Source organism: Fibrobacter sp. UBA4297, assembly GCF_002394865.1.
GTDB lineage: Bacteria > Fibrobacterota > Fibrobacteria > Fibrobacterales > Fibrobacteraceae > Fibrobacter.
The window spans coordinates 55,843-113,513 of sequence record NZ_DGUZ01000012.1 but is presented as its reverse complement, the minus strand read 5'-3'; the positions used below and the strand labels follow the sequence as shown (position 1 = coordinate 113,513).

Sequence of the window (57,671 nt, the reverse complement as noted above, 5' to 3'; positions counted from 1 at the left end):
CAAATATGCAAACGATGAAGGCCGCTTTTGACCGTGCTAAGGCTGCCGAAGTAGATTGCGTTGTGTTTCCACGATATGCACTTACTGGGCCAAGCAACAGGGCGCTCCCCGTAGACTGGGCCGAGATCCGCAAGTATGCGGGCAACATGCCGTTCTTCTTGTGCGGGGACGTGCTTGACGATACGCCGCTTTTGAATGTGGCGCATGTGACTCATGGCAGTGACTTTTATGTGGTCGGTCGTCGCGAAGTCGAAAACAAGGAACTTTCGCACTTGGCTCAGGATTGTGCCATGCCTGTCGTTTGCCTCAATGGCGTCGGGACTGACAATACCGGAAAGAATATTTATGCGCTTTCGGGCGGTAGCCGCGTGTTTGACTGCGATGGCAAAATCGTTTTTGAAATGCCGCTCTTTAGCGAAGCGGAGGCAGTTATTGAATTTGTCGATGGCCAGGTGCAGGTCTATGCGGAATCCTCAAAGCCTTACACAAGTGAAATTGCCGAGATTCACGATGCGCTCGTGTTCATGATTCGCGAGAACTTGAAGATGTTCCATATCTCGCGCATGGTCATTGGGGCAAGTGGCGGTATCGATAGCGCCGTTTCTGCCGCTCTTTATGCCGAAGCGATTGGACCGCAGAATGTTTACCTCGTGAACATGCCCACGCGCTTCAATTCCGATACGACGAAGAATGCGGCACGTGACTTGGCCGAGAACCTTGGAACGCCGTACATGGTCGCCCCGATTTCGGACATCATTGAATCTGTTTGCCATACGCTGGAACGTTGCTCTTTTGTGCGTAACGATACGGTGATGAAGGTTGCAGGTATCAATCACGAGAACTTGCAGGCGAGGACGCGCTCTGCTTCGATTCTTTCGACGGTTGCATCTGTGGTGGGGGCCGGCGTGACTTGCAATGGCAACAAGAGCGAGGCCATGGTCGGTTACTGCACGCTGTACGGCGATACTTGCGGTGTGATGTGCGCTCTTGGCGACTTGTGGAAAACTCAGGTCTATGCGCTAGCCCGTTACATCAATCGCGATTCTGAAATCATCCCGAAGGCGTCTATTGACATCCCGGCGAGCGCAGAACTCAGTGATGCAATGAATGTCGATGAAGGCAAGGGTGACCCGATTCTTTACCCGTACCATGACAAACTCTTTGCGATGTGGGTCGAGAAGGGCGTGAGTCTTGAATTTACCGAAAAGCTTGCAGCGCAAGGCTTGATTTGCGAAACGCTCGGTGTGGATGCCGCCTATTTTAAGGCTCATTTGCCAACGACCGAAGCTGTGCTCGAAGACATGCGCTTCTGGTACCGTAGGTTCAAGGGACTTGCCTTGGCAAAGCGCATCCAGTTCCCGCCGATTCTTTCCGTGAGTGGGCATGCCTTTGGCGGTGAATACCGCGAGAGCCAGGTTTCTTGTTAGACGAAAGAACGGACCAAAGGTCCTACAGACGAAAGACGAGAGGTTGTGAAAAAAGCATTTTTTTATCAACATATGGTAGCGAAGCCACGATTATTACTCTTTCGTCTCTCGTCTACCAGCTATACGAAACTTGGCAACTTGTTGCCTTAGTTGAGTTATCCTCTTTGAGGAGAAGCGATCTCTCGTCTAACCACTTCCTACAGTCTACTTCCTACTGTCTACTATTTTTTCTACATTTGGGCTTCAAGATTCAACCGCGGGTTCGCTCGCGATTCTAAAGGATATTTATGAAAATTGCAGAAAAAACAGTTGTCCAGATGCACTACACCCTGAAGTCCGATGAAGGTGCTGTAATCGATTCCTCCGAAGGTCGCGAACCGCTCCAGTACATCCAGGGCATGCGCATGATCGTTCCGGGTCTCGAAAAGGCTATGGTCGGTCACGATGTGGGCGACAAGTTTGACGTTGTCGTCATTCCGGCAGAAGGCTACGGCGAATACGACGAACGCATGACTCAGGAAGTTCCGCTGAACGTGTTCCAGGGAGTCGACAAGGTCGAAGCAGGCATGGCTTTCTATGCCCAGACTCCGGGTGGTCCGATGCCGATCCGCATCAAGTCTGTTGGTGAAAAGACGGCTATTATCGACGCTAACCACGAACTTGCTGGCAAGAACCTCAACTTTGCTATTGAAGTTGTCTCTGTTCGCGAAGCTACTGAAGATGACCTCAAGCCGTTTGAACACCATTGCTGCTGCGGTGGTCACGATGGTGAAGACCACGAATGCGAATGTGGCGGTCACGGCCATAAGGAAAATTGCGATGGCAAGGGCGGCTGCGGTTGCGAACACCACGCCGAACACCATAAGGAATAAGGTAACTTAGGCTTAGAATCAAGGTGTCCTTCAAAGGTCGGCCTTGCTATGTCGAAAATTTTCAAAAAAGACTGGAACGGTAGTACGTTCTGGTCTTTTTTTATTTAATTTAAATGTGGAGTGTGGTACTTTACCCAAGAGGTTGGATATGCGTATTGCTAAAATTTTACCTGTGGCCGCTTTGCCCATGTTTCTGTTTGCTTGTAGTGACGACAATCCGTCATTTAATGCGCCTCAATCTGAGAGCGAAAAACCGCAGGAACAACCTGGTGATACTGTTACCCCAAATATTCCTAATGAAGAATTTAAGCCCATAACAAGGGACTATTCCTTGGTCTGGAAAGGCGAGGGAACAGCTGAAAATCCGTTCCAAATTACAAGCGAACAGGATCTTTCTATGCTGGCGTTTTACGTGAACGACTCGTCGATGACTTTTAAGGACAAATTTTTTAAGCAAACTGCTGATATAGCGTTCACCAAGACCTGGAGCCCAATTGGCGTTTTTGGCAAGAACGTTTACGGCTACGGAAATAGGCCTTTTAGCGGTACTTTTGATGGCGGTCTCAAGACAATTTCGGGGCTGAACATTACCGATACCACAAGCTATAGTGGCTTGTTCGGGCTGACTCGTGGTGCCCACATCTCTAACATTGTTATTAAAGGCGCTAAACTGGATGTTGGTTCCTATGCAGGTGTCCTTGCGGGTAAGATGGATTCGACTACAGTCGAAAATTGCACGTTGGAGGATGTTGAAATCAAGGGTACCGACCGAGTTGGTGGCCTGGTGGGTGAAGCTTCGACGGTCGAAGTTCTGAGCGTGGTTGTGTCAGGAACGGTTCAGGGAACAAATTCTGTAGGCGGTATTGTTGGCCGTATGCAAGATGGTTCCATAGCAACCGTGATGAACAAGGCAAAAGTTTCTGGCTCTGTGACTGTTGCTGGCGTTGTCGGTTCATTTGCTAGTGTAAATACGGATGGTGTGATTATCGATGCCATGAACTATGGAACCGTAAAGGGGACAAAGGATGTGGCTGGCGTTGTCGCTACTCTCTCGTCGACCCGTTTGGAACGCTCCGGAAATTTCGGGGCCGTAGATGCGGATTCTAGCCAGATTGGCAATGTCGGAGGCGTTGTTGCCGTGGCCTCGAGCAAGTCCGTCGTGAAGGAGGTCTTTAATACGGCTCCTATTACGGTCGTAAGGTCTATGTCTGCTGGCGGTGTTATTGGAAGCATGAAGTCTGTTAACGGTTCGGGCATGTTCAATCTTGGTGAGCTTTCTGGCAAGGCGTCCAACATGGGTGGACTTGTTGGTGTTGTTGATGGCGAGACCACGATGGAATCTAGCTATAATGCAGGTAAAATTCCTGATAACAACGTATCTGGAACGGTTGCCGGCAAGGCTGCTTCGTCCGTGACGCTCAAGAATGTCTATTACGACAAGACTGTTGGCGGATCTTGCCTTGTGATTGCAAACCAGATGGGGATGGAACTCCCGAGCGGTTTTGCAACTGAAGAAATGAAGGCTGCGACGTTCATTGCTACTTTGAGCGGGACTGACGGTGTCTGGAAAGCGGGTTCGGCTACATTTGGCGGCTATCCTGCATTTAGTTGGACTGAGTAATTTCTACATTTAGAACATGGCTAAAAAGAAAAAGTTTTGGAAGTCGCCTTCTGCTGAGGCGGCTTTTCGTGGTAAAGAAGACCGTCTTCGCAAGACTCTTTGCGAAATTGTGAACGGACAAAGCCGTTTATTGCACCGCCCGGACGAACTGTACGAGGCTATTGCGAACGGTCTTGACGATATTGAAAAAATCAAGGATGTGAAGCTCCAGCTTGAACTTTTGGCCTGGACGCTTCGCTGCGATTTCTTGGCGTTCAAGGCTGATGATGAGGATATGGATACGTGGAACGACTTGTTCTACGATGCCGGAACGTTCTTTATTGAAGTCGCGAAGACTTATGACGACAAGGATTACATTGCGGACTTGATTCACGATTTGGCTGTACGCCACGTGGGTGGGGAAGGTCGCGAAGTCGTGTTCCTCTCGATTGAAGACGTCATGCCGGTGCAGCGCGCGAAGGCATTGATTGAAGAGCTCTTAGGCGTAATCGATGCGACGGAACTTGAAAATCGCGAAGACGTTCTCGATGCCATTTGCGACATGGCGGATGCCATCAAGGATACGGAAAACTTTGCGAAGGCCTCGCTTTACAAGGACCCGGACAAGAGCAATGCAACGCTCATCGATATTGCAAACTCTTACTTTGTTGCTGGCAACATTTCCATGGCAAAGCAGTGGCTCGGCGATGTGAATGATCCGGGTGCCGAAGACGAAGAAGCGTTCCTCGATTTGCAGGCCGCCATTGCTGACAGCGAAGGCCGCAAGACGGATTGCCTCAAGTACGCCACTCGTTTGTACGAATGCTATCCGAAGGTCATGAACCTTTCGCGGCTTTGTATGCTCAAAGACGATGCTGGTGTCGACAAGCTTTTGTTCGATCACATCAAGTACCGCGATAGTGGCAAGTGCGATACGAGCTTGATGATGCTCCTTGCAAACTTGAAGAAATTCGAATTGCTCGAAAGCTACGTCAATCATTACGAAAAGGATTTGCCTGGCCTCGATGCGTCGGAACTGAATGCGATTTCGGATGAGGTGGAACGCGCCGGTGCAACAGAACTTGCAAAGCACATTCGCGAATGGACGGTTGAAGAACCCGAAGACGCCGAAGCTTTTGACGATAGGGAATAGCGATTACTGCGATAAGCCGGGCGTTGCGGGCTGGCGTCTGAAGCCCGCTAGAGAGGGTGATGGATGGTTCGGCAGGCTCACCAACCTTTTCTATGTCATTAGCCTGACGAAACAGAAATCAGGGGGAGACTTCCCCCACCTAACAACTTCCTACCGTCTACTTCCTACTGTCTACTCTTTTTTTCTATCTTTACAACCATGAATTCTTCTAAAAAAGTCCTTTTATACGATACAACGCTCCGTGACGGTAACCAAGACCGTAAAATAAGTCTCTCCTTAGCTGATAAAGTCCAGATCGCTCGAATTTTGGACCACTTTGGATTTGACTATATTGAAGGCGGTTGGCCGAACCCCAGCAATCCGACCGATGAGGAATTTTTCAAGCTCATCAAGGACGTAAAGCTCAAGCATGCAAAGATTGCTGCGTTTGGCAGCACGCGCCGTCCGGGTATTTTGCCCGAGAACGACCCGCTTTTGCAGGCGCTCATCAAGTCCGAAGCTCCGGTCAAGACGATTTTCGGCAAGAGCTGGGATTTGCATGTGACGGACGTTATCCGCACGACTCTCGAAGAAAACCTCGACATGATCGAGTCTTCTGTCGCATACCTCAAGGAACATTCCGAAGAGGTGATTTACGATGCGGAACATTTTTTCGATGGCTACAAGGCGAATCCGGAATATGCGCTCGAAACGCTCAAGGCAGCCGAACTTGGCCATGCCGATTGCATCGTGCTTTGCGATACGAATGGCGGAACGATGCCGTGGGAGATTGAACAGATTATTGCGGAAGTGCAAAAGCGTATTTCGACGCCGCTGGGCATCCATGTGCATAACGACAGTGGACTTGCCGTGGCAAACTCGATTTACGCTGTGAAGGCGGGCTGTATCATGGTGCAGGGCGTGGTGAATGGTTACGGTGAACGCTGTGGTAACGCCAACCTCACGACGATTGCTGCTGATTTGAAGTTCAAGATGGACTGCGATTTTACCGCTGCAAAGAAGCTCTCGCACTTGCGCCAGTTGAGCAGCAATATCGACCAGATTGTAAATTTGCCCAGTGACGTGCATGCTCCGTACGTGGGCGATGCCGCATTTGCCCATAAGGGGGGTGCCCACATCGATGGCGTCATGAAGGTCAGCCGCAGTTTTGAACATATCGACCCGCATTCCGTGGGCAACGACCGCGTGTTCGTGACAAGCGACCAGGCCGGTGGTTCTCTCGTTGTCGAAAAGCTCAAGGCCATCAAGCCGGGTATCGACAAGAAGGATCCGGTGGTGGCAAGCCTCCTCAAGGAAATCAAGGAACGCGAAAATGCGGGCTGGCATTTCGATAGTGCCGAAGCGAGTTTTAAGTTGCTCGTGTACCGCCACTTGGGAATGGTCAAGGAACCGTTCAAGGTCTTGAACTATCGCGTCATTGAAGACAAGACTCCGCAGGGTGTATCCGTGTCGCAGGCAACGGTCAAGCTCCAGGTGGGCGACAAGATTAGCCATCAGGTGAGCGAGGGCGATGGCCCGGTGAACGCACTCGATGCCGCTCTCCGCAAGGCGCTTTTGCCGTTCTTCCCGTGCATGGAAAGTGTGCGCCTGGACGATTTCAAGGTACGCGTGCTGGGTTCCAATGTGGCATCCGATGCAACGGTTCGCGTGTGGACGACGTTTGGCGATGAACACGGCTACTGGAATATGGTCGGCGTTTCGAGCAACATCATTGAGGCCTGTTGGACTGCTTTTGTCGATGGCCTTACATACAAGATTTTGCTTGAAGACAACGTTATCCCGAATGCATACAAGCATTTGGATGTGGCCGCCTCAAGCGAAGGGCTCGCCGAAAACGCTTAGTTTGCGTGAAATCTTGTAAGAGTGCACAAAAGTCGAGTTTAAGAGTTTAAAAACAGAAGGTCTGTTAAAATGAAAATCGTAAAAGTCACTCCGAAGTCTCAAGAGATTGACAGAATTTGTGGTCGTGAAGTAGCTCCGAGCAAGGAAATTCACGACAAGGTCATGGACATCCTCGCCGACATCAAGAACGGCGGTTATGCCAAGGCTGTGGAATACGCTCAGAAGTTCGATGGCCTCAAGGGTAAGAACCTCCGCGTGTCCGAAGCCGAAATCAAGAAGTCTGCTGCCAAGTGCCCGCCTGAAATGCAGCGTGCGCTCAAGCAGGCTATCAAGAACGTCCGCGATTTCCACGTGAACCAGATGGAAGATTCCTGGCTCATGGAAGGCAAGGACGGCGTGGTTCTCGGTCAGCGTATCCGCCCGATGAAACGCGTGGGCCTTTATGTTCCTGGTGGTGCTGGCATTTACCCGAGCACGGTCATCATGAATGCGGTCCCGGCCATTGTCGCAGGTGTCAAGGACATCGTTGTCGTGACTCCGATCAAGGGCGAAATCAACCGCGCGGTCGCTTTTGTGCTTTGCGAACTCGGCATTACCGAAGTTTACCATATCGGTGGCGCTCAGGCTATCGGTATGCTCGCTTACGGTGCCAAGGATGGCAAGGGCAAGGTTGTCGTGGAACGCGTCGACAAGATTGTGGGCCCGGGTAACGTTTTTGCCGCTGTCGCGAAGAAGGAAGTTTTTGGCATTGTGGATATCGACATGGTGGCAGGCCCGTCCGAAGTGCTCGTGCTTGCAGACAATACCTGCGATCCGGACTTTGTCGCTGCTGACCTCTTGAGCCAGGCAGAACACGGTTCTGGCTTTGAAGCCGCCATCTGCATTACGGACAACATGGAAACCGCACAGATGATTAGTGAATGTGTGGACATCCAGGTCGAAAATTCCCCGAAGAAGGAACTTTTGACGAAGGTGCTCGATAACTTCGGTCGCATCCTCGTGGTGAAGGATTGGTTCGACGGTGTGGCCATTGCTAACGCCATTGCTCCGGAACACATGGAAATTATGACGGACGAAGCCGAATCCATGGCGGCCCAGATTGAAAATGCGGGTGCCGTGTTTATCGGCCCGTGGTCTTCTGAACCGGTGGGCGACTACTTTGCAGGCCCGAACCACGTTCTCCCCACGAACGGCACGGGTCGCTTCTTTAGCCCGCTCGGCGTCTATGACTTCCTCAAGCGCATGAGCATCATCAAGTACTCCGAAAAGGCTATCAAGAAGAACGCAAAGGCAATTGCTGTCGTGGCTAATGAAGAAGGCTTCATCCACCACGCCGCCGCAGTCCTCAAGAGACTGTAATTGTGAATTGTCATTCCGGCCGGAGCTTGTGCTGAGCGCAGTCGAAGTATGCCGGAATCGCCTTACACAGTTCTATTTTCATTTTATGAAACGGCTCCGCATTTTGCGGAGCTTTTTCCGTTTGAAAATATCCTCAAATTGCTATATTTGCGGCGTAAAATATTTAGGCTAAAAGAGGTCAAAATGCTCATTCTTCGTGGTACTCCGGCTCTGTCGGATTTCCGTCTGCAAAAGCTTTCATCTGATTTTAAGGCCGCTGGGATTCCGGTTGCATCTGTGTATGCCGAATTCCTCCATGTGGTGGATTTGTCCGCCGACCTGACCGATTCCGAAAAGGAAACGCTCGAAAAGGTCCTTCATTACGGCCCGATGCGCGAAGTCAAGGCGCTCGAAGGTGAACTCTTTGTGGTCTGCCCGCGTCCGGGTACGATTAGCCCGTGGAGCTCCAAAGCGACCGATATCGCTCACATCTGCGGCCTCCCGGCTATCAAGCGCATTGAACGTGCTATTGCTTACTACGTGAAGTTTGAAGGTGCTGCTCCAGCTGGCGCCCGTGAAAAGATTTCTGCCAAGATTCACGACCGCATGACGCAGGCTGTGTTTGCCGACACTGCCGCTCTCGAAGTTCTCTTCAGCAAGGAAGAACCGCGTCCGCTCAATGTGATTCCGGTGCTTACCGAAGGCCGCAACGCTCTCGTGAAGGCTGACAAGGAAATGGGTCTTGCCCTCTCCGCCGACGAAATCGATTATCTCGTCAAGAACTTCACTGAACTCAAGCGCAACCCGACCGACGTTGAACTTTACATGTTCGCTCAGGCCAACTCGGAACACTGCCGTCACAAGGTGTTCGGTGCCGAATGGACCATCGATGGCGTGAAGCAGGACAAGTCCTTGTTCCAGATGATCAAGAACACTTACCAGCTTCACAATTCCAACATCTTCAGCGCTTATAAGGATAACGCGGCTGTGATGAAAGGTGCAACGGCTGGACGTTTCTACGCGGATCCGCGTACGAACAAGTACGACTTCCACAACGAAGAAGTCGATATTTTGATGAAGGTCGAAACCCACAACCACCCGACGGCCATTTCTCCGTTCCCGGGTGCCGCTACGGGTAGTGGTGGCGAAATCCGCGACGAAGGTGCCACGGGTAAGGGTTCCAAGCCGAAGGCCGGCCTTACGGGCTTCAGCGTTTCAAACCTCAAGCTTCCGGGTGCAGTTCAGCCGTGGGAAAAGGACTTCGGAAGCCCGTCCCGCATTGCGTCTGCTTTGGACATTATGATCGAAGGTCCGCTCGGCGGCGCAGCATTCAACAACGAATATGGCCGTCCGAACATCCTCGGTTACTTCCGTACTTTTGAACAGGAAGTTTCTTCTGAAAAGGGTACCGAAGTTCGCGGTTACCACAAGCCGATTATGTTGGCTGGCGGTCTTGGCAACATCAAGCACCAGCACATTGAAAAGGGTCACATCGACCCGGGTGACCACCTGATCGTTCTCGGCGGTCCGGCGATGCTCATCGGTCTCGGTGGCGGTGCTGCAAGCTCTGTCGCAAACGGTGCCGGTAATGAATCCCTCGACTTTGCTTCTGTGCAACGTGAAAACCCGGAAATGGAACGCCGCTGCCAGGAAGTCATCGACCGCTGCTGGGCGATGAACGAAGAAAACCCGATTACGTTTATTCATGACGTGGGTGCAGGTGGACTTTCGAACGCTTTCCCGGAACTGGTGAACGATGGCGGCCTCGGCGGTAAGTTTGAACTCCGCAACGTGCCGAACGACGAACCGGGCATGAGTCCGTTTGAAATCTGGAGTAACGAATCCCAGGAACGTTATGTGATCGCAATCGCCGGCGACAAGCTCGACGTGTTCGATGCAATCTGTAAGCGCGAACGTTGCCCGTACGCTGTGGTGGGCGAAGCGATTCCAGAAAAGCACTTGACCCTTACCGACAAGTACTTCGGTACGACTCCGATTGATATGCCGCTCGGTGTGCTTCTCGGCAAACCGCCGCGCATGATCCGCAATGAAAAGTCCCAGAAGCGTCCGCTTTCTTCCACGGTGGTTCCGGCTGGCGTGACGGTGAAGGATGTGGCTCACCGCGTGCTTGCAAACCCGACCGTTGCCGATAAGACGTTCCTCATTTCTATCGGTGACCGTTCCGTGACGGGTATGATTTGCCGCGATCAGATGGTTGGTCCGTGGCAGGTGCCGGTTGCAGACTGCGCCGTGACGAGTGCTACGCTCGACACTTACGAAGGTGAAGTCATGAGCATGGGCGAACGCGCTCCGATTGCTTTGATTTCTCCGGCTGCCGCTGCCCGCATGACGGTGGCGGAATCCCTCACGAACATGGCTGCCGCTTGCGTGCCGGATATGGGCCGCGTGAATTTGTCTGCAAACTGGATGGCCACGCCGAACTACGAAGGCGATGGTGCTGACCTTTATGAAGCCGTGAAGTCCATCGGTATGGAACTCTGCCCGGAACTTGGCATTACGATTCCGGTGGGTAAGGACTCCATGAGCATGAGCACCGTGTGGCAGGACGAAAAGGGTAGCCACCGCGTGACCGCTCCGATTTCGCTCGTGATTAGTGCCTTTGCTCCGTGCGCTGACGTTCGCAAGACGCTCACGCCGCAACTCTTGCAGAAGAAGGACACGACGCTTGTGCTCGTGGACCTCGCTCGCGGCAAGAACCGTATGGGTGCATCCATTGCCGCTCAGGTTTACAACAACCTCGGTGACAAGGCTCCGGATGTCGATTCCGCCAAGGAACTTCGTGCCTTCTTCGAAACCATCCAGAAGCTCAATGCCGATGGCAAGATTATGGCTTACCACGACAAGAGCGATGGCGGTCTCTACACGACGGTTGTCGAAATGGCTTTCGCAGGTCATGTGGGTGTAACGCTCGATGCAGCAGCACTCCAGGGCAACGTCATCGACGCTCTCTTCAACGAAGAACTCGGTGCCGTTCTCCAGGTCGCAAATGCAGATCTCGCTGCTGTGAAGGCTGCTTTCGAAGCCGCTGGTCTTGGCGATACCGTTTCTGAAATCGGTAAGCTCAACGATACGTACAACATTGTGATTGGCGACTACGCCGAAGGCCTCTCTGACCTGCGCGCCATTTGGAGCGATACGACTCGCCGCATCGCCGCTCTCCGTGACAATCCGGAATGTGCCGAAAGCGAATACAAGCTCAAGCTCGAACAGGACGATCCGGGTATCACGCCGAAGGTCACCTTCGACGTGGCGGCGTCCGCCAAGATTATCAAGGACTACGCAAGCCGCCCGAAGATGGCGATTCTCCGCGAACAGGGCGTCAACGGCGAACTCGAAATGGCTGCCGCCTTCCAGAAGGCTGGCTTTGAATCCATTGACGTTCACATGACCGACATTCTCGAAGGCCGCGTAAGCCTCAAGGACTTCAACGGTCTCGTGGCTTGCGGTGGCTTCAGCTATGGTGACGTTCTCGGTGCAGGTGAAGGCTGGGCCAAGAGCATCTTGTTCAACCCGAAGGCTCGCGCTGAATTTGAAGCTTACTTCAACCGCAAGGATACCTTTACGCTCGGCGTCTGCAACGGCTGCCAGATGGTCTCGAACCTCAAGGATTTGATTCCGGGCGCTAAGCACTGGCCGCGCTTTGTGCAGAACATCTCCGAACGCTTCGAAGCTCGTTACTGCTCTTTGAAGGTCGAAGATACGCCGGCTGTGCTCCTCAAGGGCATGGCAGGTTCTGTCCTCCCGATCGCTGTTGCTCACGGTGAAGGCCGTGCTGAATTCGCAAGCCGCGAAGCTGCTGAAGCCTGCCTCAAGACAGGTCTCGTGGCTCTCCGCTATGTCGACGGCAAGCACGAATACACCGAACGCTATCCGCTCAACCCGAACGGTTCTCCGTTTGGCATCAACGGCCTCTGCTCTGAAGATGGCCGTGCGCTTGTGATGATGCCGCACCCGGAACGCGTATTCCGCACCTGCCAATACTCTTGGCACCCGGCAGAATGGGGTGAAGATGGCCCGTGGATGCAGCTGTTCCGCAACGGCCGAATCTTCGTCGGGTAATCCCCTTTACTTGTCACCCCGGCTGTCATCCCGGACTCCGTTCCGGGACGGGGTCGGCATATACGCTTGAAAAATCCGCTTCTTGCTTTACCGCAGGGGCGGATTTTTGCTGAATCCCTATCTCTAGCCGATTGGTGTAGATTTTTGTATTTTCTAGGCGAAAAAAGCGAAAAAGAAATGAAAAAGCTTGTTATTTACGTTCATGGGAAAAGCGGCAATGCCGACGAGGCCAATCATTACAAGACCCTTTTTCCAGATTTTGATGTCGTCGGTTTTGATTACAAGGCAGAAACCCCGTGGGATGCCAAGCAGGAATTCTCTGCCTATTTTGATTCGGTTACTGCAGACTACGACGATGTCGTGCTTATCGCAAATAGCATTGGCGCGTTCTTCTCGATGAACGCTTTGGGCGAAAAACGCATCAAGCAGGCGCTCTTCATTTCGCCGATGGTGAACTTGGAAAAGCTCATTTGCAATATGATGCTTTGGGCGAACGTCTCCGAAGATGAACTCCGCGAAAAAGGTGAAATTGCGACGAACTTTGGCGAGACGCTTTCCTGGAAATACCTTTGCTACGTGCGAGAAAATCCCATCAAATGGAATATCTCGACGCATATTTTGTACGGCTCCAATGACAATTTGACCGATCTCGAAACGATGCGAGATTTTGCTGAAAAAGTGGGTGCAACGCTTACGATTATGCAAGGTGGCGAACATTGGTTCCATACTGACGAACAGATGGATTTTTTAGACAGGTGGATTGAAAAATGTCAGAACAAACATTAACTCGCGAAAACTTAATTGAATTTTTCGGTGAACAGGAATATGAAAAACTCTGCCGCCACGAGGCGGGCCACGCTTTAATAGCTTTCTTGTTCAAACGCCAGATTGATTACGTCAGAATCAACAATTCCAAGGAAAAGCCGAGCGTTACGCGCATGCCCGGAAGCTCGCTCGACGGGGCCGCTCACATCGCTATTGCAGGCCACATGTCGGACTTTTTAATCCGTAAAAATTTTGCTTGCGACCTCGACACTGTCATGAAAGAACTCCCGATGGAACTTTACAAGAGCGATCCTGATTACCAGAGTTTCCAAGCGGCTTGCTATTACTACCAGCTTGCCGAAACAAACGTCGTCGAACAAGTTTACAACCTTATGATGGCTTGCCAAAAGTCGCTCACCGCAATCGTCGCCGCCTTAAGCGAAAAGACGAATTTGAGTGGAGCCGACCTCGCCGCCATAATGAGCGGAAAGGCTTAATATTTGAGGTTAATTGTTGCACTCCATTTTGAGTTGTATAAAAAAGAGGCCTTAGAGCCTCTTTTTTTGATTCGGTTATTTAGAATTAGTTTTTACTTTACTTGTATCTTTGGGGGCGTTTGACTTGTCGTTTTCAAAAGCCTTGATGGCGGCGTCTTTGGCAGCGTCTTTAGCGGCGATGGCTGCATCTTTTGCTTTTTCGGCAGTTTCACTAACTTTGTTTGCAACGCTATCTGCGGCATTCTTGACTGCTGCCTTAGCGCTATCCGCAGCTTCTTCTGCCGTGTCTTTGGCTTTGTCGATTGTCTTGTCTGTGATTGTCTTGGTAAGCTCGCTTGCTTTTTCCTTGGCCATCTTGCGAAGGTTCACTTCGTCAGAGGAGTACCCCATGGCTTCGATTGAAGACTTGTATATGCTGTATGAAACGGCGTCGTTGCGCATTGCTTTAAGGGACCCTTCAACGGGGAGCAAGTGCAGGACTGTGAGCAGCACGAAACAGATAAGTGAAGCTTTGAGAACTCCGAACAACAGCCCTAGAATGCGGTTTGTCTTGCCGACAATAGTGTTCTTGATGGAATCACCGACGATGTGTCCGATGAACGAGAATAGAAGAAACGGTACCAAAAAACCGATGCAGGTACAAATGAGGTGTGCCGCAAAATCACCGAAAGCGAAATTTCTGATAAAAAAATCACCTAAAAGGTCTTGGGCGAAGTACGCTCCCAAAATGGCGGCAACCCATCCGCAGAGCTTGAACACGCTGCTCAAAAGTCCGCGCCACAGACCAAGGACGCTGAACACCAGTAAGCACGCGGCGCATGCTATATCAATCCAATTCATTGGACAAATCCTTTTAAACCGCTAACTGAATAGCGAGAAACGCCATTGCAGTTACTATCACTCCAAGTATAAATCCTATTCCATACTTAAATGTAGTTTTTTGTGGCTTGGGCGATATGACTGAATCGACGGGTTGGTCTTCGTTTACTGTGTCTGCCCAGTCGGCAATGTATGGTGTCATGTCGCGCGGGTATTCCTTCATGATGTTGGCGAGGTCATTAGCGGCGTCGCATGCCGAAGAGGGGCGTTTGCTGGCTCGTTTGTTGAGAAGTTTCAGCACGAACTTGCGGAGCGGCTTTGGAACATCGTTCGGGAATACTTCGAGCTTGAACTTCATCTTGAGGATGTTTTCGCGAGTCTCTTCGAAGTCCTTGCCGCGGAAAAGGTTTTCGCCAATAAGCATTTCGCTTGCGATGATGCCTACGCTAAAGAGGTCGCTTGCGTAATTGACTTTTTGACCCATGATTTGTTCTGGGCTCATGTAGGCGGCAGTCCCGATGATGCAACCAGTTTGCGTCAGTTCCTTGCCGATTTCGAGCGGGGTATCTGTATGCGCAATGCCAAAGTCGAGGAGGCGTACTCGTCCGTCCTTGTCAATCATCATATTTGCTGGTTTCAAGTCGCGGTGGGTCACGCCGTTTCTGTGGGCGTGGCTAAGTGCGCTCAAGAGCTCGTACAAAATGGTCTCGACAACCCAGACGGGCGGTCGCTTGTTTTTCAGCAGTAAATCCTTGAGGCTTGAACCTTGTACGTATTCCATCGACATCGTGTAGTTGCCGTCGCTATCCTTCCAGAGGGCGTACGGCTGGATGATGCTTGGATGGTTCAGGTGGGCGAGGATGCTCCCTTCTTGCAGGAATCTCTTGATGTAGATGTCCTGCTGGTTCAAGTTTGTATTGAGTCTTTTGGCAACGACGAGCCTGTCGAGAGACGGGTCCCTGCAAAGCCACAGGCTACCCATGGCTCCGCTGTTGAGAGCTTGTATTGGCTTGTATCCGCCGATTTTAGACGGAAGCTGATCTTTAACTTTCTTCCTGGACTGTGTTGCCTTGACCTCTTCCATGCTGCCCTATATAGAAAAAGATTTATTTCTTGTCGCTCAAGTAAATGCTCTGGTGCTTTGTCTTCGGGTCCTGATTCGGGTAATCGAGGATGTAGTGGAGCCCGCGAGATTCCTTGCGACGGAGGGCGGCAATGAGAATCATCTTGGAAACCTGAAGGGCGTTCAGGAATTCAAGGTAGTGCAAGTTTTCTGTTTCTTTGTTCTTGATGGCGGTATCGACATCCTTCTGGAGTTCTTCGATGACCTTGAGACCTTGGTTGAGGCCAGCGACGGTACGGACAATGCCGCAGTGCGTCCACATCATGTCTTGGAGCATCTTCTTGCGCTTCTTCCAGTAGGCAGCCTTTGTGAAGCTGACTGTTTCTTTCTTGGACTTAGGTGCAGTGAATTTATCCTTAGTAATGCCGCTCTTTTCGATATCATCGACAGCGCGGATGGCAAAAACAACGCTTTCCAAAAGCGAGTTAGAGGCGAGACGGTTTGCGCCATGGACGCCCGTTGCAGCAACTTCGCCGCAAGCGTAGAGTCCCTTGATTTCGGTACGGGACCAGGTGTCGACGAGAACGCCACCGCACATGTAGTGAGCTGCCGGAACGACCGGAATCCATTCCTTCGTGATGTCGATGCCTGCATCCATGCACTTAGAATAAATGTGCGGGAAGTGGCTCTTGATGTCCTTTGGCGTGCGGCCAGAAAGGTCGATGAACATGTGGTCCTTGCCGAGACGCTGCATTTCGCTGTGGATAGCGCGAGCGACGATGTCACGCGGGGCGAGGGAGTGCAGCGGGTGCACCTGGTTCATGAATTCTTCGCCCTTGTCGTTCTTGAGGATGCCGCCGAAACCACGTACGGCTTCGGAAATGAGGAACGGCTTCTTGAACTTCGGTGCGTACAAGCTAGTCGGGTGGAACTGCATGAACTCGATATCCTGGAGGGCGGCGCCAGCGCGGGCGGCAATCGCCATGCCGTCGCCACAGCTGTCGGGCGGGCAGACGGTGTACTGCCAAATGCGGCCTGCACCACCTGTCGAAAGGATGGTGGCCTTGGCGTAGATGCTTTCGACTTCGCCGGTCTTCTGGTGGATGATTTTTGCGCCGACGCAACGCTTGTTCTTGCCATCGCCTTCGCAAATCAAGTCCTTGATATAGCAGTTTTCAAGGTAGTCGATGTTCTTTTGTTTGTGAAGCTCGCAGAGGAGGGCACGCATAATCTCTTTACCGGTGAGGTCTGCGGCGTGCAAAATGCGGTGGTGGCTGTGCCCGCCTTCAAGGTGGAGGTCAAATTGCGATTTATCCTCGGGCGACGGTGTGAACTGGACGCCCCACTTTACGAGCTGCTTGATGGTCGAAGGACCGCTCTTGGTAAGGATGTTGACCGGTTCCTTTTTGCAGAGGCCTGCGCCTGCTTCGAGCGTGTCTGCAATGTGGAATTCAAACTTGTCGGACTTTTCGGTAACAGTAGCGATTCCGCCCTGGGCGTAGTTGGACGATCCGTCCGGCTTTGCTCCTTTGGTCAGGATAACTACGTGGAAACCTTTTTCTGCCGCGTGGAGAGCTGCGCTCAATCCAGAAATGCCGGCACCCAGAACCAAAATATCGTACATGAGATACTCCAAAGGAATTGTTGTATTTTTATATCCCATAAATAGAAAAAATAGGGCTTTTCGGCATTATATTTGGCGTACAATATCAATAAAATAAAATGCAAACATTTTTTTTTGCTATTTTTCGGTGCGACAAAATTTTAATGGAGTTGTCTCTATGTTAACGTGGATTAATGAAAAAGCCAAGTGGGTAATTGTGATCTTTGCCGCCGGTATCGCTATCGGTCTTCTCGCCATGGACCGTGTTCCGGACCAGGGACGTAGCTATCCTATCGGCGTTGTCAACGATACCAAGATTTCTTACACGGACTTCGATTCTCGTGTGAAGATGATCGTGCAGAATCAGTACCAGAACCAGCACTTGGATGACGAACAGTACTCTCAGCTCCGTGCTCAGGTGTTCTCAAGCTTCGTTCGTCAGGCTCTCTTTGGCGAACAGTTCGAAAAGGCCGAACTGAGAGCCTCGGTTGCCGAACTCAAAAACGAGTTCAAGCGCAATTCTGACGCCGTTCGTGCTCGCCTGGTCCAGGAAGCTCAGGCTCGCCTCTATGCCATCCAGCAGCAGGCTTCTTCTCAGGAAGACTTGATTCAGCGCACTCAGGCTTTCATCGGTACTCTCCCGAAGTTCCTCACGGACACGACGTTCAACAAGGCTGATTATGATGCATGGATTGAAACTCCGGCTGCCTATCGCTGGAATTCCATGCTTATGCTCGAAGACGAAATGAAGAACAATACCATTCCGGCTCGTCAGCTCCAGACTTTGGTAAATGCTTCGGTCCATCCGACTTCTCTCGAAGCAAAGTGGGCTGTTGAACGTCGCATGACGGATTACGAACTGCAGGTGGCGGTCGCCCCGAGTTCTGCATTTGTTGCTGATAGCAATTCTGTGGATAGCGTTATGGTTGCTGGTTACTACAACGCCCACATGGACAGCTTCTTTGTCCAGAAGGATGTTGCTCAGTTCCAGTACGTATCTCTCCCGGTTGAAGCTACAGCAGGTGACGATGCTAGCATCCGCGAATATGCAATGACGCTTTACTACCAGCTCACCGACTCCTCTTCTACGACGACGTTTGAAGACATGGCTCGCGTTTCTTCTGAAGATCCGGGTAGTGCCGAAAAGGGCGGTGTCTTGAGCGAAGACTTTGTCGGTCGTGGTACTTACGTGAAGCCGTTCGAAGACGCTGCATTTGCTCTTGACTCTGGCAAGATTTCAGAACCGGTCCGTTCTCAGTTCGGTTATCACATCATCAAGTCTTACGGTAACGTGAAGAACGCCAAGGGTGAAGTCGAAAAGGTCAAGGTTGGCCACATCCTCCTCACTGTTACAGCTTCATCCAATACGATTGATAGCCTCGAAAAGATTCTCACCAACATCAAGAAGGATGTCGATGCCGGTTCTGACTTGCTCACGGAAGCTCAGGCTCGCGGTCTCGAAGTCAAGACTTCTGAATGGGTTTCTCGTGATGGCAATATGGCTGCCTTTGGTTACCTCAAGGGTCTTGCTTCTTTCGCTTGGCCGAACGAAAACCTCCCGAAGGAAGAAAGCGAAATTTCTGGCGTGCTCAGAAACAACAAATGGGTCGTGATTGCCAAGAAGGTGGGTGATTACAAGGCTGGCGAACGCAGTCTCCCGCTTTACTACAATGACATTAAGGAAACTCTCCTCAAGCAGAAGGCTGCCAAGGCTGCTGAAAGCTACTTGAATTCTGTTGCCGCTCAGGTCAAGGCCTGGAATCCGGCTGACACCACAACCAAGATTGAAAAGGTCGAACTCGAAACCAAGAACGCTTCTGTTGATGGTTTTGTTCCTGGCTTTGGCTATGGCACTGCTCAGATTGCACGCGTTGTAGGGAAGGCTAAGGTCGGTGAATGGACCGCTCCGGTTGTTGCTGAAAACGGCGCCGTGATGGTCAAGGTCGTTTCCAAGAAGACTCCGAAGGTTGAAGAAGTTGAAGAAGCCATCAAGCAGGATGTAGACAACTCCTACCGCTTTGGTGTGATGACTGCTTTCAACGACTATGTGTCTTCTCTCGAAGCATCTACACAGGTACAGAGCAACCTCGATCTCTTCTATAGAGACTAGTCTTTAGTTAATGGTTATTGGTCAGTAGTCATTAGAGATGATTTCTAAAATTAATCTGCTAATGACTAACTATTAATAACTACGGACGAATTCTTGTAAATGCGGCAGAGCGACCCTCAGCAAATAAACTCAATTATTGCTTGACGGATAAAGCTTAAATTGCTATAATATGCCGCACTCGCCCCCATCGTCTAGTGGCCTAGGACTCGGGATTCTCATTCCCGCAACAGCGGTTCGAGTCCGCTTGGGGGTACTAAAAACGACCAACCGAAAGGCTGGTCGTTTTTACTTTCCGCCACAGGGGTATAAAAAAGTCTCATGATGAAATCATGAGTTTTTTTTCATTCCACCACAAGGGGGATTAAAAATCTCGCGACAAAGTCGCGGAATTTTTTTTGCAAAATGAACGTCATGCGGGCGGGGCGAAAGCTCGGAGTTGACGCCTACGGCGTCAGCGGCTTCAATCGGTCTTGTGCGCCTGCAAGCGGTCGCCCGCGACTCTCGTTTTGCACGCTACTGCGAAGGATTCTGTAATACTAAAAAAGCCAGGGTGTTTACCCTGGCTTTTCAAACGCTTTAAGCGAGCGTTGCGCTGTTTAATTAATGCCCGCGCGTTTTGGTAATTTCAATTACTTGATCGTGCTGGTCAAGCGGAATGCAAAACCGACGTCGCTAATTTCGTTACCGCTGTAGACGCTGAACTGGAGCTTGGAATTTGCAATTTTCTTGGCCCATGCGACCGTCCATGCCCAGTTGTCGATGTCCTTGCCACCAGTGAGAGCGGCGCGGTCATTGATGTGTTCCCATTCAACGTAGAGGCTGCTCATGAGAGTGTTCATAAAGCAATCTTTCTTCGGAGTGTATTCGGCACCGATGTAGAACGGATGGTAGGCGTCGCCCGGTTTCATGTACTTGTATTCCGGAGCAACGTAGTTGGGAGCTGTCGTCTTGACGGCGTCTTCCTGCGTGACGATATAGCCGTATTCACCATAAACGCGCAAGAAATCGAGCGGCTTGTAGCTCAGGTAGGTTGCGAGGCGGTGGGTGATAGCAGCCGTGTTCTGAATCGGGTCAATAGCGTTCACGCGATATGCGAACTTTGCTTCGAACGGAAAATCAAACTTGAGATCTTCTTCAAGGCGGATGTAGCCCGTATTGAACTTGTTGTCTCTTGTGGCAACCATGGCCGTGAAGTTCGAGTAACCGGTTTGCCAGCCGAATTCAATGGCGTTGTGGCTGTAGTCGCGCATCCAGAGGCCGCGTGCCGTGAGGTCCTTATCGATGTAAGTACCAAAATGGGTAGACTGCGACCAGTCCGTCTTCCAGTGACCAATCTTGAGATTGAGCTTGTAGGTCTCAAAATTCCACTTGTAGTTTGCCCAGTAGAGGTCTGCAAGAATCTTGTCGTAGCTAGTGGTCTTGCCGTCGCCGTCCTTAATCTTGTTACCGAACTGCGGGGCGAAAATGCGCAACATGACCTGTGCATCGAAGTTCTCGCTCTTGTAGAGGCCGCCAATGTTGGCGCGGATCCAGTAGGAGCTCAGGTTATTGTCGTCGTCGGCAATCATCTTGGTGGCCTGCGTCTGGACATTACCCTTGAGGCTGAATTCGCCATCGGCTGCAAAGGCGGCTGAGCACATGCCTGCAACCAGAAGTGCGCTTGTAATTTTTGTGAAGTTCATAATTTCTCCGTACAAATTTTGTGTGCGCAAATCTAGAAATTTCAGAAAATATTTAAAGACAATTTGAAACTTCGCCTATCAATTTTTATTTTTGGTCTAAAAATACAATAACTGGAGTTCAAGAATGAGAATGATTCCCCGCATCGCCCTTTCGGCTATGGTGGCCGTTTCTTTTGCATCTGCCGGCAAACTTGCACCGAACAAGACGCACGCCGTGCTGAACGTGACTTACACGAACGAAGAAAACGTTCCGCATGCCAAGAAAAAGCTCACGTTTGTGGGGCAGAACAAGGGAAAAAAGGTGGTCATCACGACGGACGTGTATGGTGAAGCTAGCTTCCATATCCCGCGTGAAGATTCCTACACGATTCTCTGCGAAAGCTTGACGGGACCGTTCGAATGCGGCGAAACTCCGTATGTTTCCCGCACGGCAAGCACGGGTGGAATTTCGGTCGTTTTTGACGATACTCGTTCCGAACTTACGGGCGTGACGTTTAAGGCGGGCAGTGCGGAACTTGTGCCGAGCTCCTTGAAGACTCTCAATGCCGCGATTGCAGGGCTCAAGCGCAATCCGAAGGCCAAGATTGAAGTGGAAGGCCATACAAGTAGCGATGGCTCCGCAGAACTCAACCAGCAGCTTTCTGAAGATCGCGCAAACAGTGTCCGCAATTACATGATTGAACAGGGCATTGACGCCAACCGCGTGACTGCTGTGGGCTACGGCCCGAGCCGCCCGAAGGGTGATAATTCGACGGAAGCGGGTCGCCGCGCCAACCGTCGTATTGAGCTTAAAGTGCTCAACGCCGACGAAGTGAATTTCTAATTTGTTCTAATATCGCGAAAATACTGGAATTTAGAAAAAAGTGCGTTTTTTACGTGAAAATTTGTGAAATAACGCAGATTTTCACGTATTTTTTTTATGTTGTGTGTATTTTCCCGGCTACAAAAAGCATTTTTGTCCCTCAAAAAGGAATGAAATCGGCTGAAAAATAAAAAATGGGCTCCTTTGAATACTTAAAGGAGCTTGTTTTTATCTAATTATGATTAGTTTGTTTTGAATTTTACGTGAAAAACTTGAAAAAATAGTCCTATTCACGTAAATTGGGGCTTTTTTTCGAAATTTGGTTCTAAATGCCTCTTTTTAAACTGCGCGGATTCCGTCTTCTTCAATCACGATTTTTTCTTCGCGGAAAAGCGTCCCGATAATTTTCTTGAACGTCTTCTTGGACATGCCGAATTCGCGACGAATCGTTTCCGGGTCGGTGTGGTCGCCGTAGGGGAGGAATCCGCCCGCAGCTTCGAGCTTTTGCATGATCGCATTGGGGCTTTCGCTCTTCATCACTCCCTTGTAACCGATCGGCGTCAAGTTGAGCGTAATCTTTCCGTCGCTCGTGAAACGCTGGATGAATCCGGGCATCGTATCACCGATGTAGATGCGTTCCATGCCTGGCGTCACCATGAGGCGGCCTGTGTAGCGGTAATCCACGAGGCAATCGACGTAGTCGGGCGTGACTTCGTAAGCGGCGAGTTCTACGCGCTGGCCGATATGCAAGTCGTTCGTGTCCGGATCGATAAAGCTCTTGATTTTTTCGGTGGCGATGATGCGTCCGCTCTTTTCGTCTTCGAGTACAAAGACTACGCAACGGTCGCCTTTCTGCAATTCGCCAAGTTGCTGCTTGAAGGGGAGGAACAAGTCCTTGTTGAGACCCCAATCCAAGAATGCGCCAACGCGGTTGACTTCCTTGACGGTGAGTACAGCAAATTCGCCTACCTGGGCGAGCGGCTTGTCAAGCGTTGCAATCGGGCGGTCTTCGGAATCCGTGTAAACGAACACGTCAATGATTTCGCCTTCGACAAGTGTGAATTTGTTGCGGTTGCCAGGGAGTAGCACGCTTCCGCCAGTTTCGAGTTCCAGGTAATAACCCTGTGGCGTGATAGATTCGACGCGTGCGCGGTTAATTCTTCCAAGTTCCATAATTTGCCTTTCCGTTCTGGTATCCCGCAGGGCGGGGTTAAAGTCGCGGACATCCGCGATACGTTAATGTCATGCCCACCACCGAGCGGGTATCTCCTTTAAATATACTTTTTTGCGCGAGTGCCCGCAAGGGCTCTTGTAGTTCGAACGCTTTGCTTTACTCAGTCGGCAGTTCCTTGCAATGCCGCATGAACCTAAGCGTTTCTTTTTCGCCATCCGTCGCAAGCTTCTTGAGCAAAAACAGCAACTTCTTGTAAGTCGTTTCCGTCATCTTCTCGTGCGCAGTACTCTTGGTCAAATACAGGAGCGGCGATTCTTGCGTATAAGTTTCTTTGTTGTACGTCTTGGAGGCGGCCACGCGGTCGCAGAACATTTCCTTGATGTAGCGGTCCGGCATGTCCATCGGCACGATTTTCTTTGTCTTCATGTCGTAATCGTACCAGAATTCAAAGTGGTGCTTGTTGCGCCCCTTGTGGTGCATCCATGCAAGACTGTAGCCTGTTTCGCGGCGTTCGCCATTGTTCGGCGATTCCTTGCCCGTGTAATATTTTGCGCCTGGAATAAATTCGGTAGGGCTGTACTTCGACAAATCGTGGAACAGCCCCTGCAAACCGATACCGGCCTTGATGCAAAGCCGAATCACTTCGTTCCTGTGCTTAGTAATCGTAATGAAATGACGAATCGGATGGAACATGGAGGTTTGCTCGCGCTAAAGCGCTTGGGCTCGCGATGCTTTGAACAATGAGGTCGGCACTAAGTGCCTTTGAGTAAAAGAACTCACAACCTCATACCCCAAAGGGCGATGCCCGTGCTCATACCTTAATTTACTTCTTCTTCGTCTTCTTGGTTTCAAGCCATTCGTCGAAGGTGATGCTGCGGTCAACAACACCGTTCGGCGTGAGTTCCAAAACGCGGTTCGCAACAGTTTGGACAAATTCATGGTCCTGAGAGCAGAAGATGACCGGACCCTGGAATGCCTTGAGACCGTTGTTCAAAGCGGTGATGGCTTCCAAGTCGAGGTGTGCGGTCGGTTCGTCGAGCAACAAGCAGTTTGCGTTCGAGAGCATCATCTTCGAAAGCATGCAGCGTACCTTTTCACCACCGGAGAGCACGTTGGCGCTCTTCAAAGCTTCTTCACCGGTAAAGAGCATACGGCCGAGGAATCCGCGGATGAACGTTTCGTCCTGTTCCTTGCTGTACTGGCGCAGCCAATCCACGAGAGAGAGGTCCGTCTTGAAATAAGCGTCGTTGTTCTTCGGGAAGTAGTTGTAGCTGATGGTGTTGCCCCACTTGAGCACGCCATCTGGAGCCTTTGTTTCTTCGGCAATGAGCTGGAAGAATGCGGTCTTGAGCGTGTCGTATTCACCGACGAGTGCGACCTTGTCCTGGTTGCCGAGCGAGAAGTCGAATCCCTTGCAGACGATGCCGTCGCCGCCATCAATGGTGGCGTTCTTGACTTCGAGTACGATCTTGCCCGGTTCGCGGTCCATCTTGAAGTTCACCCACGGGAACTTACGGCTGGAGGCCGGCATTTCTTCGACGGTCATCTTGTCCAAAAGCTTCTTACGGCTGGTGGCTTGCTTGGCCTTAGCGGCGTTCGAAGCGAAGCGGCGGATGAACGCCTTGAGTTCTTCAATCTTTTCTTCAGCGCGGCGGTTCTGGTCCTTGCGCTGCTTCTGGGCGAGCTGGCTTGCTGCGTACCAGAATTCGTAGTTACCGCCGTAAATGTTGATCTTGCCGTAGTCGATATCGCAAGTGTGTGTGCAGACGGCGTTTAAGAAGTGACGGTCATGGCTCACCACGATCACGATGTTTTCGAAACGTTCGAGGTAGTCTTCGAGCCAGCCGACAGTTTCCAAATCAAGGTGGTTCGTCGGTTCGTCCAAGAGCAAAATGTCCGGATTGCCAAACAAAGCCTGGGCGAGGAGCACGCGGATCTTCTGACCGCCATCGAGTTCGGACATCAAGTTGTAGTGGAATTCTTCGGGAATGCCAAGACCCTTGAGGAGCACGGCTGCGTTGGAGTCGGCTTCGTAACCGCCGATTTCACCAAAGCGCGTTTCGATTTCCATCGCCTGCATGCCCTGTTCTTCGGTCATTTCAGGGAGCGCGTAAAGTTCGTCGCGCTTTTTGCTAAGTTCGTAGAGTTCCGGGAAACCCATCATCACGGTTTCGAGGACCGTGTTATTTTCGTAGGCGAAGTGGTCCTGCTTCAAAACGGCGATACGTTCGCCCGGGTCCTTCGTGACTTCACCCGTGTTCGGTTCGAGTTCGCCCGAAAGAATCTTGAGGAATGTGGACTTGCCGGCACCGTTTGCGCCGATGACACCGTAGCAGTTGCCTCTCTTGAAGGAAAGGTTCACTTCTTTGAAGAGGATGCGGCTACCATACTGGAGACTGACATTAGAAACATTAAGCATGGCGCCAAAGATAGTAAATTGTGGGTCGGGATTGTAGGGGGCGCGTGCATCGCTAGCCCGAAAAAGCTATTATTAAACGTGTCATCCTGAGCGGAGCGTAGCGAAGTCGAAGGATCCAGTAGAAATACCGTCATTCCGAGCATCGCGAGGAATCCTGTTGTTTTTTAGGTTAACTATGAAAATTAATTTGTTTGGTAATATGGCAAAGTATGCAACTTGCGCAACTTTTGCCTTTGCAATGTCTTGTGTTGTGTCGGGTTGTTCCGAAAGCAGTAGCGTGACTTATATAGAAATACCGGATGTTGCAGAAGTTGTGAGCTCATCTTCTGAAAATACCGAGCTCAGTTCATCGTCTTCTCAAAAGTCAACAAACAGTTCGTCGTCCGAGAAATTTGCCGCATCTTCGTCTTCGGAGAAATCCTCATCTTCATCGTCGAAACCTGTTAGCAGTTCTTCTGAAAAGGTCGCTGCATCTTCATCCTCTGCGAAGTCCTCTTCTTCGACAGAAAATTCTTTTTTCAGCGCGACATGGCGTGAAGATTGCCTCGCTAAAATCAACGAATACCGTGCGACAGAAAATCTCGAACCGCTGACGCTTGCACCTGAAGAAAAGCAGACCTGCACCGATCAAGAAGCTGCTGATGACCTCGCCGAAAACAAGGCTCACGGTCACTTTGGCAACTGTGGCGAAGGCGCTCAAAACTCGGGTCCGAACTTCAACACTTCATGGCGCAAAACCGCGACAGAAGCAACCGATGCTTTCCTCAAGATGATGTGGGAAGATGAAAAGGCTCTCGTGACTAGCGGCGAACGTGATCCCGACAAAAAAGAGGATTATTCCTATATAGGCCACTACCTCAACATGAAGGGCAATTACAAAACAGTCGCCTGCGGTATTGCTCTCACAGAAGATGGCAAAAAAGGCTGGCTGAATATCAATTTCTTCAGATAGTCCATATATTATATAATACTCACAAGGGTTCCCAAACTTTCGGCTTTTAACTAACTTTTAATTAAGGTTAGAAAATGATACGAAAGTTATATCTCCCTCTTCTTATTGCACTGTTCTCGCTCGCGCTCACATCGTGCCAAAGCGAGAAACAGACCATCATCCCCAACAGGGTTCATTCCATTAGCGATCTCGGTCACAAAAAGGTGGGCGTGCAGATTGGCAACACCGCCGATATCTACGCGTCGGACTTTGGTGGCGACACGGCGAAAATCGATGTCGAACGCTACACGAAACTTGCCGATGCTGTGCAAGCGCTGTTGCAGGGGAAGATTGACGCGGTCTTGAGTGATGATCAGCCTGCAAAGGCTTTCGTGCTCCAGAATCCGTCGCTTCGCATTCTCGAAGAAGTCTTCGTCGAAGAAATGTATGCAGGCGTTGTCGCGAAGGGCAACGAAGCGCTTTTGGATTCTGTGAACCAGGCGCTTGAAGCGATGAAGAAGGACGGCGTTTACGATTCGCTTTTCAATACCTACATCAACCGCAACGGCAATTATCATTATCAAAAGAAAGTGACCGAAGGCCCGAAACTTGTGCTTTCGACGAACGCTCAGTTCCCGCCGTACGAATATTACGAGAATGCAAAGGTCGTTGGTTTTGATATTGAAACTGTCAACTACATTGCCGACTACCTCAACCGCACCGTCGAAATTCAAGATATTGAATTTGATGCGATTATCAATGCGGTTGCGTCGGGCAAGGCTGATGTCGGTTTCGCTGGATTTACCGTTACCGAAGAACGCAAAAAGTCCATTAATTTCACAACACCGTACACGCTTTCAAAGATTGTCGTGATTGTCCGCGGTGACCAAGCGGTTCAAAGCGAAGAGAGCTTTGGCGATCACGTCTACAAGAATTTCGTGAAGGATTCCCGCTGGAAGTTCATTGTCGAAGGTCTCCGCAACACGCTTGTGATTTCGTTCTTTGCGGCTCTCCTCGGTATCATGATTGGCTTTGTGATTGCGCAGATTCGTACGAGCAACGAATTCAACGGCCGCTTCAAAGTGCTGAACTGGTTTGCGAAGGCTTACCTCGCTGTGATTCGCGGCACACCGATGATGATCCAGCTCCTCATCATTTACTACATCGTCTTCTCATCGGTGAACATCAACAAGATTCTCGTCGCGATTGTCGCTTTCGGCATCAACTCGGGCGCTTACGTTTCCGAAATCATCCGCAGTGGCATCAAGGGGGTAGACCCGGGACAGATTGAAGCTGGCCGTAGTCTTGGCCTCAAGTTCCGCACAGTCCTTTATTACATCGTTTACCCGCAGGCGTTCAAGAACTCGCTTCCGGCTCTCACGAACGAATTTATCTCGCTCATCAAGGAAACGTCCATTTGCGGTTACATCGGCCTTACCGACCTCACTCGCGGTGGCGATATCATCCGCAGTATGACTTATGAAGCCATGCTCCCGCTCCTTGCTGTGGCTGCTATTTACTTTATCATTGTCGCCGGGCTTTCGGCTTGTGTTGCAAAACTTGAAAAGAGGTTGAAGAAAAATGAACGCTAATGCAGAAACTTTAATCCAGGTCAAGAACCTTTGCAAATCTTACGGCGACAAGCAAATCCTCAAGGGCATTTCGCTTGATATCCATCGCGGTGATGTGATTGCAATTATCGGACCATCTGGTTGTGGCAAGTCTACGTTCTTGCGCCAGCTGAACTTGCTAGAGCACCCGACGAGCGGCGATATCCTTTTGGATGGCAAGAGCATTTTGGCGAAAGGTGTTTCGAAGCCTTCGATTCGCGAGCGCGTAGGCATGGTGTTTCAGCAGTTCAACTTGTTCAAGAACATGACCGCTCTCAAGAACATCATGTTTGCTCCGGTGAAACTCGGTCGCTTGTCCAAGGCAGAAGCCGAAACGCGTGCTCGTGAACTCTTGAAGCGTGTGGGACTTTTGGACCGTGCTGATCACTACCCGGCTCAGCTTTCGGGCGGTCAGCAGCAGCGTATTGCTATTGCCCGTGCCATGGCAATGCAACCAGAAGCAATCCTCTTTGACGAACCGACGAGCGCTTTGGACCCGGAAATGGTGGGCGAGGTGCTCAGGATCATGAAGGACCTTGCAAAGTCTGGAATGACGATGATTGTCGTGACGCACGAAATGAGCTTTGCCCGCGAAGTGGCAAACCGCGTGCTCTTCTTTGCCGATGGTTACGTTAAGGAAGACGGAACCCCCGAAGAAGTCTTCGACAACCCGAAGGACACCCGCCTCAAGGAATTCTTGTCCGCACTCAAGAAGTAGCTTTGCTAAGGTCCCTGAGCTTGTCGAAGGGCGCGGCACTTCCGCATTAAGTTGTCATCCTCGCCTACCTGTCCTCGCGCCTGTCCTCGCTTGACGGGGATGACGGGGACGAGCGGGGACCTCCTTTAAAAAACGAGAAACCCCGGCTTTAAACCGGGGTTTCTTGCATAAGTTCGCGGGCATCTTGCCGGCATTTACCGGCGTTTCTGCACTTAGTTATAGCTATTCTTAGCTTCGGACTGAGCCTTGAAAATCTTGTCGTATTCGTCCTTCGAGATTCTCATGTAACCCGTCACGATCTTGCCAGATTCGTCTTCGCCGAATTCATAGTAGGCGGAGTCGCCCTTGACGCGCATCAAAATGTCCATGTTGAGCGAATTCTTGCCACGGAGAGCGTTGTTCTCATATTTGGCAGTGAGGTCGCCGTTCACGTTTCTGATGGTGTAATCAACGTTGTTTTCGGTAAGAACTTCGAAAATCATGTCGGCTTCGCCTTTCCAGTAACCCGTGTAGTTGGGCTTTTCATTGCTGCAGCCGAAGAACGTAAACGAAGAAAGTAAAAGTGCGGAGAGTAAAAGTTTCGTTTTCATGCTCTTAAATTAGATAATTTTTTTCAGTTAGGTTAGCCAATCTATGTAATGTTGTTTTAACGGTGAGCTATTTACAACACCTGAAACCGACACTCGGGTACTGGTTTTGCGGATAGAAGCTGAATTTGCTTACGGAACAGCTACTTTCGTTGTTGGTGTTCCATGCACCGCCTGCGACCAGGAACTTGTCCGGGTGCTGCTTGCTTGTAGAGGCTGTCCATTCCCAGAGGTTTCCGTTCATGTCGTACATGCCATACCAGCTACGGCACTGCGTCTTGCGGCCGCTTCTCTTGGCTGCCTTCGTGTTGGTGTTGCACTTGCTCTGCTTGTAACCGTTACCGTAAGAGAACTTGAAACCGTCCTTGCCACGGCATGCGGCTTGCCATTCTTCTATCGTACAGAGGTGCTTGCCTTCGTTCTTGCAGATGCGTGCGGCTTCTTCCTGGCTTACCATGTCCTTCGGCGTAGCGTCCGGCTGGTTCGGATATTCGTAAGCATCTACGCAGACAGTCTTTCCGCCAACCGGGACAGGGTAGGCGTTCTTGCCGCAAATGTTATCGCTTGCCATGTCGTACTTGGCTTCTTCCCAAGCAGAGCGGTTACCCACAGAGTCGGCTGCGTAGAAGAATACGGAACCGGTTTTGTTGTATTCAATGCCCTTGCTTGCGTCTTGCGGATTGAGCGTATCGCCGATGGAAACAAACGTCTTGCATTTGATTTCGTCGCACTTGACCTTGAGCTTGATTGGGTCGTAGTAGCGGCCTGCAGGCGGCGTGATTTCGGCTGTGGGCGGGACCTTGTCCGAGTTGCGGAGGCTATCGGCTGCACGCAATTTGTCCAAGGAATCTTGCCTTGCTTTTTCGATTTTAGCAAGGGCTTCTAGGCTATCTCTGCGTGCCTTACGTGCAACACGGATGCTGTCGCGGACATTTTTGAGACTATCCTTGTTGACTTTCGGTAAATTGGCGAGCGAATCTGCCGTGCGGAGGCTATCGGCAAGGCGTAAGCTGTCCGCGATTCTAGCTTCTTCGAGAGCCTTCAAGCTGTCGGCCTTGGCCTGCTCGGCGCGGAGGCTGTCAAGAATCTGCTGCTGGCGGAGGGCGAGTTCCGAGAGCTTCTGTTCTTCAAGCGCTTGCTGCTTGACTTTGTTGAGCTGGCACTGCACTACAAAAAGGCAGATGAGCAAAAGGAACATCAAAATCAAGATGACGAGATTGCGTTTCCCGTTTTTCTTCTTTTGGTTGCCCTGCGCATTTTGTGCGTTCTTCGTAGAATTCTTTTCGTTGTTTGCCATAAGTTACACCTTGTTTTCGACTGCTTCGTTTTCACCTTCGGCTTGATCTTCTTCAATAACTTCGTTGAAGAGGTCGTGCCAGTGGCGGAAAATTTCTGCTTTAAGTTCTTTCGGGGTGAGGCCGCGTCTCAGGTTGTTTCTGTAAGCGGTAGAAATTTTACCTGTTTCTTCGGAGACGATGATGATGAGGGCATCACTTTCGGCAGCGAGAGCTTTAGCGGCGCGGTGGCGCATACCGTAGCCAGCGTCACCTTCGGCGTTACCGGTCGGCATCGGCAAAATGCAGCCTGCGGCGACGATCGACTTGCAGTTGAGAATTACGGCACCGTCGTGCAAAGCGGAGTTCGGGAAGAACAAAGCGCGCAAAAGTCTGGAGCTGATTCGTGCGTCGAGGTATTCACCTGTATCTGCGTAGTTCTTGAGGCCCACGCGCTTTTCAAGCACGATGAGTGCACCGGTTTTTGTCTTTGCCAAATCCTGAACGGCTGAGCAAATTTTCTGGGCGATGTCATCGAGACCGCTCGCGTGGAAGAGAATGTTTCTCAAGTCCACCTTACTTACGCTCTGACCGATTCGCGTGAGTGCGCTTCGAATTTCGGGCTGGAACAAAATCACGATGGCGATAATACCGAGCGTAGCGAGGTTACTGAGCATCCACACGAGCGTATGGAGTTCCCACCACTGCGCAATGAGCCATGCGAGAATGAGCAAAAAGCCACCAAAAATCATCTGGGCTGCACGCGTTCCGCGGAACAGCAAAAAGATATAATACAGAATGACTGATATGAGGAGAATGTCCAGAATGTCAGCCATGCGGACATCAATGATGCCGAATAACTTAAACAGCGTCATGGGACTTCAAAGCCTCCAAATATAAAAGTGATTCTTTTGCTTCGCGGACATCGTGAACGCGGATAACGCTTGCACCGCCAAGGGCGGCGATAATGTCTGCGGTCACGGTCGGGATAAGCCGATCGCTTGCTTCAAGCCCAGGCATCTTTCCGATGTAGGACTTTCTAGACGTGCCAATCAAAACGGGGTAGCCGTCCTTGAGCATCTCATCTACAGACTTCATCAAGTCTATGTTGTCTTGAACAGTCTTTCCAAAACCGATACCCGGATCAATGCAAATGCGTTCTTTTTCGACACCGGCGTCGATGAGCTTTTGCACCTGTGCCAAGAGTTCTTCTTGAACTTCCTGCACCACGTTTGTGTACGGCTTGAAGTCCTGCTGCATCGTTCCGAAATTTCCGCGCATGTGGTTCAGCACCACGCTTGCCTTTGTGCTTGCGATGGTCTCGATCATCTTCGGGTCCATCATGCAGGCGCTGATGTCGTTGATGATGTGCGCACCGAGCTTCATGCATTCTTCGGCGACCTTAGCTTTGACCGTATCGACCGAGATGTAAAACTTGCGGAATCCCGGATTGTCGAGGTCTTCCGAAATGGTCGCGGTCTGTGCGAGCGCTTCAACGACGGGGCATACACGGTCGAGTTCTTCTTGAAGGCTTACGGGAGCGCTTCCCGGGCGGCTGCTTTCACCACCGATATCGAGAATCACAGCGCCTTGTTCCACCAACGAAATCGCGTGCTCGTAAGCGGCTTCAGGCGTGTTATGCTTGCCTCCATCAAAGAAACTGTCCGGGGTAACATTCACGATACCCATGACAAGCGGCATCCTCGAAGCTGGAATGATGTCGTTTCCAATTTTCCAAGAGATTGCACGATTAGATTCTAATAGAGAGCGGAGCATTGAGCGACCTTATTCGTTTTCTTTCACAGAATTTGTAGCGGTTTCGTTGCCTGTAGCGGGGGCTGGCTGCACGTCGGTAATCGGGGCTACCGGCGGTTGGTCACCCGGGTCAGGCGGCGGAGTGTTTTCTTCTTCGCGCTTTTTGGCGAGTTCTTCCATAGCCTTGTACTGGCGGCTCTTCTTTGTACCGGTGAGCTTTTCGCCTGCCATGACCTTATCGATTTCTTCGCGGTCGAGCACTTCGAATTCAAACAGCGCTTCGGCGAGGTCGATGAGCTTGTCCTTGTGTTCTTCAAGGAGTTCTCTTGCCTTGTTGTCCATGCGCTTGATCAAGTTGTTGATGGCGTTGTCAATCTTTTCGGCCATCATTTCGGACATTTCCTTCGGCTTACTGATTTCGCGTCCGAGGAACACTTCGCCATCGGCGCGACTGTAGCAGACCGGTCCGATTTCGTCGTCGAAGCCCCATTCCGTCACCATCTTACGGGCAAGTTCTGTAGCGCGCTGGATGTCGTTACTTGCACCCGTGCTCTGGTGGTTGAAGAAGATGAGTTCGGCGAGACGGCCGGACATCATGATCATGATGCGTTCTTCGGCGTATTCGCGGCTGTAGCTGACCTGGTCGCGTTCGGGCAAACTCATGGTCACACCGAGAGCGCGTCCGCGAGGGATAATCGTAATTTTGTGGAGCGGGTCGGAATGCTTGCACAAAAGCGTCATGAGTGCATGGCCCGCTTCGTGATAAGCGGTGTGGCGCTTTTCTTCGTCGGTCATGAGGAGCGTGCGGCGTTCAGCACCCATGCTGAGCTTGTCGCGAGCTTCTTCAAAGTCGAGCATCGTCACTTTCTTGTTGTTGAACCTTGCGGCGAGGAGCGCTGCTTCGTTCACCAAGTTTTCGAGGTCTGCACCGGCAAGTCCCGGAGTTCCCTTAGCGACAGCCTTCACATCGACATCATCGCCGAGAGGTACCTTGCGCTTCTTCAAGTGAACCTTCAAAATTTCTTCACGACCCCTGAGGTCGGGGAGGCCCACCACAATCTGGCGGTCAAAGCGGCCCGGACGGAGGAGAGCCTTGTCGAGCACATCCGGACGGTTCGTGGCGGCAATCAAAATCACGCCTTCGTTAGCGGTGAAGCCGTCCATTTCCACGAGCAACTGGTTCAAAGTCTGTTCGCGTTCATCGTGACCGCCACCGAGACCAGCACCACGCTGACGACCCACAGCATCGATTTCGTCGATGAACAAAATACACGGAGCGTTCTTCTTGCCGGTTTCAAACAAGTCACGCACGCGGGATGCACCCACGCCAACGAACATTTCCACGAAGTCCGAACCCGACATGCTAAAGAACGGCACTCCTGCTTCACCTGCGACAGCGCGGGCGAGGAGCGTCTTACCCGTACCCGGAGGGCCAACGAGCAAAGCACCCTTCGGGATGCGTCCACCGAGCTTGTCATACTTCTTCGGGTCCTTCAAAAATTCAACGAGTTCCTGCAAGTCCTGCTTGGCTTCGTCGCAACCGGCAACATCATTGAACGTCGTCTTCTTCTGCGAGTTCAGCTGGCGCACTTGGCTCTTGCCAAACGAGAACGGGCTCTTACCGCCACCGCCCATCTGACGGCTCATCATGATGTAGAAGAACGCAATCAGCAAAATGGCCGGGAGGAACGCCACAAGCGTATCAATCCACGTGGTTGATTCGTGAATGACCTTGACCTTCACGCCCTTGAACGCTTCCCAAGTCGAAATTTGCTCGTTCGAAATATCGAGCATGTGGCTCTTGAAATGCTTGTTCTTGGTGTCGGTACTGTTGCGAGTGAACCTCGCGAGCGCGCTTTGGTTCTTCTTTGCTTCGGCGATTTCTTCCGGGGACATCTCATAAGCGCCTTCGATAATCACGCCATCGGGAGTCTTCTGGAGGGTGAGTTCAGTAATGACCTTGGTCGAGTCGCCCATCATGGCTAAAAATTCGGTGCGGGTAATATCCTTACTGGAATCTTTCCCGGTCATGGGGAACATGACGAAAAGCATGAGGAGCATGATGAGAACAATGATAAAATTCTTGTTCTTAAACGGAGCTGGCTTCTTAGGTTGATTCATTATAATCCTTTTCTTTCTTCTCGCAAGATACAAATTTTGCGGCTGAAAGCGCGTCCTTGAACTCGCAAATCCAGACAGTATGCGCTATTTTGACGACGGAACGCCGGCGATAAACCGCCCGAACCGGGATTTTCACGTGGGCAGGCTCCTTAGGGCCGTAGAAAAAGCCAATCGGGAACCGCAAACCCTTTTCTGTGAGCCACAACCGGAACATTTCGGACAGATCTGCATCCGCGTATTCGCGTAGGATTTTATTGAGTTTTTTCTTGTCTAATGAGACGAAAGACGAGAGACGAGAGACGAGAGACGTGTCATCCTGAGGCAACGCCGAATGTGCTTTGTCATGCCCGCCTCTGTTCTGGAATCGCCACTTGTCATTCCCGCCACCGAGCGGGAATCCCCTTGTGTCATCCTGAGCGAAGTCGAAGGATCTAGAGCAATTAGCGATTACTTTTGCATACGCTTTGTCTGCTAGCCCCGCAATCTTGCAAAGCTGTTGGATTGCCCCCGGACATTCGCGTTCCAGATTCGGCAAAAACTCGTGCCTAATTTTGTTGCGTGCGAATTTTACATCCGCATTGCTTTCGTCTTCGCACCAGCTTAAATCATTCTCGCGAGCATAGGCGAGGAGTTCTATGCGAGTGACGTTCAAGAACGGACGGAAAATATAGACGAGAGACGAAAGACGAGAGACGAGAGACGTGTCATCCTGAATTATTCTTACTTCTTGAATTCCGCGCAGCCCGGCAAGCGTTGTTCCTCGCTTAAGACGCATATACATCGTCTCTGCCTGATCCCCCGCATGATGCGCCGTCACGATAGCGATTGGGCTATGGGGTATGGGGGCGCAGCCTTCGTCATCCTGGAGGGGCAAAGCCCCGATAGGATCCAAAGCATAATGGACTCTATCGCCTGTCGGCTCCAGAGTGACAATGCTTTTCACAATTTCTGTTAGCGCTTTATACCTTGCATATCGTGCATTCTCTTCAAGCGATCCTTCTGCACCTTTCAGCGCTTCACCATCCAACTTCTTCAAGAAAAAAGGAACGTCGTGCGACTTTGCAAATTCTTCCACAAATTTTGCGTCTCTGTCTGCGGTTCCTTCGCGCAGCCCGTGATGCACATGCGCAATACCCAGCCATTCAATGCCAAGCGCGGCACTGTTCTCGATAAAATAATGCGCCAAGCAAATAGAATCCAAACCGCCCGAAACTGCAAGCAACAGGCGCTTGAAACCATGATGGCGAATATGTTCAATTAAGTCGAAAGACAATTTAATAAATCTAGTTTAATTGCAAACTCTTAAGACAATTTTGATACTCGTCTTTGTTTGAAAAATTGAAGGATTCGGGTGTTTCACCATCAATGGTTCCGTTCTCGCAGACTTCGTTGTCTATATAGTCTGAGTGATTGTATATAGATGTACACTGATTGCCGTTTATTGAAACAGTTGTTTTTGCTTCAGTTCTTTTTTTATACAAAACTATATCGTAAGAAACTTGTATAAGGTTATTATTCATGAATATTGTTACATCTTTATTTGTTGTAGTTACCCAAAAATTTTCCGAGAAATGGACTGTATCGGGAACATCTTCAAATATCCCTGTTAACGAGTTGTAATGCATGTATTTACTGTTATGTTTAAATACGTTTCTGTAATAATGTCTGCATTGTGAAAAAAGTGTGTCTTGAGGGTACAATATGTCTAATGGTTCGCAAATATGAACATAGCCATATACTGGTGTATTGTTAAAATCATAGTAATACTTATTTAAAAAGTAAGTTGGTGTTATAACGAGTTCCATTCTGTAGTCGTTTTCTTTGAAGATTCCGTCAATATAACGTCCTTTGTAAATCCATGTTCCGAAGAATGATTTTGATGAACCCGTATAAACTATAGCTTCTCCATCCCCGTGGGTTGGATCCTCGCATAGGTTGCTATGTCCAGTGCATTCATAAAGAGTATCGTTTGATAAATGGAAACCAAAGGTTCCCCAATATTTATAAGGTCCTTCGCATAGTTCTGGTGCTGTGTCTAGATCGACAAAAAGCGAATTTCCTATGTCAACCCATGAAAAAGCGTTTGTTTCGGGATTAAATTGACATGATCTTGGCGCTCCAGACCCTCCATACCGAAGATGAGCTGTATCTAAAAAATCAAAATAACGATATGATTCTGTATAAGATGCTTGATCATCTAAATCTTGTTGTTTGCCCGTATTTTCAAAAACCGATGAAGGATTTTCATCGCTGCAAGCGATAATTACCAAAGTGGCAAAAAGGAATGATAATAGCTTTTTCATAAACGAATTCCTTCTAGTGTTGGGTTGTATTGACCTCAAATCTAAAAAATTTAGATTAACGCTTTGTGGTTCTGCGTCATTGTTTGGGTGGTCGCATTTCTTTCTTTGTTGAATCTTGCGTCGAATCAGTTTTCATTTCTACGAATATTTGTGGCAGACGGTCGTTACATTTTTTGTCTGCGTTAACAGAGTCGCTGAATGGAATTAAGGCAAGTCCGAGGTTGACGATTTCCTTGGCGTTAGGGACTTCGTCATCGAAATTTGTCGCGTTCCCGAGTTCCAGTGAACGAATCGTTTTCTTTTTGAAGTCGAGAATATCGATACCGAATGTATATCCATCCAATACAAAGCTAAATGTGTATTCCTTGCGATATTTCTCTGCCAATTTTCTGAGTTGAAGCAATGTCTCTTTTTTCTCTTGAGGTAAAGGCTCCCATTGGCAGATGTTTCGTGGTGTTGCTTGTACGGATTGAGAGTCTCGGCTTACCGAATCTTCCAAAATAAATGTTACACCGGCGCACATTCTATATTGTTTGCAATAAACGATTGAATCTTCGTTGGAACCCGCCATGTGCTTCCCGCGCATGGTGACTGTGTAATGGTTATTGCCCCATGCATCGGCATGATTTAGCTTCACCTCGTAATCAAAGTTTCTGTTGCTGAGGCTGTCTGGCAAGGTTTTGTCTTTGATATAGCCGAAAGGCTCCCTCAATTCGTAATACTCAAAAGTAGTGAGTAATAAAAGGGAACAGGGGAGGAGTAGAATCGCAACGAGACAAAGGATAACTTTCTTATTGCTAAAATAGAATCCGACTGCAATTGACGCTCCGTACAAAATTGCGAGTGCGCTGCAGATTATGAAAATGTATATAAATGTAAAGGAACAGACAAAAAGCAAATAGCATAATACGATTGACGGAATTACCGCTAAAATAATTTTAAGTTTCTTTTTATCATTTCTGAATATTGCTGTAAAAATCAACGCCAAAAGGCTCGGCAAAAAAATGCAGAGCCCATAAATGTTTATATCTGAAATGACTAATTTGAAAATTTCGTACATGCTTTTATAAAAGAATTATAGTCTTAATTCTTGACATACTGGTTCAGCAATTGTTTTGTTTCTTCTGTCGGGAGTCCCTTTGTGCATTCGTAGAATTCGTTATTGTTGTCGATTTTGAAACCTTCTACAGGACCTTCTTCATAGTAGAATTGCTCTTCGCTTTTGTCGCGGTCGCTCAGCAGAAATTCTGCACTTTCTTCTTTGCACAATTTCTCGTTGATGAATCCCAATCTTTGTGTGTTTGTGCAAGTCTTTCCATTGCTAGACATTGTTGTAATGTAGTTCATTCCTGATGCATCAAATTTAGGAGCAGAGACAACTTCAAAGAGTTGGTTGCCGATAGAGAATGATTGCTTTAATAATTCTTTGGGTTCCTTTGTTATCGTTTTTTCAACAAACAGTTGCTTGATGATAGCGTCGCCAATATCATAACCAAAATTGCGATCCAAAATGGCTCCGATGTTGATATCATTTTGTTCTAAATTGTCCGTATCAACGGTCGTTGTGATATAAACGGAGTCTTTGGTAATCTTCATGGTTCTTGCGATTCCGCTCATACCACCAATGAATTTTGAACACTTGATATCAGTTTCTCCGAGTTGTCTTTTGCAACCGGTAACTTTCCACGTTCCCAAAATATCATTGTGGTCATTGCTCAGCGACAAAGTTTCATAGTTATAGTATAAGTCAAGGAACTGTTGTTCTTCAGGATTGTCCGAAACTTGTTTTTCTGCAGGCCCCATCCAAAGCGAATCGCCAACAATCTTATAAGAACCCGGATCCAAAGATTCAGGATATTCTTCCCAAGCGAACGTTTTTGTATCGGGGTGGTAATTGCAAACGTATGTTCCTTGGTAAACACGTCCCGTTGTTTCATCGTACTTAATCGGGATGACATAAGTGTATCCTTCACCGAAATCAACATTTGTTTGAGCTGATGGATTTGTATTTTGTGTATTGTTGAGACCCGATGTCGGATTGTCATCGCTACAAGCAACGAGCATGAACATGCCAAATAAAACTGCGTAAGCCTTTTTCATATTAGAACCCTTCTTTATTTAAACGAAATATATTAAATTTGTCTACTAAGGAGGCTGTCATGGCAAAAAAGAAAGATAAAGTGTTCAGCAATGTTGCTGAAACCGCCAAAGAAAGCGATGCGATGCGCATGCGACGCATAGACGGCTCCCAAAACGGAGCCACACTACGGACAAGAGTTGTCCGAGACAAGACAAAGTACAACAGAAATTTGAAACACAAGAAGTCCTTCGCCGATGCGGGGGACTTCCCTTTTTATGGGGGTGTTGAAAAGCTTCCTTGCTTGTCAAGCCCGATTTAATCGGGCATCGCCTTTTCATGTAGTTATATATTGTCAATTTGTTTAATATTTATGACAGCCTATAAAAAATCTGTATATATTTGAGATAAAGAGGTTTTTATGCGTTTAGGTTTGTTTGGTATTATTAGTGCGGTGCCGCTTCTTTGTGCGTGCACCCAGTCTTCTCCTGCGTCTTCTGATGATGATTCGATATCGTTAAATGGTCCCCATGTAGGCAAAATCAGCTCAAGTAGTAAAAAAGATGCCAAAACCTCATCAAGTCGTTCGTCAGAAACTTCGGATGAAGAATGTTTCGGTGAGGCCGGCGAACCTTGGGATGGAACGACTGCGAAGGATTTTGCGTGTGGAGCAGGAACTAAGCTCAGCCCGTACATCATTTTGACTGCGGAACAGCTTGCTCGACTGTCTTTTTTGGTGAATTCTAGCGATAAGGCTTATAGCGGCAAGTATTTTAAACTTGGTGCGGATATCTTGCTTAATAAGGGCGCTGTTATTGATGAAAAGGGAGCTCTTGTTGCGGATTCAACAAAACTTCACAAGTGGACCCCGATAGGCAATTCAAGCGTATCCTTTGACGGAAACTTCTATGGCGACGGTCATACTGTAAGTGGGATGTTCATCAATACGACGAGTACGCACAATGGGTTGTTTGGAAATAGTCAAGGAACGGTGCAAAATTTGACCGTGGAAAATTCCTGGGTAAAGGGTGGAGGTTACTCAGGTGGTATTGTCGGTATGAATGGAGGCTCAATTAGTGGTGTGGTGAATTATTCTTCTGTAATAGGTAGCCAGGATTGTGTTGGAGGTGTTGCAGGTCGTTCGAATGGACCCTATCCTAAAAAGGCTTCCATTTTGAATTCTAAGAATCTTGGAATTGTAAAAGGCGTGAATTTTACCGCGGGAATTGCTGGTCAAGCATATCAAGCCACTCTTGAAAATGTTGAAAATTATGGTTTAGTTGAAGGGAAAAATAATGTAGGAGGAATAGCGGGAAGGGGTGCTTATACATACGTGAGCAGTTATTTTATGGATTGTAAAAATGCGCTTAATTATGCCGATGTTTATGGAGAAGAAAATGTAGGGGGCATTTTGGGAGCTGCTGGTTATGTGAGCCCAACAATTTCATCAGGCAACATTTTGGCAACATTGATAAATGCGAAGAATGAAGGGAAAATAAATGGGAAAACCAGTGTTGGTGGAATTGTTGGGTTTGCAAATAGAACGTCTTTGGAAAACATTGGTAATGTGTCTGCTATTGAGGGCGATAAGTATGTATCTGGAATAGTGGGTCACTTAATTGGGTCTACCTCTAAAAATCTTTATAATACAGGACTTATTTCAGGCTCTATTTATGTTGGTGGAATCGTTGGTTACAACCAAGAAGGCGTTACAAATTCCGCATATTCCACTGGTAAGGTTGATGGCGATTCTTTGGTTGGTTTGATGATTGGCTACAACTACAATACCACAATGGCTGATTACTACTATCTAGAACGTGGCAAGCAGGAACCCTTTGGCCTTAATAATGGTGGTGGCGTCGCTACGCCTAAAACCGAAGATGAAATGAAATCCAAAGACTTCGCCAAACTTCTTGGTGATGAATTTGTCTATGACTCCGGTCTAAATGATGGCTATCCCGTACTCAGTTGGGAAAAATAGGATATATTTGGCTATAGAGGTATTTGCTATGACTTTAGATGAAATGAAACAATCTATGCTTCCGAGTAATCCGAAAGAAGCGTATGAAAAATACCAAAAAGAGTTCGGAAATAAATCTGTTAAGTCTGAATCTAAGACAACAATGCTTGGCTGTATGTTGAATCGTATTGCAGGAATTCCTTATCTATTGATTCTTTTGGCTTTGGTGTTGCCTCTTTTTACGATTACATGCTCTGATGTTCCTATAGCCGAATTTAATGCCTATGAAATTACAATTGGTGGAGATCTAAGAACTTCATCTCTTGGGTCTTTAGATCAAATTGCTAAAGAATTTAATTCTTCGTATAAGAAAAATTCAACGCATTATGAAGCTTCTCCGTGGGTTGCTGGAATCTTTATTTGTGTTATTGCTGCTGCCGTTTTTAGTTTTAAGAATGAAACTGTTAAGGCTATAGTTGCTGCTGGTATATCGGTAGTGTATATCTGGATTACTTTTTTAGATGGATATTTTACGTGTAGAAATCTATCTACAGATGCTATGGGGCTAATTTCAGTGTCACCTGGTTCTGGAATTTATCTTTCAATGGTGTTAATTGCCGTTGCTTTAATAATGAACATTATAGCATTGACTCATAAAGAATAGGTCTTGTAATGGGCAAAAAATTTCGTACGCATGTTCAAGGCGAATCGCTTCAAAAGAAAATAGATGCTGATTTTGAAACATATTATTGCCTTTTGGCGATGTTTTTGGCATTCTTCTTATTGACTCTGTATATATGGCTATTTTACCTAGGTGTTTGGGATATAACGCTAGGTCTCGCAATAACTTTTTCTGTATTCACGCTGCTCTTTTTTATTTATGCAGTTCGCAAGACTCTAAAGCTTATTAAGCATATGCGTAATTGCTACAAGGGAATGGAAGGCGAGCGTTTAGTTGGTGAGATGCTAAATAAGCTGAGTTCTGATTCTGTTCGGGTGTTCCACGATGTTTGTGGTGATTGCTTCAATGTTGATCATCTGATTATTAGCACTCGTGGAATTTTTACCATTGAAACGAAACATTACGATAGAAAAAAGGGGTATAAGTTTTTATATCAGGATGGAAAATTGTTGTTTAATGGGCGTGTTTGCAAAACCCTTTTGAATCAGATGGATGGTGAAGCGAACTTTATTTCTGAGAAACTGGAGTCGCTATGCGGACGGAATTATCCTGTTCAAAAAGTTGCGATTATTATTGGGGCGTATATTGAAAATCCTGCAAAAGATTTTTCAAAGTATTGGATTCTAAATGAATCAGGATTCCCCAAATTTTTTAAGAATGCTAAGGAAACTCTTTCCATTGACGATGTTCGCTCTATTGCCAATCAAGTGACAGAGTGGCTTAAGGTTTCTGTAGATTAGTAGAAATGTAGCCTACCATGATTTCATTTCGCGAAAGGCTTCTTTGACCGTACATGCTTTTAGAGTGGAAGAATCTTTTTTGAAATTCTCGTAAATTTTATTACCTTCTTCCATTGCTCTAATTGTTGCTATGGATAGATTGCTAGAACGGTTGCGACGTCGTTTCTTGTTAGTGTTTGATTGAGGAATAAAGTTTTTCATAAAGAATTACATTCAGCAAAATACTTTAAAATTTTACTGAATGCAAGTCTTGCTCATTTTCCTCCTATTTTGAAACTTTTACCCCTTCCATTCGTCTGTTAAGGCGCAGAAAAAATCTGTACTCCATAGGGCAAGCTTTGATGAGTCGGCGATAAATGGTTGAACATCTCGCTTAGCTTCGTTGAAATCGACTGCGTGGAATCGTTCTTTTAATAGTGTTTTCAATTTAGCAGTTGTTAAGATTTCTGTAGAATTCCAATGTCCGGTCTGTTCCATGCGCTTTTGCAAGTGTGGTAGATTGACACTGGTATTCTGAGAAACGTACCAAACGAAATCATAGAAATCGCGTCCTTTGACCCGGTTTTTCCAACCGCGACAAAGCAAAGCATGGAGTTTTCCTGCAAAAAGAGATGCTTTATCGTAAAGTTTGACCGCAAAAGGGGATGGCAAAAGTCGATACTTGTTTTCAAATGTCGCCAGTTCAGGTGGATTTGTGTCCACCTCAAATTTGATTTTCAAAATTTCATTGCTTGGTATGGGCAATGGTGAATGCTTGGTTGGCATAATTTTCAGTAGGTGCTTTAGCGTATTTCCCTTTAAGAATGCAGATTGTACTTGCGAATCGAGTGATTTAATCTTGCTTTCGACGGTCATTTCCAAGCCGACTGCTTGGAGTTCTTGCTCAAGGATATCAAAATAATGTGGCAGTTCAAATTTTTCATCAACTTGGATTAACGAAAAATCCATATCTTCCGAGAAACGGTCTAGTCCATAGAAAATTCGGAGGGCTGTTCCTCCATAAAATGCGGCTTTTTCGAAAAAGCCGCCTCGCGAGAGTCCGCATAGAGCGACTTCCTGTGCAATTTCTTTGAGTGCGTTGCGGTAGTCAGATATGTTTTTGCAGTTGTATTTTGTGAGCATTGATTCTATTACACTTGCCATGTTTACCTCATTTTAGAAAGAATGTAAAGATTCTTCTTTTTGTATAAAAGTGCAATTTTGTGGATAAAGTTAAAATCTAAGTTGTTGAAGTCCTCGTTTTCAATTCGCAAATTCTCAAATAAAAATGATTCCATAGCGCGCTTGCTAGTGATAGGACTTTCCTTGTAGAGTCTGTCGCAAAGCGCCTTTTCGCAAGTTGCCATAGCGTAGGGGCGGTCTTCTATATTCTCGATATTGACTCCGTGAGGGAATACATCGGTCGGAATGTCGGAGTATGAAAACTCGCCGAAGGGTGTTTGGTATAGCTTGTTTTTGTTCTTTTGGAATGATGCTGACGTGTATAAGTTTACTCGTTCGGGAATGAGTCCGTGTCTGGATAGGGCGTATTCGAACGACAGGTATGATGGTCCGTAAATGGCTCCGGCAAGAACTTCGCCAGGTGTGTTGCGATCGGTTTCGTAAAGACCTCGTATAATCTTGAAAAATTCTCCATGTTGAGTCATTTGCCGCAATTTCATTTGCGGTTGCTTGTACTCTTGACTCAGCGTTGAAAGAATTTCTGAGGCTGTCCTTATCACAATTTCCTCCAATAACTATAAAAATAATATAGTTACTGGAGAAAATCAATATATTTTTGATTGTATTTATGATAATTCTACCCTCCGCAGAACCATAGGCAACAGACAATCCCGACGATAATCAGGAAGGGGAGGATTTGTAGCAACAGCGTTATGGCGCAGGCTTCGCCCACACCTCCAAGCCCTAAAATGGCAAGGACTGCAAAAATGATAAGGAATGTCGTCAGCATAAAAACCTCATAACTATAATTTAATAGTTGAAAGTGTCATATACTGACAATTTGCGATTTTTCGCATTTTGCGTAACGCATTTTGCGAAATTTGCAGCATTTCACCTAAAACGCCACGTCCATTTTTAATCCGGCTGCGGCCGCGAGGGGATCAACTGTCGGTGTCACGATGACTTTTGCGCCGTCCTTGAGCTCGGCGCGTCTGCGCTTGTAAATCTCGTAGGCGCGTTCGTACGAGGCACGTTTGCTATTTTCGCCGGTGCCGCAGATAATTTCGCGAAGGCTGAATACTAGACCGATTGCCCCTGCGACTGTGAGGCTTACGCCCGCAATTTGTAAAGTCTGCCTGTGAACTTCAGTCCATGTATTCTTGTCGATGTTCTTATTGTCGCTAAAAGCGATAATCGTGGTGAAAACGCCGAATCCTAAAGTGATTCCGCTGATGATGCTTGTCGTGGTTGCGCGGCTGACCATATCCTTTTCGGATTGAATCAGGTTCTGGTAATAGCCGTCAAAGTCTACCTGCGTGAATTCTGCATGCTGGATGGCCTGCACGGAATCCTTGTAAAAAAGCGTTTGTCCGTTATCTTCGGTGGCTTTTGCCTGTCCGAATCCGAGTGCTACAGCGATAAGCAAGAGTACAAATATTCGTTTGATCATATTTCCTCCTCGAATAAAATAAAAAAACAGACCGCTTGAATGCGGTCTGCCTTGTAGATAAAGAACGGGAGATTCCCGCTCGTCCCCGTCAAGCGAGGACAGGTAGGCGGGAATGACAACATCCTTTTTTTAGACGGCTTCTGCGGCCTTCTTCAAAGCTTCGGCCTTGTCGGTCTTTTCCCACGTGAAGCGGGCGCCGGTACGGCCAAAGTGGCCGAGAGCGGCGGTTGCGACGTAACCCGGCTTGCGGAGGTCGAGCATCTTTTCGATGCCGGCCGGAGAGAGGTCGAAGTTTTGTGCGACAATTGCTTCGATCTTGCGGTCGTCGATCTTGCCAGTGCCGAACGTGTTCACGAGCACGGAAACCGGCTTGGAGTAGCCGATAGCGTAAGCGAGCTGCACTTCGCAACGGTAGGCGAGGCCTGCTGCGACAATGTTCTTAGCGACATAGCGTGCTGCGTATGCTGCGCTGCGGTCGACCTTGGACGGGTCCTTGCCGCTGAATGCGCCACCACCATGACGGCCCATGCCGCCGTAGGTGTCGACGATGATCTTACGGCCAGTGAGGCCGCAGTCGCCGTGCGGGCCACCGACAACGAACTTGCCGGTCGGGTTCACGAGGTAACGGGTCTTCTTGTCCAAGAGCTTGGCCGGGATGACCTTCTTGATAAGCTTTTCGATGATTTCCTTTTCGATCTGGGAATGCTTGAGTTCCTTGCCGTTCACCTTTTCGTCGTGCTGGGTGGAGATGACGACGGTGTCAACGCGGACCGGCTTGTCATTTTCGTCGTATTCGACGGTGACCTGGGACTTGGCATCCGGGCGGAGCCACTTGATCTTGCCTTTCTCGCGGAGGTTCTGGATTTCTTCCATGAGCTTGTGGGCGAGGCTGATCGGGAGCGGCATGAGTTCCTTGGTTTCCTTGACGGCGTAACCGAACATCATACCCTGGTCGCCAGCACCCTGCTTGTCGTCTTCCTTGCCTTCGGCAGCCTTGGCGTCAACGCCCTGGGCGATATCCGGAGACTGCTTGTCCATAGCGACGAGCACGGCGCAGCCCTTATAGTCGAACTGGAGGTCCGGGTTCACGTAGCCGATGTTCTTGATGGTGTTGCGGGCAACTTCCTGGAAATCAACAACAGCCTTGGTCGTAATTTCACCAGAGATAACAACGAGACCGGTGTTCACAAGTGTTTCGCAAGCAACGCGGCTGTTCGGGTCCTGGGCGAGGCAGGCGTCGAGGATGGAGTCGGAGATCTGGTCGGCGACCTTGTCCGGGTGACCTTTAGAAACGGATTCAGAGGTAAAAAGATAATGTGCCATTTGGGGCTCCTATAATAATTCTTTCTATGCGTAAATTTAGTTAAATGCATAGATTATGGCAACGATATTTTAATCCAATATGACTTTTTATGACCAAAATCGCACTAATTAGTTGTAAATAAAATTTTTGTATTTATATTTTCTATAGCTAACGATAAATAGTTGGATGGTGGAGAATTGATTCTGGCATGGAGCCGGGATGTTTAGTTTAATAAGGAGAGTTTATGGATCTGTCTTTTATGACTGCATGGTTTGACGACCTGCTCGACCCGAAATCCTTTAATGATTACTGTGTAAATGGCCTTTGTGTCGAGGCTAAAGACAAGGTAACCAAAATCGTGACGGGCGTGAGCCTGCGCGACCAGTTGATCGATGCAGCCATTGCCGAGCATGCTGACTGTATTATCGTTCACCATCCGAATGGTTTCTGGAAAGGGGAGTCTCAGCTCCCGGTTGGCAAGTTTGCAGAACGTCTCCGCAAGCTTATGAACAATGGTATTTCTGTGTTCGGTTTCCATCTGCCGTTGGACGCTCATCGTGAAATCGGTAACAACGCCGTTATTGCAAAGCTTCTCGGTCTAAATCCTGTGCATGAGTTTGTCCATGTCGGGATGCGCGCTATCGGCATAATTGCCGAATGGAATACTCCTGCAACGAGGGAAGAACTAATTGATGGCCTGAGTGGCGCTTTTGTGCATGGCGTGCAGAACAAGTTCTTTTATGGGACCGAAGAAATCAAGCGTGTCGCTATTTGCAGTGGTGCTTGTAGTGCATCGGATATTCGCGAGGCGATGGAGTTTAACTGCGATGCCTATGTCACAGGGAGCATCAAGGAAGATATCCCGATATTCTGCCAGGAAAACGGGGTGAACCTTGTTTCGTGCGGACACCACCGTTCTGAAATTTTTGGCGTGAGCGCTCTTGCAGAAAAAATCCAGACAGAACTCAGCATTCCGTCACAGTTCATTGATTTTGACAACCCGATTTAGCACAAAACAACATACAACTTTTGTAGTTTTTAGACGGAAAATACAGCTGATAATGTATTAAGTGACAAAATTTTTCTGGAAAATTCCTATATATGTCATGTAATAAAAAAATAGGGATAAAACCTTTGAAATTTTCATGCCATTTATTTACATTATCCTCTGATGAATTTTGTTAAGGCATCCATACGCTTCCAGAAATCGTCGCGGGCGTTGACCGTGAAGGTGCCTTCTTTTGTTCTTCGCGGTTCGCTTTTTGCTCGAATCGTGATTATTGTCGGTTTTGTCCTTTTTCTTGTGCAAGTGCTTTCGACGTCCGTTTATGACGGTGTCTTGAAGCATGCCTTTTCGAGCCGACAGAAGCTGAATAAGGAACTTTCGCAAATCCAGAGCACAGTGGATTATATTTCCAACACGTCCGGTGATTTCTTCAAGGCCGAAAAGATGCTCCACGCAAAGCTTGGACTCCCGTTGCCGGATGAAGCTTCTCGTAAGCTCTCGACAGGGGGGCATATCGAGCCGAATGTTCAGCTTTTGCGCAAGAGTTCCCCGGTTTTTGAACGTACCGCCAAGATGCACGAAGATGTTTGGCGTATCTTTGGACAAATCCAGAACAACGAAGAATCTTTCAACTCTTTGACTAAGTACATTGATCAGAGTCGTTCTGTTTTACGCTACATTCCGTCAATTTCACCGACGACTGGTCGTTATGCTTCCGCTTTTGGGCCGCGTATCCATCCGGTGACGGGTGAAGTCGGCAAGATGCACCAGGGCATCGATATTGCGAATGACCGCTGGACTCCGATTTACGCTCCGGCGGATGGCGTGGTTGAAATTTCCCAGCTGAGTTCCTCTTTTGGGAATTTTGTAGTCCTGAATCATGGCAATGGTCTCAAGACCCGCTATGGGCACATGCAGATGTCCGCCGTGACTCCAGGGCAGTTTGTACATCGTTATCAGATTCTTGGCTATATGGGCAACACGGGTAGATCTGTTGGTCCGCACCTCCACTATGAGGTCTGGAAGAACGGTGTCCCGGTGAACCCTCTTCCTTATATTCTCCCTAACGACTATGAAGTCGACTAATTCTCGCTAGCGTTTTTACGCTTGGAGGGGCGCGCCCGGGAGGGTGTCGTGAAAAAATGTGGTATCGTGCCGGTCGCTGTTTGCGGCATGGCTTTTTGTGCATCGGCATTTTCGTGTCCGATGTTTGTTGAATTTTTCCCGGATCCGAAAACGGTTTCTGACCAAGAGGGGGAGTTCGTCGAAATTCGCCTAGATGATTTTCGGTCAGATTCGCTTTATGTACGGTTTGAATCCAAGGAAATTCTTGCGTTTGCTTGGCCGAAGGCGGAACGTTTTGTGTTAGTGCATGACGTGTCTCAATGTCCGTCTCACAAAGACGTCATGTGCGGCTTGCTGGGGAAGATCTCGCTCCCGAATTCGCGGGAGTCCATTTGGAAGGTCTGGGCGGGTTCGTGCATGGATTCCGTGACAGTCCCGCAGCCGAAACCAGGCAAGGCGGTACAGCGCATTGGCTTGACGGACGAATGGGCGTTTGTCACGGAAACGCTTGGGTACGGGAATCCGGAATACGAGCTTGGTATCGAAGAAGACCCGTTTCTGGAATCGATTGCCAAATTGGCGAAGTCACTCCAGATAACCGAGATTCACCATTGCCCAGAAGAGCCGATGCCGGAATGGGTGGAACTCTACAATGCAAGCCAAAGCCCGCTCCCGCTAGATGCGTTTCGCTTTTGTGACCGAGGTGGTGCATTGGGGAATGTGGGCGATTCAATTCGACCGTATCAGACGATACTTGTGAGCAAGGATACGTCCGCATTACGCTTGGCGCTTGGAATTCCGGATATCCGTTTGATTCAGGTTGCTTTAGGTTATCTAAACAATAGCGAGGGCTCGCTTAGCCTTTGTTTCCATAATGGTGTTGCGGATAGCGTTTCTTGGAGCAAGGCGACAGTCCCATGCCCTTCGGGATTCAATCCGCGAACAAGGAAGCGCGAGTTTACTCCGGGATATCAGCCTCAAAGCGGGCAAGGCATAGACGCTGGCGCCGTTAGGGAAGTTCAGAGTGGTCCTGTTGTGTATAAACTATCATCACGAGTCGTTTCAAAGAAGGGCGCACCGCTTCGAGTCCGTGTGGAATCTGAGTTCAATGTGAATTTGTCTCTTCTGGATTCTGCTGGGCGCCGCATGTGGAACGTTCTTGTCCCCGCAAATGCAAATGAGTGGGTTAAAGTCCCGGTTCAAGAAAATCTTGGTATCGGAGTAGGTTATGTCACTTTGTCTGTGGGGGATTTCGAAGATGTTGTCGGTATTCTTGTCCGCCCGTAGGCTTGCTCGGAATTGCTTTGAATGTATGCTAAATAGCGCTTGGGAAAAAAGCGTGTTAAAGAAATGCGCGAGACAGTTGCTTTTGATGATTGCTTGGTTCTGTTTCGCGATTCCATGCAATGCTACCGAAGGCCATGCTTCTTTTGCTTCGCTTTTGGCAGGCGGGCTTTCTCCTGTCGGGCTTGGTGGTTTTAGTTCTTCGCCTGCTCGGTATGCGTTCCCCTCGTACGGCATTTCGTATTACTGGATGGATAATGTCGATGAATCTTCGTGGAACATGTCGCTTGAATTTGGAAGTGAAGCATACCGCGTGGGAACTTTTGTGGCTTACGAGTCGATGGATTCCCTTTACCGTAATTTGTATTCAGAAGTGGCTTTTGCGAAGACCTGGACGCATTTTGCAGTTGGAACAAGTTATGGGCTTGATATGGAGTGGATTCCTGGCGGCGGATTTTGGGCGCGGCACCGGTTCAAGTGGGCGGGGCTCTACCATTGGCGCAACATCTACCTTGCGGGAATGCTGGAGGGATTTATGGACGAAAGCGTTGCTCCTGTTGTTGGCATTCACTGGAAATCGGACGAGTCGATCTCGGCTTTTGCGGAAAGTGACTTGGATTACTTGTATGTGGGTGCTTCTTTTCGGTGGAAATTTGTGGAAGTTAGCTCTTCATATCGATTCCCGGACTTTGCCGTCGCAGTGCAGTTCTCAATCCGCGGAGCACATTGTGGAGCCTCGTATGCGCATGGCTTTAAGCATAATTCAATAGGGTGGAATGGTGTTCATGTCACGCGATGGCTGGGAGATGAATCACCAAAAAAAATCTAAATTTAGGCTATGAAACGCATAGTCCTCTTACTGATTGCTTTGTCTGTATTTTCCGTGGCAAAACCGGCTAAAACGCAGTTGAAAACGAATGCGGAAGCAACGCAGGAAGTGGAGAATGACGAATCATTGAAGGATTCGACATTTACGCTATATATTCACCCGTTAAATTTTATGGTGCCGTATTCGCACTTTTGGGGCGGCATCAACGTCCCGAACGGCATTACGGACTATCCGCAGTTTTATTTGACGTTTGAATGGAAGATGATGGAGAAGATTTCTCTCATATCGATGCCGCATTATGTGCGCGTTGACCGTACTGAAGACGACAATGATGGCTACAAGATTTACGATATCGGTCTGCAAGAGAGTTTTCGCCTGTATGGCGTTGGTGGCAAGCGCTGGCGCTATTTTCAGGCAGGAATGATAGTGGATCATCTAAAAATCGATACGGAAAAGCATGGGGACTTTAACGGCTGGCTGTGGGGCTTTATGCTCAATGGCGGAGTCAAGAAGATTCTGAATGATGGGGAAGGATTCTTTGGGCGTTTTGCCGTGTTCCTTGATGCCGGATTTGGCTATGTCTGGACGAGTAAATTTGAAGCGGACCGCAAGAACTCCTTCTTCAAGATGGACAAGGGCCTTGTCATCGATATAAACGCAGCGTTTGGCTTCCAGATTTAAACGATTAGATGAATAATGTGTAAGCTGACCCCGTCCCCATTCGCGGATCATGCCCACATAAGCGCTAAAGCGCAAGTGGTCAAAGAGCACAGAGGCCGGGGTGACTGTAAAAACGAAAAGCACTTCTCAAAGAGAAGTGCTTTTTCGCGGGATAGACGAGGCTTGAACTCGCAACCTCCGGCGTGACAGGCCGGTGCTCTAACCAAAATTGAGCTACCACCCCAAAATCGTTTCCGATTTTTTTCGGTAGTGGACGATAACGGATTCGAACCGCTGACATTCTGCTTGTAAGGCAGACGCTCTGAACCAGCTGAGCTAATCGTCCGAATAATTACTTGTCTTTTCCCTTGCCGCTGTAGAGGATTCCGAGAGGAATAATCACAACGTAAGCAATCGTCAAGATAATTGGTGCAACAGAAAGGCTAATCGGATTATCTGCAGGACCTGTGGCGAGACAAATAAATCCAATTACAAGTAGTAAAATGCCAATACCGATAAGAATAAGATTCTTTTTGTTTAACATTTTCTACAACCTCGAGTTACGAGCCAAATATACAAATATTAAAAGTCTTGTCAACCGAAATTGGTCTTTTTTGTGAAAAAAGTGAAAATTTTTTAATAGGGGAGTATCAATTAAGCGATGATTTGAGTATAAACGAAAAGACCTCTCTTTCGAGAGGTCTTTATCGCGGGATAGACGAGGCTTGAACTCGCAACCTCCGGCGTGACAGGCCGGTGCTCTAACCAAAATTGAGCTACCACCCCAGTGGTTTGTTAGGTCTTTTAACCGAACGAACCAAATATAAAAACATTTAATTCGTGTGTCAAGGGATATGGGCAGTTTTCTTTATTTTTTTCCCTTTAAAAAAGAGATGCCCGCTCAGGGGCGGGCATGACATTCTCTCGTCTAACGTTGTCCCGGATACTTCACGCGCGTATGGTACGTACCATCGAGACTGTGGAGGAACGCTTCTTCGAGTTTGGAAAGTTCCTTTACGGACAAATTGCTTTCATTGAACTGGCCGTCCATAAACTTGTCAAGAATAGTCTTGTGGATCATGGCGATGAGGGCTTCCGATGATGTGTCTGCCATGGAGCGGCTTGTCGCTTCAATCACGTCGGCAAGCATGAGAATTGCGGTTTCCATGCTTTGCGGGCGCGGTCCCTTGTAGCGGAAATCTTCTTCCTTGACTTCCTTGCCGGTTTCCTTCGCGAGTTCTGTCGCCTTGTGGTGGAAGTACTGGATGAGCGTTGTGCCGTGATGTTCCTGGATGCCCGTGGCGACGAGTTCTGGAATCTTGTATTCCTTGGCAAGCAACATGCCCTGCGAAACGTGACCGGTCAAAATCTTGACGGACTGATACGGGTCGAGATTGTTGTGCGGGTTTACGCCTTGCTTCTGGTTTTCGGTAAAGTATTCTGGACGCATTGTCTTGCCGAGGTCATGGTAAAGTGCCATCACGCGGACCAAGAGCGAATTTGCTCCAATGCTTTCGGCAACGCTTTCGGCGAGGTTTGAAACCTGGATGCTGTGGTGGAACGTTCCCGGTGCAAGTTCCGAAATGCGCTTGAGGGCTGGGCGGTTGAAGTCCGACATTTCCATGAGCGTAAGCACGGTCGTGATGCTAAAGACTTTTTCGACAACGTGGATCAAGAGCACGGATGCGACTGCGGTAAAGATGATGATGTTTGCACTAGCTGCGATGAGCGTCTGGTAGAACGTGACAAAGTTGAATCTGTTGCGGAGGAGAAGCATGATGCTTATCGAGGCTGCGGCTGCGACAACACCTGCAATTATGCTCCACGCAAATTGCACACGGTAGCGCATACGGAATAGCGGAGCTATCACGGCGATGTTCACGACAAGGCTTGTAAGTGTTGCGGCAAGGTCATAGCCGTTCAGAATGCCGTAGAATCCGGCGGAGAATGTTGCGAATGCAAGCCCCATGCGCGCGTCATAGAGCACGACGGCGATGACGGGGGTAAACGTAATCGGGTAAAGCCACATGAAGTCTATTGCATCTGGGAGGATGCTTTCGGGCTTGTTGAGTGTTCCGGAGAGATTGTGGATAATCCAGAAGGCGAGGAGCTGCAAAAGCGTGAGGAACATGAGGCTCCACAGTTGGCGCGGTGTCTTGAACATGGTACGCGTCGGCGTGTAGAGAACGAACATGATGAGGAGCGTGATGATGATGATAAAGACGAGCACGTTGCCGTAAGGCGCGGTGAGCATCTTCGAGTTTTCTTCGTTCTGCTGCGCAAGCTGGAGTGCATCAATCTTTTCGAGAATATCCTTGGTGATTGGTGCGCCTTGGGCTACGATTTCCATGCCGCGCGGGACCATACCCTTGATGAGAGTCACCTTGTTGCTAGCATCGAGCTTGCGGGCTTCTGTTTCTTTTTCGAGATAGAATACGTTTGGGCTTGTGAAAACGTAAAGCGCTTCGTAGAAGGCACTCTGTAAGCCTTGTTCCGACGAAAATGAACTTTGCAACTGTCCAAAAGCTTCGTCAATGCGGCGTTGCATTGGCTGAATTTCACTGATTTCCAGAGTGCTTTCTTCGTTCTCCTTGATAAGCGAAATGTTTGGCTTGTTGTAGATGAGATTCTTGACTTGCTTGATGTTGTAGCTGTTGCAGAACAGGTTGACTTCGGTTTCGGTCTTTGCAAGTAGTGTGTTGGATACGCCCTTCTGCATCATCTGGTAGAATACGGACATCAGGGAGTCGCGGGCGACAGAGTTTGTACTGAGCGGCTTGATGGCGGTAATGGAAAGACGCTGTTTAAGCTGGTCGTAGATGCTTGAGGCTTCCTTGATTTTTTCTTGCATTAGTGCGCTGCCGTCATCCTTGCTTGAACTGATGACAGCCTGCATCTTGCCGTACTGTTCGAGTTTTTTGAGGTACTGTTCCAGCTCGCGAAGTTCACGCGTCGTTTCGTCGGCATTGAATTCGAAAATGGCGTTGATTTTGTCGGCGGCACGGGCCTTTTCGGCCTGGATTTCCTGTTCAGTTTTTGGAACCTCGAACTTGAACGGTGCGACAATCGTCCTAGTACTGAGCTGGCCTAAGTGCGGACGCTCGGCGCGGAGGGCGATGTTTTTGTCCGGGAATAAGAGAATGGCGATGAGGATTAAGATAACCCAGCCAATAAATAAATGAATCTTTTTCTCTTTCTTGTTCATTTAAAGCTCTTCTATTTTTTTTGCTCGTTCTGTTCGTAAGCTAGCAAAATGTCCTTGACTAGATGATGACGAAGAACGTCAGTAGCGCTAAATTCGACTTCGGCAATTCCTCGGATTCCCTTGAGAATGTTCATCGCATGTTCAAGACCGGATACTTGCCCTTTGGCGAGGTCAATCTGGCTTGTGTCGCCGGTGATGATAGCCTTGCTATGAGGGCCAAGTCGCGTGAGGAACATCTTCATCTGGGCGATGGTCGTGTTCTGCGCTTCGTCCAAGATGATGAAGGCGCGCTTTAGTGTGCGTCCACGCATATAGGCGAGTGGGGCGACTTCGATGGCGCCCGTTTCTTCGTAGCGTTTGAGCTTTTCGGCGGGCAAGAGCTCGGAAAGGCTGTCGTGGATCGGACGGAGGTAAGGCGCTATTTTTTCCTTGAGGTCTCCGGGCAAAAATCCGAGCGATTCGCCGGCTTCGACGGCGGGACGCACAAGGCAGATGCGTTCGGCTTCGCCGCGTTCAAGGCTTGCGACGGCAAGCGTCACGGCGAGGAATGTCTTGCCTGTGCCTGCGGGCCCTTTCGCAAAAATGATGTCATTTTTCTCGACCGCCTTGACCAGTTCCGCCTGAGCCGGAGTCTTTGCCGAGACGCTAATCCCGAACCTGTTCCTAAAGACGGGGCTGTCGGGGATGAGCTCGGTGTAGGTCGCTTCGGACGCTTCCTTGGGGCCGAGCATGCGTTCGAGCTGGGATGCGTCTAAAATCTCGCCGTTGCGTGCGGCGATTTTTAGCTGGTCGAGGACCGCAAGTAAGCCTGACATATCGGCACCTTCACGCGCCACAAGGTCTAGCCCTGGGAGTCGGGTGCGTATTTCAACGCAAAAACGGCTCTCCAGTAATCGGAAAACCGTTTCACGTTCGCCTGAAATAACTCGTTTCAGGTTGTCAGACAGTGAGTAATGCCTTATACTACTCTTCATCTGTAGAAGGTTGCTGGATCGGGAGGCCGAGCTTGGTCCTTGCTTCGAAGATTTCCTTGCGGAGCTTGTGATTGTCTTCGTTTGCAGCGACTGCTTCGTCCTGGCTCTTCTTCAAAGTCTTTTCGTTGATGACTTCCTTGGGCGGTTCCTTCTTGGCCGGAGCAGCCGGCTTAGCGGATTCTGCCTGGTTTTCATTGTAACCCGTGTAAGAAGAGGAGTTATCAGAGGATTCGTTGCTTCCCGTATAGCCGGTATCGCTGCTGCCTGAGTTAGAGGAACCTGCGCAAGCCGTGAAAAGTGCTACAGAAAGGGATGCGAGAACTAATTTCCATTTTTTAAGAGACATTATTAAGCTCCATTCTAGTCTTTGATGGCTAAAATATATATAGTTGTGAGAAAAAAAATGTTAAAAAAGGTAAAAATTGACTATGCAGGCACGTAAAAATGATGTTCAGACCTATTCTCAGGTCTTTTTATCGTCTAAAAATTACGATTCCAAGAAAATTTATGCGAAAAGACGCAAGTCTTTGATGGAAAAGCTAGACTCTTTTTGCGTTTTTGCCGGGATGCCCGTTGAACCGGGGGGCGAGGAAGCCTTTGTTCAAACTTGGACTCGCTTTGTGCAGGATCCGGCGTTCCTGTATTTGACAGGCGTGAACCAGGCGGGCTGCTATTTGGTGCTGGACCCGCGTGCCATGTGTTCGACACTCTTTGTGCCGCGCAAGGACCCGTTCAAGGAATTCTGGAATGGCAAGCGCCTTGGCTTTGTGGATGGCGAAAATGTCGTTGCTCGCTTGACGGGCGTAGAAGATGTGCGGCCGGTTGATGAACTTTGGGATTTTGTCGAGTCGCTCGCAAAAAAATATGTGAACGGCAAAAATGCTGTGGACCATGCTTACGGTTTCTATTACGAAAAGTTCAAGGGCGACCACAACGAAAAACTCAAAAATGATTTGAAGAAGGCTCTCCGCCGCTTTAAGTTGAGAGTAAAGAGCTGTGCCGACATGCACTTCGAAGACCGCCTGGTGCTGGAACCGGAACGCATTGGTGATGCCCGCGTGGCGCAACAGATTACGGACGAGGCGTTCCGTGCGCTTTTGCCCGAGATGAAGAACATGAAGACTGAGCGCGATGTGGCGCTGTTCCTCAATTACGAAATGCAGCGCCGTGGCGATGGCGACCTCGCGTTCCCGACGATTATTGCGGGTGGCAAGAACGCTTGCTGTCTGCATTACGTGAAGAACGACGAGCAATTGCGCGATGGCGAACTTGTGCTCTTTGACTTTGGTGTGCGGTTCGGGACGCTCCACAGCGATATCTCGCGCACCATCCCTGTAAATGGCAGGTTTGACCCGCTTCAAAAAATGTTGTACGAAATCGTGCTCGAATCTGCAAAGGTGTACCAGCGCGTGGTGCGTCCGGGCGTTGCCCTCAAGGAAATCGGCATGATTTGCTGGGAATTCATCATGATGGAACTTGACCGTCGCCTTGTAAAGGGGGCGAAGGGGAGTTTTAAGCTCTTGTACGACAAGAGGCCGCATGGGGTGAGCCACTTTATCGGGGAACATATCCACGAAGGCGACCCGGGTTCACGTTCCTTGGATGTGGTGTTAAAACCGGGAATGTTAATTTCTTGTGAGCCTGGACTTTACGGAGATTTTACGGCAACAATTGACGGCAAGCGCTACTGTGAAAGTATCGGAATTCGCATCGAAGATGATTTAATTATTACAAAAAACGGTTTTGAAAATATTTCGGAGCATATTCCGCGCACAGTCGGGGAGATTGAGGCGCTTATGAAGTGATTTTTCTATCTTTGGGCAAAAGGACAATTTGCAAAAAAAGGGTTTTGTAAATGTGGAAAGTTAAAGGTTCTATAAGATTCTTCTTATCTATCCTTGCAACAACTTTTGTTCAGGCGGGTGTGTTTATTTACGCCCAGAAAATTCTGTCGGGATCGTTCTTTGCAAAGGATGGTATCATCTGGCAGAACTTCATGCTTCAAATCTTCTTCCTCGCGCCATACGTGTTGATGGTGTTCTTTGCGGGGTTCTTCACCAATAAGTTCTCAAAGAACAAGGTGATGGCTTGGTCGTCACTTGTAATGACGCTATTTGTGATAGCGCAGTCCGTGCTCGTGACGGTCGATTACCCGCGAGTCGCATTCTGGCTCTCGATTGGGCTGAGCTGCGGTTTTGCCATCCACAGTGCGGCGAAGTACGCCATTGTGAAGGAAATGTTTGGCGTGCGCAATTTGAGCTACGCTAACGCATTCCTCCAGATATTCAGTATTAGCGGTATTATCGCGGCATCCTGGCTTACGATTGTCGGCGTGAACCTGATCAACTTGGACCAGCTCGTTTCTTACGAAGCTGTGCGTCGCATTACGGAAAAGTCCGTCGTGATTCCGTGGATTTTGACAGCGGTGAGCGTGCTTGGTACGGTTGCGAACTTCATGATTCCGCGCGTGAAGTTCGAAGACTTGAACGTGAGCGTTGACAAGGTCAAACGCCACTTGAGTCTCGGTTTCCGCGTGCCGACGCTCCGTGCGTCTATCATCGCCCTTTCGATGTTCTGGGCTTTGGCTCAGGTATTCGTGCTGATTTACCAGGACGTGTCCGGTTCTTCGACCGTGAACATGATGCAGGACTACATGTCGTTTGCGATTGTGGGCCTCATGGTTGGTACGATTGTGGCTGCTCACTTCTCCAAGGACTTTATTGAATCCGG

Annotated in this window: 50 protein-coding genes, 4 tRNA genes and 1 pseudogene (1 of these 55 running past the window's edge); 26 read left to right on the top strand and 29 right to left on the bottom strand. The window is 48.9% G+C overall.

The window, feature by feature from the left end; translation table 11 throughout:
* The 9 genes from nadE to B3A20_RS06400 all read left to right on the top strand — a co-directional run.
* Nucleotides 1-1,427 carry the 3' portion of an NAD(+) synthase gene (gene nadE, locus B3A20_RS06440; protein WP_290762924.1) on the top strand. It extends 49 nt beyond the left edge of the window, so 1,427 of the gene's 1,476 nt are visible here — the last part of the coding sequence; its start codon lies off the left edge, out of view; it ends in the stop codon at nt 1,425-1,427.
* A 287-nt stretch (nt 1,428-1,714) separates the two neighbouring features.
* Nucleotides 1,715-2,299, top strand: a complete 585-nt coding sequence (gene slyD / locus B3A20_RS06435; RefSeq protein ID WP_290762923.1) for a peptidylprolyl isomerase — start codon at nt 1,715-1,717, stop codon at nt 2,297-2,299.
* Between the two features lie 148 nt (nt 2,300-2,447).
* Nucleotides 2,448-3,920 (top strand): hypothetical protein, encoded by a 1,473-nt coding sequence (locus B3A20_RS06430; RefSeq protein WP_290762922.1) that lies wholly within the window; start codon nt 2,448-2,450, stop codon nt 3,918-3,920.
* 16 nt (nt 3,921-3,936) lie between these two features.
* Nucleotides 3,937-5,052 (top strand): hypothetical protein, encoded by a 1,116-nt coding sequence (locus B3A20_RS06425; protein ID WP_290762921.1) that lies wholly within the window; start codon nt 3,937-3,939, stop codon nt 5,050-5,052.
* Nucleotides 5,053-5,250: 198 nt separating this feature from the next.
* The gene (cimA, locus tag B3A20_RS06420; protein ID WP_290762920.1) at nt 5,251-6,894 is read left to right on the top strand and encodes a citramalate synthase; all 1,644 of its coding nucleotides are present in this window, start codon (nt 5,251-5,253) and stop codon (nt 6,892-6,894) included.
* Nucleotides 6,895-6,963: 69 nt separating this feature from the next.
* Nucleotides 6,964-8,253 carry a histidinol dehydrogenase gene (gene hisD / locus B3A20_RS06415; protein WP_073424135.1) on the top strand — a complete coding sequence of 430 codons (1,290 nt, stop codon included), beginning with the start codon at nt 6,964-6,966 and terminating at the stop codon, nt 8,251-8,253.
* Between the two features lie 183 nt (nt 8,254-8,436).
* Entirely contained in the window at nt 8,437-12,312 is a 3,876-nt protein-coding gene (gene purL / locus B3A20_RS06410; RefSeq protein WP_290762918.1) for a phosphoribosylformylglycinamidine synthase, read from the top strand.
* Nucleotides 12,313-12,489: 177 nt separating this feature from the next.
* Complete coding sequence (locus B3A20_RS06405) at nt 12,490-13,098, top strand: alpha/beta hydrolase (RefSeq protein WP_290762917.1); 609 nt, start codon at nt 12,490-12,492, stop codon at nt 13,096-13,098.
* Nucleotides 13,080-13,574 carry a hypothetical protein gene (locus B3A20_RS06400; protein ID WP_290762916.1) on the top strand — a complete coding sequence of 165 codons (495 nt, stop codon included), beginning with the start codon at nt 13,080-13,082 and terminating at the stop codon, nt 13,572-13,574. Before B3A20_RS06405 ends, B3A20_RS06400 begins: the two co-directional genes overlap by 19 nt.
* Nucleotides 13,575-13,649: 75 nt before the next feature.
* Here B3A20_RS06400 and B3A20_RS06395 read toward each other — a convergent pair whose 3' ends face one another.
* Genes B3A20_RS06395 through nadB form a run of 3 tightly spaced genes read right to left on the bottom strand, consistent with a single transcriptional unit; the run spans nt 13,650 to nt 17,080 of the window.
* Nucleotides 13,650-14,414: a CvpA family protein gene (locus tag B3A20_RS06395; protein ID WP_290762914.1), complete on the bottom strand. Its 765-nt coding sequence runs from the start codon at nt 14,412-14,414 to the stop codon at nt 13,650-13,652.
* 13 nt (nt 14,415-14,427) lie between these two features.
* Nucleotides 14,428-15,477: a serine/threonine protein kinase gene (locus B3A20_RS06390; protein WP_290762913.1), complete on the bottom strand. Its 1,050-nt coding sequence runs from the start codon at nt 15,475-15,477 to the stop codon at nt 14,428-14,430.
* 22 nt (nt 15,478-15,499) lie between these two features.
* Nucleotides 15,500-17,080, bottom strand: coding sequence for an L-aspartate oxidase (nadB, locus tag B3A20_RS06385; protein WP_290762912.1), 1,581 nt, complete (start codon nt 17,078-17,080; stop codon nt 15,500-15,502).
* Nucleotides 17,081-17,237: 157 nt separating this feature from the next.
* Between nadB and B3A20_RS06380 the strand changes: the two genes are divergently transcribed.
* Together B3A20_RS06380 and B3A20_RS06375 are read left to right on the top strand one after the other, a co-directional pair.
* Complete coding sequence (locus B3A20_RS06380) at nt 17,238-19,169, top strand: peptidylprolyl isomerase (protein WP_290762910.1); 1,932 nt, start codon at nt 17,238-17,240, stop codon at nt 19,167-19,169.
* Between the two features lie 180 nt (nt 19,170-19,349).
* Nucleotides 19,350-19,422 (top strand) — tRNA-Glu (locus B3A20_RS06375).
* Between the two features lie 376 nt (nt 19,423-19,798).
* On the opposite strand, the gene B3A20_RS06370 is transcribed toward B3A20_RS06375, so the two are convergent.
* A complete protein-coding gene (locus B3A20_RS06370; protein WP_290762908.1) occupies nt 19,799-20,851 on the bottom strand; it encodes a hypothetical protein in 1,053 nt (350 codons plus the stop codon).
* A 124-nt stretch (nt 20,852-20,975) separates the two neighbouring features.
* Here B3A20_RS06370 and B3A20_RS06365 point away from each other — a divergent pair, with 124 nt between their 5' ends.
* Entirely contained in the window at nt 20,976-21,674 is a 699-nt protein-coding gene (locus tag B3A20_RS06365; RefSeq protein WP_290762907.1) for an OmpA family protein, read from the top strand.
* A gap of 318 nt (nt 21,675-21,992) precedes the next feature.
* Here the strand turns inward: B3A20_RS06365 and B3A20_RS06360 are convergent, their stop codons facing one another.
* The 3 genes from B3A20_RS06360 to B3A20_RS06350 all read right to left on the bottom strand — a co-directional run bounded on the left by B3A20_RS06360 (nt 21,993) and on the right by B3A20_RS06350 (nt 25,246).
* Nucleotides 21,993-22,826, bottom strand: coding sequence for a CvfB family protein (locus B3A20_RS06360; protein WP_290762905.1), 834 nt, complete (start codon nt 22,824-22,826; stop codon nt 21,993-21,995).
* A 157-nt stretch (nt 22,827-22,983) separates the two neighbouring features.
* Nucleotides 22,984-23,520: a DUF5662 family protein gene (locus B3A20_RS06355; protein ID WP_290762903.1), complete on the bottom strand. Its 537-nt coding sequence runs from the start codon at nt 23,518-23,520 to the stop codon at nt 22,984-22,986.
* 130 nt (nt 23,521-23,650) lie between these two features.
* Nucleotides 23,651-25,246: an ABC-F family ATP-binding cassette domain-containing protein gene (locus B3A20_RS06350; RefSeq protein ID WP_290762901.1), complete on the bottom strand. Its 1,596-nt coding sequence runs from the start codon at nt 25,244-25,246 to the stop codon at nt 23,651-23,653.
* 175 nt (nt 25,247-25,421) lie between these two features.
* Between B3A20_RS06350 and B3A20_RS06345 the strand changes: the two genes are divergently transcribed.
* From B3A20_RS06345 to B3A20_RS06335, 3 genes are all read left to right on the top strand, one after another.
* Nucleotides 25,422-26,198 carry a CAP domain-containing protein gene (locus tag B3A20_RS06345; protein ID WP_290762899.1) on the top strand — a complete coding sequence of 259 codons (777 nt, stop codon included), beginning with the start codon at nt 25,422-25,424 and terminating at the stop codon, nt 26,196-26,198.
* A gap of 74 nt (nt 26,199-26,272) precedes the next feature.
* Nucleotides 26,273-27,769 (top strand): ABC transporter substrate-binding protein/permease, encoded by a 1,497-nt coding sequence (locus tag B3A20_RS06340; protein WP_290762897.1) that lies wholly within the window; start codon nt 26,273-26,275, stop codon nt 27,767-27,769.
* The gene (locus tag B3A20_RS06335; protein ID WP_173563149.1) at nt 27,759-28,505 is read left to right on the top strand and encodes an amino acid ABC transporter ATP-binding protein; all 747 of its coding nucleotides are present in this window, start codon (nt 27,759-27,761) and stop codon (nt 28,503-28,505) included. The genes B3A20_RS06340 and B3A20_RS06335 overlap by 11 nt, the downstream gene beginning before the upstream one ends.
* Before the next feature lie 212 nt (nt 28,506-28,717).
* On the opposite strand, the gene B3A20_RS06330 is transcribed toward B3A20_RS06335, so the two are convergent.
* From B3A20_RS06330 to B3A20_RS06290, 9 genes are all read right to left on the bottom strand, one after another.
* Nucleotides 28,718-29,095: a hypothetical protein gene (locus tag B3A20_RS06330; protein ID WP_073424010.1), complete on the bottom strand. Its 378-nt coding sequence runs from the start codon at nt 29,093-29,095 to the stop codon at nt 28,718-28,720.
* A gap of 67 nt (nt 29,096-29,162) precedes the next feature.
* Nucleotides 29,163-30,389, bottom strand: a complete 1,227-nt coding sequence (locus tag B3A20_RS06325) for a formylglycine-generating enzyme family protein (RefSeq protein ID WP_290762893.1) — start codon at nt 30,387-30,389, stop codon at nt 29,163-29,165.
* 3 nt (nt 30,390-30,392) lie between these two features.
* A complete protein-coding gene (cdaA, locus tag B3A20_RS06320; protein WP_073424012.1) occupies nt 30,393-31,241 on the bottom strand; it encodes a diadenylate cyclase CdaA in 849 nt (282 codons plus the stop codon).
* Nucleotides 31,228-32,067, bottom strand: a complete 840-nt coding sequence (gene folP, locus B3A20_RS06315; RefSeq protein WP_290762889.1) for a dihydropteroate synthase — start codon at nt 32,065-32,067, stop codon at nt 31,228-31,230. The genes cdaA and folP overlap by 14 nt, the downstream gene beginning before the upstream one ends.
* Before the next feature lie 84 nt (nt 32,068-32,151).
* On the bottom strand, nt 32,152-34,242 hold the full coding sequence (gene ftsH, locus B3A20_RS06310) for an ATP-dependent zinc metalloprotease FtsH (RefSeq protein WP_290762887.1): 2,091 nt from the start codon (nt 34,240-34,242) through the stop codon (nt 32,152-32,154).
* Nucleotides 34,229-35,515 carry a tRNA lysidine(34) synthetase gene (locus tag B3A20_RS06305; RefSeq protein ID WP_290762885.1) on the bottom strand — a complete coding sequence of 429 codons (1,287 nt, stop codon included), beginning with the start codon at nt 35,513-35,515 and terminating at the stop codon, nt 34,229-34,231. The genes ftsH and B3A20_RS06305 overlap by 14 nt, the downstream gene beginning before the upstream one ends.
* 10 nt (nt 35,516-35,525) lie before the next feature.
* The gene (locus tag B3A20_RS06300; RefSeq protein ID WP_290762883.1) at nt 35,526-36,545 is read right to left on the bottom strand and encodes a hypothetical protein; all 1,020 of its coding nucleotides are present in this window, start codon (nt 36,543-36,545) and stop codon (nt 35,526-35,528) included.
* A 76-nt stretch (nt 36,546-36,621) separates the two neighbouring features.
* Nucleotides 36,622-37,605 (bottom strand): hypothetical protein, encoded by a 984-nt coding sequence (locus tag B3A20_RS06295; RefSeq protein WP_290762881.1) that lies wholly within the window; start codon nt 37,603-37,605, stop codon nt 36,622-36,624.
* 23 nt (nt 37,606-37,628) lie between these two features.
* Complete coding sequence (locus B3A20_RS06290) at nt 37,629-38,645, bottom strand: hypothetical protein (RefSeq protein ID WP_290762880.1); 1,017 nt, start codon at nt 38,643-38,645, stop codon at nt 37,629-37,631.
* Between the two features lie 59 nt (nt 38,646-38,704).
* On the opposite strand from B3A20_RS06290, the gene B3A20_RS06285 reads away from it, so the two are divergent.
* From B3A20_RS06285 to B3A20_RS06270, 4 genes are all read left to right on the top strand, one after another.
* Nucleotides 38,705-38,944, top strand: a complete 240-nt coding sequence (locus tag B3A20_RS06285) for a hypothetical protein (protein ID WP_290762878.1) — start codon at nt 38,705-38,707, stop codon at nt 38,942-38,944.
* Nucleotides 38,945-39,043: 99 nt separating this feature from the next.
* Nucleotides 39,044-40,603, top strand: coding sequence for a hypothetical protein (locus tag B3A20_RS06280; RefSeq protein ID WP_290762877.1), 1,560 nt, complete (start codon nt 39,044-39,046; stop codon nt 40,601-40,603).
* A gap of 28 nt (nt 40,604-40,631) precedes the next feature.
* Nucleotides 40,632-41,246, top strand: a complete 615-nt coding sequence (locus B3A20_RS06275; protein WP_290762875.1) for a hypothetical protein — start codon at nt 40,632-40,634, stop codon at nt 41,244-41,246.
* A gap of 8 nt (nt 41,247-41,254) precedes the next feature.
* Nucleotides 41,255-42,004, top strand: a complete 750-nt coding sequence (locus tag B3A20_RS06270; RefSeq protein ID WP_290762873.1) for a nuclease-related domain-containing protein — start codon at nt 41,255-41,257, stop codon at nt 42,002-42,004.
* A gap of 12 nt (nt 42,005-42,016) precedes the next feature.
* On the opposite strand, the gene B3A20_RS06265 is transcribed toward B3A20_RS06270, so the two are convergent.
* The 6 genes from B3A20_RS06265 to metK form a co-directional block, all read right to left on the bottom strand.
* Complete coding sequence (locus B3A20_RS06265; protein WP_290762871.1) at nt 42,017-42,205, bottom strand: hypothetical protein; 189 nt, start codon at nt 42,203-42,205, stop codon at nt 42,017-42,019.
* A 78-nt stretch (nt 42,206-42,283) separates the two neighbouring features.
* Entirely contained in the window at nt 42,284-43,147 is an 864-nt protein-coding gene (locus tag B3A20_RS06260) for a nucleotidyl transferase AbiEii/AbiGii toxin family protein (protein WP_290762870.1), read from the bottom strand.
* A gap of 2 nt (nt 43,148-43,149) precedes the next feature.
* Nucleotides 43,150-43,650, bottom strand: a complete 501-nt coding sequence (locus B3A20_RS06255) for a type IV toxin-antitoxin system AbiEi family antitoxin domain-containing protein (protein ID WP_290762868.1) — start codon at nt 43,648-43,650, stop codon at nt 43,150-43,152.
* A gap of 152 nt (nt 43,651-43,802) precedes the next feature.
* Nucleotides 43,803-43,955 carry a hypothetical protein gene (locus tag B3A20_RS06250; protein ID WP_290762867.1) on the bottom strand — a complete coding sequence of 51 codons (153 nt, stop codon included), beginning with the start codon at nt 43,953-43,955 and terminating at the stop codon, nt 43,803-43,805.
* Between the two features lie 105 nt (nt 43,956-44,060).
* A complete protein-coding gene (locus B3A20_RS06245; protein WP_290762866.1) occupies nt 44,061-44,615 on the bottom strand; it encodes a hypothetical protein in 555 nt (184 codons plus the stop codon).
* Nucleotides 44,616-44,744: 129 nt separating this feature from the next.
* Nucleotides 44,745-45,938 carry a methionine adenosyltransferase gene (gene metK, locus B3A20_RS06240; RefSeq protein WP_290762865.1) on the bottom strand — a complete coding sequence of 398 codons (1,194 nt, stop codon included), beginning with the start codon at nt 45,936-45,938 and terminating at the stop codon, nt 44,745-44,747.
* Between the two features lie 224 nt (nt 45,939-46,162).
* Between metK and B3A20_RS06235 the strand changes: the two genes are divergently transcribed.
* The 5 genes from B3A20_RS06235 (at nt 46,163) to B3A20_RS06215 (ending at nt 50,783) form a co-directional block, all read left to right on the top strand.
* Entirely contained in the window at nt 46,163-46,927 is a 765-nt protein-coding gene (locus B3A20_RS06235; protein WP_290762864.1) for a Nif3-like dinuclear metal center hexameric protein, read from the top strand.
* A 162-nt stretch (nt 46,928-47,089) separates the two neighbouring features.
* Entirely contained in the window at nt 47,090-48,010 is a 921-nt protein-coding gene (locus B3A20_RS06230) for a M23 family metallopeptidase (RefSeq protein ID WP_290762863.1), read from the top strand.
* A 48-nt stretch (nt 48,011-48,058) separates the two neighbouring features.
* The gene (locus tag B3A20_RS06225; protein WP_290762862.1) at nt 48,059-49,276 is read left to right on the top strand and encodes a lamin tail domain-containing protein; all 1,218 of its coding nucleotides are present in this window, start codon (nt 48,059-48,061) and stop codon (nt 49,274-49,276) included.
* A 52-nt stretch (nt 49,277-49,328) separates the two neighbouring features.
* Nucleotides 49,329-50,102, top strand: coding sequence for a hypothetical protein (locus B3A20_RS06220; protein ID WP_290762861.1), 774 nt, complete (start codon nt 49,329-49,331; stop codon nt 50,100-50,102).
* Between the two features lie 9 nt (nt 50,103-50,111).
* Nucleotides 50,112-50,783 carry a hypothetical protein gene (locus tag B3A20_RS06215; protein ID WP_290762859.1) on the top strand — a complete coding sequence of 224 codons (672 nt, stop codon included), beginning with the start codon at nt 50,112-50,114 and terminating at the stop codon, nt 50,781-50,783.
* A gap of 147 nt (nt 50,784-50,930) precedes the next feature.
* Here B3A20_RS06215 and B3A20_RS06210 read toward each other — a convergent pair.
* The 7 genes from B3A20_RS06210 to B3A20_RS06180 form a co-directional block, all read right to left on the bottom strand.
* Nucleotides 50,931-51,006, bottom strand: a tRNA-Asp gene (locus B3A20_RS06210).
* Between the two features lie 27 nt (nt 51,007-51,033).
* Nucleotides 51,034-51,108, bottom strand: a tRNA-Val gene (locus B3A20_RS06205).
* 6 nt (nt 51,109-51,114) lie between these two features.
* Nucleotides 51,115-51,306 (bottom strand): hypothetical protein, encoded by a 192-nt coding sequence (locus B3A20_RS06200; RefSeq protein WP_290762858.1) that lies wholly within the window; start codon nt 51,304-51,306, stop codon nt 51,115-51,117.
* A gap of 166 nt (nt 51,307-51,472) precedes the next feature.
* Nucleotides 51,473-51,548, bottom strand: a tRNA-Asp gene (locus B3A20_RS06195).
* 142 nt (nt 51,549-51,690) lie between these two features.
* Nucleotides 51,691-53,967 carry an HD family phosphohydrolase gene (locus B3A20_RS06190; RefSeq protein WP_290762856.1) on the bottom strand — a complete coding sequence of 759 codons (2,277 nt, stop codon included), beginning with the start codon at nt 53,965-53,967 and terminating at the stop codon, nt 51,691-51,693.
* Between the two features lie 11 nt (nt 53,968-53,978).
* Nucleotides 53,979-54,941 carry a PhoH family protein gene (locus tag B3A20_RS06185; protein WP_349680068.1) on the bottom strand — a complete coding sequence of 321 codons (963 nt, stop codon included), beginning with the start codon at nt 54,939-54,941 and terminating at the stop codon, nt 53,979-53,981.
* Entirely contained in the window at nt 54,931-55,287 is a 357-nt protein-coding gene (locus B3A20_RS06180; protein ID WP_290762852.1) for a hypothetical protein, read from the bottom strand. The genes B3A20_RS06185 and B3A20_RS06180 overlap by 11 nt, the downstream gene beginning before the upstream one ends.
* A gap of 82 nt (nt 55,288-55,369) precedes the next feature.
* On the opposite strand from B3A20_RS06180, the gene B3A20_RS06175 reads away from it, so the two are divergent.
* Nucleotides 55,370-56,746, top strand: coding sequence for a M24 family metallopeptidase (locus B3A20_RS06175; RefSeq protein ID WP_290762850.1), 1,377 nt, complete (start codon nt 55,370-55,372; stop codon nt 56,744-56,746).
* A gap of 50 nt (nt 56,747-56,796) precedes the next feature.
* Nucleotides 56,797-57,671 (top strand): annotated as a pseudogene (locus B3A20_RS06170) (acyl-[ACP]--phospholipid O-acyltransferase); the annotation flags it as partial.

Excerpts from the sequence above, each read along its gene's own strand:
- slyD (WP_290762923.1), top strand. The coding sequence starts at position 1,715 with ATGAAAATTGCAGAAAAAACAGTTGTCCAGATGCACTACACCCTGAAG.
- B3A20_RS06430 (WP_290762922.1), top strand. The coding sequence starts at position 2,448 with ATGCGTATTGCTAAAATTTTACCTGTGGCCGCTTTGCCCATGTTTCTG.
- B3A20_RS06425 (WP_290762921.1), top strand. The coding sequence starts at position 3,937 with ATGGCTAAAAAGAAAAAGTTTTGGAAGTCGCCTTCTGCTGAGGCGGCT.
- cimA (WP_290762920.1), top strand. The coding sequence starts at position 5,251 with ATGAATTCTTCTAAAAAAGTCCTTTTATACGATACAACGCTCCGTGAC.
- hisD (WP_073424135.1), top strand. The coding sequence starts at position 6,964 with ATGAAAATCGTAAAAGTCACTCCGAAGTCTCAAGAGATTGACAGAATT.
- purL (WP_290762918.1), top strand. The coding sequence starts at position 8,437 with ATGCTCATTCTTCGTGGTACTCCGGCTCTGTCGGATTTCCGTCTGCAA.
- B3A20_RS06405 (WP_290762917.1), top strand. The coding sequence starts at position 12,490 with ATGAAAAAGCTTGTTATTTACGTTCATGGGAAAAGCGGCAATGCCGAC.
- B3A20_RS06400 (WP_290762916.1), top strand. The coding sequence starts at position 13,080 with ATGTCAGAACAAACATTAACTCGCGAAAACTTAATTGAATTTTTCGGT.
- B3A20_RS06395 (WP_290762914.1), bottom strand. The coding sequence starts at position 14,414 with ATGAATTGGATTGATATAGCATGCGCCGCGTGCTTACTGGTGTTCAGC.
- B3A20_RS06390 (WP_290762913.1), bottom strand. The coding sequence starts at position 15,477 with ATGGAAGAGGTCAAGGCAACACAGTCCAGGAAGAAAGTTAAAGATCAG.
- nadB (WP_290762912.1), bottom strand. The coding sequence starts at position 17,080 with ATGTACGATATTTTGGTTCTGGGTGCCGGCATTTCTGGATTGAGCGCA.
- B3A20_RS06380 (WP_290762910.1), top strand. The coding sequence starts at position 17,238 with ATGTTAACGTGGATTAATGAAAAAGCCAAGTGGGTAATTGTGATCTTT.
- B3A20_RS06370 (WP_290762908.1), bottom strand. The coding sequence starts at position 20,851 with ATGAACTTCACAAAAATTACAAGCGCACTTCTGGTTGCAGGCATGTGC.
- B3A20_RS06365 (WP_290762907.1), top strand. The coding sequence starts at position 20,976 with ATGAGAATGATTCCCCGCATCGCCCTTTCGGCTATGGTGGCCGTTTCT.
- B3A20_RS06360 (WP_290762905.1), bottom strand. The coding sequence starts at position 22,826 with ATGGAACTTGGAAGAATTAACCGCGCACGCGTCGAATCTATCACGCCA.
- B3A20_RS06355 (WP_290762903.1), bottom strand. The coding sequence starts at position 23,520 with ATGTTCCATCCGATTCGTCATTTCATTACGATTACTAAGCACAGGAAC.
- B3A20_RS06350 (WP_290762901.1), bottom strand. The coding sequence starts at position 25,246 with ATGCTTAATGTTTCTAATGTCAGTCTCCAGTATGGTAGCCGCATCCTC.
- B3A20_RS06345 (WP_290762899.1), top strand. The coding sequence starts at position 25,422 with ATGAAAATTAATTTGTTTGGTAATATGGCAAAGTATGCAACTTGCGCA.
- B3A20_RS06340 (WP_290762897.1), top strand. The coding sequence starts at position 26,273 with ATGATACGAAAGTTATATCTCCCTCTTCTTATTGCACTGTTCTCGCTC.
- B3A20_RS06335 (WP_173563149.1), top strand. The coding sequence starts at position 27,759 with ATGAACGCTAATGCAGAAACTTTAATCCAGGTCAAGAACCTTTGCAAA.
- B3A20_RS06330 (WP_073424010.1), bottom strand. The coding sequence starts at position 29,095 with ATGAAAACGAAACTTTTACTCTCCGCACTTTTACTTTCTTCGTTTACG.
- B3A20_RS06325 (WP_290762893.1), bottom strand. The coding sequence starts at position 30,389 with ATGGCAAACAACGAAAAGAATTCTACGAAGAACGCACAAAATGCGCAG.
- cdaA (WP_073424012.1), bottom strand. The coding sequence starts at position 31,241 with ATGACGCTGTTTAAGTTATTCGGCATCATTGATGTCCGCATGGCTGAC.
- folP (WP_290762889.1), bottom strand. The coding sequence starts at position 32,067 with ATGCCGCTTGTCATGGGTATCGTGAATGTTACCCCGGACAGTTTCTTT.
- ftsH (WP_290762887.1), bottom strand. The coding sequence starts at position 34,242 with ATGAATCAACCTAAGAAGCCAGCTCCGTTTAAGAACAAGAATTTTATC.
- B3A20_RS06300 (WP_290762883.1), bottom strand. The coding sequence starts at position 36,545 with ATGAAAAAGCTATTATCATTCCTTTTTGCCACTTTGGTAATTATCGCT.
- B3A20_RS06295 (WP_290762881.1), bottom strand. The coding sequence starts at position 37,605 with ATGTACGAAATTTTCAAATTAGTCATTTCAGATATAAACATTTATGGG.
- B3A20_RS06290 (WP_290762880.1), bottom strand. The coding sequence starts at position 38,645 with ATGAAAAAGGCTTACGCAGTTTTATTTGGCATGTTCATGCTCGTTGCT.
- B3A20_RS06285 (WP_290762878.1), top strand. The coding sequence starts at position 38,705 with ATGGCAAAAAAGAAAGATAAAGTGTTCAGCAATGTTGCTGAAACCGCC.
- B3A20_RS06280 (WP_290762877.1), top strand. The coding sequence starts at position 39,044 with ATGCGTTTAGGTTTGTTTGGTATTATTAGTGCGGTGCCGCTTCTTTGT.
- B3A20_RS06275 (WP_290762875.1), top strand. The coding sequence starts at position 40,632 with ATGACTTTAGATGAAATGAAACAATCTATGCTTCCGAGTAATCCGAAA.
- B3A20_RS06270 (WP_290762873.1), top strand. The coding sequence starts at position 41,255 with ATGGGCAAAAAATTTCGTACGCATGTTCAAGGCGAATCGCTTCAAAAG.
- B3A20_RS06265 (WP_290762871.1), bottom strand. The coding sequence starts at position 42,205 with ATGAAAAACTTTATTCCTCAATCAAACACTAACAAGAAACGACGTCGC.
- B3A20_RS06260 (WP_290762870.1), bottom strand. The coding sequence starts at position 43,147 with ATGGCAAGTGTAATAGAATCAATGCTCACAAAATACAACTGCAAAAAC.
- B3A20_RS06255 (WP_290762868.1), bottom strand. The coding sequence starts at position 43,650 with ATGACTCAACATGGAGAATTTTTCAAGATTATACGAGGTCTTTACGAA.
- B3A20_RS06250 (WP_290762867.1), bottom strand. The coding sequence starts at position 43,955 with ATGCTGACGACATTCCTTATCATTTTTGCAGTCCTTGCCATTTTAGGG.
- B3A20_RS06245 (WP_290762866.1), bottom strand. The coding sequence starts at position 44,615 with ATGATCAAACGAATATTTGTACTCTTGCTTATCGCTGTAGCACTCGGA.
- metK (WP_290762865.1), bottom strand. The coding sequence starts at position 45,938 with ATGGCACATTATCTTTTTACCTCTGAATCCGTTTCTAAAGGTCACCCG.
- B3A20_RS06235 (WP_290762864.1), top strand. The coding sequence starts at position 46,163 with ATGGATCTGTCTTTTATGACTGCATGGTTTGACGACCTGCTCGACCCG.
- B3A20_RS06230 (WP_290762863.1), top strand. The coding sequence starts at position 47,090 with ATGAATTTTGTTAAGGCATCCATACGCTTCCAGAAATCGTCGCGGGCG.
- B3A20_RS06215 (WP_290762859.1), top strand. The coding sequence starts at position 50,112 with ATGAAACGCATAGTCCTCTTACTGATTGCTTTGTCTGTATTTTCCGTG.
- B3A20_RS06200 (WP_290762858.1), bottom strand. The coding sequence starts at position 51,306 with ATGTTAAACAAAAAGAATCTTATTCTTATCGGTATTGGCATTTTACTA.
- B3A20_RS06190 (WP_290762856.1), bottom strand. The coding sequence starts at position 53,967 with ATGAACAAGAAAGAGAAAAAGATTCATTTATTTATTGGCTGGGTTATC.
- B3A20_RS06185 (WP_349680068.1), bottom strand. The coding sequence starts at position 54,941 with ATGAAGAGTAGTATAAGGCATTACTCACTGTCTGACAACCTGAAACGA.
- B3A20_RS06180 (WP_290762852.1), bottom strand. The coding sequence starts at position 55,287 with ATGTCTCTTAAAAAATGGAAATTAGTTCTCGCATCCCTTTCTGTAGCA.
- B3A20_RS06175 (WP_290762850.1), top strand. The coding sequence starts at position 55,370 with ATGCAGGCACGTAAAAATGATGTTCAGACCTATTCTCAGGTCTTTTTA.